This is a genomic window from Psychrobacter sp., from assembly GCF_049295055.1.
GTDB lineage: Bacteria > Pseudomonadota > Gammaproteobacteria > Pseudomonadales > Moraxellaceae > Psychrobacter.
Genome location: NZ_JBAQQF010000002.1, coordinates 57,672 through 104,432 on the forward strand (window position 1 = coordinate 57,672; position 46,761 = coordinate 104,432).

40 protein-coding genes and 2 tRNA genes (1 of these 42 cut by a window edge) are annotated in these 46,761 nt (G+C 41.1%); 27 read left to right on the forward strand and 15 right to left on the reverse strand.

The annotated features are described in order from the left end of the window. Both WAZ74_RS00305 and WAZ74_RS00310 read left to right on the forward strand, forming a co-directional pair. Positions 1–4 carry the end of a serine hydrolase gene (locus WAZ74_RS00305; RefSeq protein WP_422304558.1) on the forward strand. 1,103 nt of this gene lie to the left of the window's left edge, so 4 of the gene's 1,107 nt are visible here — the last part of the coding sequence; its start codon lies beyond the left edge, outside the window; the stop codon is at positions 2–4. A 152-nt stretch (positions 5–156) separates the two neighbouring features. Continuing rightward, positions 157–834, forward strand: a complete 678-nt coding sequence (locus tag WAZ74_RS00310) for a thiamine phosphate synthase (protein WP_422304560.1) — start codon at positions 157–159, stop codon at positions 832–834. Positions 835–945: 111 nt separating this feature from the next. On the opposite strand, the gene WAZ74_RS00315 is transcribed toward WAZ74_RS00310, so the two are convergent. After that, the gene (locus WAZ74_RS00315) at positions 946–1,275 is read right to left on the reverse strand and encodes a TraR/DksA C4-type zinc finger protein (protein WP_422304562.1); all 330 of its coding nucleotides are present in this window, start codon (positions 1,273–1,275) and stop codon (positions 946–948) included. Between the two features lie 359 nt (positions 1,276–1,634). On the opposite strand from WAZ74_RS00315, the gene WAZ74_RS00320 reads away from it, so the two are divergent. From WAZ74_RS00320 to ruvB, 5 genes are all read left to right on the forward strand, one after another. Next, entirely contained in the window at positions 1,635–2,849 is a 1,215-nt protein-coding gene (locus WAZ74_RS00320; protein ID WP_422304564.1) for a phosphoglycerate kinase, read from the forward strand. A 259-nt stretch (positions 2,850–3,108) separates the two neighbouring features. Next, positions 3,109–3,495 (forward strand): hypothetical protein, encoded by a 387-nt coding sequence (locus WAZ74_RS00325; protein ID WP_422304566.1) that lies wholly within the window; start codon positions 3,109–3,111, stop codon positions 3,493–3,495. Positions 3,496–3,967: 472 nt separating this feature from the next. Beyond that, entirely contained in the window at positions 3,968–5,005 is a 1,038-nt protein-coding gene (gene fba / locus WAZ74_RS00330; RefSeq protein WP_422304568.1) for a class II fructose-bisphosphate aldolase, read from the forward strand. Between the two features lie 85 nt (positions 5,006–5,090). Continuing rightward, a complete protein-coding gene (gene ruvA, locus WAZ74_RS00335; protein WP_422304570.1) occupies positions 5,091–5,714 on the forward strand; it encodes a Holliday junction branch migration protein RuvA in 624 nt (207 codons plus the stop codon). Between the two features lie 173 nt (positions 5,715–5,887). After that, positions 5,888–6,868: a Holliday junction branch migration DNA helicase RuvB gene (gene ruvB, locus WAZ74_RS00340; RefSeq protein WP_422304650.1), complete on the forward strand. Its 981-nt coding sequence runs from the start codon at positions 5,888–5,890 to the stop codon at positions 6,866–6,868. A 97-nt stretch (positions 6,869–6,965) separates the two neighbouring features. On the opposite strand, the gene WAZ74_RS00345 is transcribed toward ruvB, so the two are convergent. From WAZ74_RS00345 to WAZ74_RS00365, 5 genes are all read right to left on the reverse strand, one after another. After that, the gene (locus WAZ74_RS00345) at positions 6,966–8,384 is read right to left on the reverse strand and encodes an FAD-binding oxidoreductase (protein ID WP_422304572.1); all 1,419 of its coding nucleotides are present in this window, start codon (positions 8,382–8,384) and stop codon (positions 6,966–6,968) included. Between the two features lie 186 nt (positions 8,385–8,570). After that, on the reverse strand, positions 8,571–10,232 hold the full coding sequence (locus WAZ74_RS00350; protein ID WP_422304574.1) for an ABC1 kinase family protein: 1,662 nt from the start codon (positions 10,230–10,232) through the stop codon (positions 8,571–8,573). Between the two features lie 154 nt (positions 10,233–10,386). After that, the gene (locus tag WAZ74_RS00355; protein WP_422304576.1) at positions 10,387–11,082 is read right to left on the reverse strand and encodes a ubiquinone biosynthesis accessory factor UbiJ; all 696 of its coding nucleotides are present in this window, start codon (positions 11,080–11,082) and stop codon (positions 10,387–10,389) included. 203 nt (positions 11,083–11,285) lie between these two features. After that, the gene (gene ubiE, locus WAZ74_RS00360; protein ID WP_422304578.1) at positions 11,286–12,425 is read right to left on the reverse strand and encodes a bifunctional demethylmenaquinone methyltransferase/2-methoxy-6-polyprenyl-1,4-benzoquinol methylase UbiE; all 1,140 of its coding nucleotides are present in this window, start codon (positions 12,423–12,425) and stop codon (positions 11,286–11,288) included. A gap of 91 nt (positions 12,426–12,516) precedes the next feature. Beyond that, complete coding sequence (locus WAZ74_RS00365) at positions 12,517–13,227, reverse strand: FFLEELY motif protein (RefSeq protein WP_422304580.1); 711 nt, start codon at positions 13,225–13,227, stop codon at positions 12,517–12,519. A gap of 267 nt (positions 13,228–13,494) precedes the next feature. On the opposite strand from WAZ74_RS00365, the gene WAZ74_RS00370 reads away from it, so the two are divergent. Together WAZ74_RS00370 and WAZ74_RS00375 are read left to right on the forward strand one after the other, a co-directional pair. Further along, positions 13,495–15,216 (forward strand): ATPase, encoded by a 1,722-nt coding sequence (locus tag WAZ74_RS00370; protein WP_422304582.1) that lies wholly within the window; start codon positions 13,495–13,497, stop codon positions 15,214–15,216. Between the two features lie 670 nt (positions 15,217–15,886). Further along, complete coding sequence (locus WAZ74_RS00375) at positions 15,887–17,494, forward strand: inorganic phosphate transporter (protein WP_422304584.1); 1,608 nt, start codon at positions 15,887–15,889, stop codon at positions 17,492–17,494. 175 nt (positions 17,495–17,669) lie between these two features. Here the strand turns inward: WAZ74_RS00375 and WAZ74_RS00380 are convergent, their stop codons facing one another. After that, a complete protein-coding gene (locus WAZ74_RS00380) occupies positions 17,670–19,328 on the reverse strand; it encodes an aminotransferase class I/II-fold pyridoxal phosphate-dependent enzyme (RefSeq protein ID WP_422304586.1) in 1,659 nt (552 codons plus the stop codon). Positions 19,329–19,808: 480 nt separating this feature from the next. Between WAZ74_RS00380 and msrB the strand changes: the two genes are divergently transcribed. From msrB to WAZ74_RS00405, 5 genes are all read left to right on the forward strand, one after another. Continuing rightward, positions 19,809–20,234 (forward strand): peptide-methionine (R)-S-oxide reductase MsrB, encoded by a 426-nt coding sequence (gene msrB, locus WAZ74_RS00385; RefSeq protein ID WP_422304588.1) that lies wholly within the window; start codon positions 19,809–19,811, stop codon positions 20,232–20,234. A 190-nt stretch (positions 20,235–20,424) separates the two neighbouring features. Next, complete coding sequence (locus tag WAZ74_RS00390; RefSeq protein WP_422304591.1) at positions 20,425–20,916, forward strand: glutathione peroxidase; 492 nt, start codon at positions 20,425–20,427, stop codon at positions 20,914–20,916. A gap of 296 nt (positions 20,917–21,212) precedes the next feature. Further along, positions 21,213–21,288: transfer RNA gene (locus tag WAZ74_RS00395), tRNA-Val, on the forward strand. Positions 21,289–21,342: 54 nt separating this feature from the next. Continuing rightward, positions 21,343–21,419: transfer RNA gene (locus WAZ74_RS00400), tRNA-Asp, on the forward strand. A 667-nt stretch (positions 21,420–22,086) separates the two neighbouring features. After that, on the forward strand, positions 22,087–22,860 hold the full coding sequence (locus WAZ74_RS00405; RefSeq protein WP_422304593.1) for a DUF5020 family protein: 774 nt from the start codon (positions 22,087–22,089) through the stop codon (positions 22,858–22,860). A gap of 165 nt (positions 22,861–23,025) precedes the next feature. On the opposite strand, the gene modB is transcribed toward WAZ74_RS00405, so the two are convergent. From modB to WAZ74_RS00440, 7 genes are all read right to left on the reverse strand, one after another. After that, positions 23,026–23,727, reverse strand: a complete 702-nt coding sequence (gene modB / locus WAZ74_RS00410) for a molybdate ABC transporter permease subunit (protein ID WP_422304595.1) — start codon at positions 23,725–23,727, stop codon at positions 23,026–23,028. A 303-nt stretch (positions 23,728–24,030) separates the two neighbouring features. Further along, positions 24,031–24,720 carry a hypothetical protein gene (locus WAZ74_RS00415; protein WP_422304597.1) on the reverse strand — a complete coding sequence of 230 codons (690 nt, stop codon included), beginning with the start codon at positions 24,718–24,720 and terminating at the stop codon, positions 24,031–24,033. 143 nt (positions 24,721–24,863) lie between these two features. Continuing rightward, a complete protein-coding gene (locus tag WAZ74_RS00420) occupies positions 24,864–25,247 on the reverse strand; it encodes a hypothetical protein (protein ID WP_422304599.1) in 384 nt (127 codons plus the stop codon). 217 nt (positions 25,248–25,464) lie between these two features. Next, complete coding sequence (locus tag WAZ74_RS00425; protein ID WP_422304601.1) at positions 25,465–26,277, reverse strand: MipA/OmpV family protein; 813 nt, start codon at positions 26,275–26,277, stop codon at positions 25,465–25,467. A gap of 141 nt (positions 26,278–26,418) precedes the next feature. Further along, the gene (locus tag WAZ74_RS00430) at positions 26,419–27,504 is read right to left on the reverse strand and encodes a rhomboid family intramembrane serine protease (protein WP_422304603.1); all 1,086 of its coding nucleotides are present in this window, start codon (positions 27,502–27,504) and stop codon (positions 26,419–26,421) included. Positions 27,505–27,677: 173 nt separating this feature from the next. Beyond that, the gene (locus tag WAZ74_RS00435; RefSeq protein WP_422304605.1) at positions 27,678–28,853 is read right to left on the reverse strand and encodes an alpha-hydroxy acid oxidase; all 1,176 of its coding nucleotides are present in this window, start codon (positions 28,851–28,853) and stop codon (positions 27,678–27,680) included. Positions 28,854–28,922: 69 nt separating this feature from the next. After that, positions 28,923–29,237: a glutaredoxin family protein gene (locus WAZ74_RS00440; RefSeq protein WP_422304607.1), complete on the reverse strand. Its 315-nt coding sequence runs from the start codon at positions 29,235–29,237 to the stop codon at positions 28,923–28,925. Positions 29,238–29,558: 321 nt separating this feature from the next. Here WAZ74_RS00440 and mtgA point away from each other — a divergent pair, with 321 nt between their 5' ends. From mtgA to WAZ74_RS00470, 6 genes are all read left to right on the forward strand, one after another. Continuing rightward, positions 29,559–30,245 carry a monofunctional biosynthetic peptidoglycan transglycosylase gene (mtgA, locus tag WAZ74_RS00445; RefSeq protein ID WP_422304609.1) on the forward strand — a complete coding sequence of 229 codons (687 nt, stop codon included), beginning with the start codon at positions 29,559–29,561 and terminating at the stop codon, positions 30,243–30,245. A gap of 172 nt (positions 30,246–30,417) precedes the next feature. Then, positions 30,418–32,673, forward strand: coding sequence for a polyphosphate kinase 1 (gene ppk1, locus WAZ74_RS00450; protein ID WP_422304652.1), 2,256 nt, complete (start codon positions 30,418–30,420; stop codon positions 32,671–32,673). Between the two features lie 294 nt (positions 32,674–32,967). Then, positions 32,968–33,138, forward strand: a complete 171-nt coding sequence (locus WAZ74_RS00455) for a hypothetical protein (RefSeq protein WP_422304611.1) — start codon at positions 32,968–32,970, stop codon at positions 33,136–33,138. Positions 33,139–33,203: 65 nt separating this feature from the next. After that, a complete protein-coding gene (locus tag WAZ74_RS00460; protein WP_422304613.1) occupies positions 33,204–33,503 on the forward strand; it encodes a hypothetical protein in 300 nt (99 codons plus the stop codon). A 180-nt stretch (positions 33,504–33,683) separates the two neighbouring features. Next, complete coding sequence (locus WAZ74_RS00465; RefSeq protein ID WP_422304615.1) at positions 33,684–34,238, forward strand: hypothetical protein; 555 nt, start codon at positions 33,684–33,686, stop codon at positions 34,236–34,238. A gap of 93 nt (positions 34,239–34,331) precedes the next feature. Continuing rightward, the gene (locus tag WAZ74_RS00470; protein ID WP_422304617.1) at positions 34,332–34,538 is read left to right on the forward strand and encodes a hypothetical protein; all 207 of its coding nucleotides are present in this window, start codon (positions 34,332–34,334) and stop codon (positions 34,536–34,538) included. Positions 34,539–34,654: 116 nt separating this feature from the next. On the opposite strand, the gene WAZ74_RS00475 is transcribed toward WAZ74_RS00470, so the two are convergent. Then, positions 34,655–35,437 carry a tRNA-(ms[2]io[6]A)-hydroxylase gene (locus WAZ74_RS00475; RefSeq protein ID WP_422304619.1) on the reverse strand — a complete coding sequence of 261 codons (783 nt, stop codon included), beginning with the start codon at positions 35,435–35,437 and terminating at the stop codon, positions 34,655–34,657. Positions 35,438–36,078: 641 nt separating this feature from the next. On the opposite strand from WAZ74_RS00475, the gene WAZ74_RS00480 reads away from it, so the two are divergent. From WAZ74_RS00480 to WAZ74_RS00510, 7 genes are all read left to right on the forward strand, one after another. Beyond that, positions 36,079–38,283: a malate synthase G gene (locus tag WAZ74_RS00480; RefSeq protein ID WP_422304621.1), complete on the forward strand. Its 2,205-nt coding sequence runs from the start codon at positions 36,079–36,081 to the stop codon at positions 38,281–38,283. Positions 38,284–38,826: 543 nt separating this feature from the next. Then, positions 38,827–39,921, forward strand: a complete 1,095-nt coding sequence (locus WAZ74_RS00485) for a porin (RefSeq protein ID WP_422304623.1) — start codon at positions 38,827–38,829, stop codon at positions 39,919–39,921. 195 nt (positions 39,922–40,116) lie between these two features. Beyond that, on the forward strand, positions 40,117–41,751 hold the full coding sequence (locus WAZ74_RS00490; RefSeq protein WP_422304625.1) for a CTP synthase: 1,635 nt from the start codon (positions 40,117–40,119) through the stop codon (positions 41,749–41,751). A gap of 250 nt (positions 41,752–42,001) precedes the next feature. After that, complete coding sequence (gene kdsA / locus WAZ74_RS00495; protein ID WP_422304628.1) at positions 42,002–42,877, forward strand: 3-deoxy-8-phosphooctulonate synthase; 876 nt, start codon at positions 42,002–42,004, stop codon at positions 42,875–42,877. Positions 42,878–42,904: 27 nt separating this feature from the next. Continuing rightward, positions 42,905–43,159, forward strand: a complete 255-nt coding sequence (locus WAZ74_RS00500) for a cation transporter (RefSeq protein ID WP_422304630.1) — start codon at positions 42,905–42,907, stop codon at positions 43,157–43,159. 136 nt (positions 43,160–43,295) lie between these two features. Continuing rightward, on the forward strand, positions 43,296–43,520 hold the full coding sequence (locus WAZ74_RS00505) for a heavy-metal-associated domain-containing protein (RefSeq protein ID WP_422304632.1): 225 nt from the start codon (positions 43,296–43,298) through the stop codon (positions 43,518–43,520). Positions 43,521–43,955: 435 nt separating this feature from the next. Next, a complete protein-coding gene (locus WAZ74_RS00510; protein WP_422304634.1) occupies positions 43,956–46,328 on the forward strand; it encodes a heavy metal translocating P-type ATPase in 2,373 nt (790 codons plus the stop codon). Positions 46,329–46,761: the final 433 nt, after the last annotated feature.

The following is a 46,761-nucleotide window of genomic DNA, read 5'->3' on the forward strand; positions in this document are numbered from 1 at the left end:
ATAAGTTGGTTAAGCTAACATTGTTAAACAAGCATCGATAAACCAATATTATTAAACTGACATTGATGAATAAAAAGGCTGTTATGCGATATAACAGCCTTTTTATTGTTTAGTATTTCTTGTGTCAAAAACCGTATTGATAGTAAGGATCGTTAAATGACTCAGCCATCAGTTTCCACCGTTTCTCATGCCATACCTAAGTTATATCTGCTCACTAATGACGATGAGTTTCCGATTTTATACCGTAAGTTAGAAGCCGCATTAGCGACAGGATTAATAGCTCTATTGCAAATTCGACGCAAGCAGATACTGGCATTACCTGATGGTGAGTCGACTCTATACGAAGAAGCATTAAAGATAGTTGATTTGGCCAAAGTGTATAAGGTAGCGGTCGTTATTAATGACGATATCAGTTTGGCAGCAAAGCTTAGCGTCGGTGTGCATTTAGGGCAGCAAGATGGCGACATTAGTGATGCCAAACAGTATTTAGCACCGAATCAGATTATCGGTCGTACTTGTCATGGTGATATAGATCTGGTCAAAGAGGCGAAAAATGGTGGTGCAAGTTACGCCGCAATGGGCGCAGTCTTTGCCTCGAATACTAAACCAAATGCCAATGTTATCTCGCGTCAGCAGCTCATTGATGGCTGTCAGCAAGGAATCGGGATATGCGTGATAGGTGGTTTAACGGCAGAAAATATTACTGAGCTGGTAGGTTTGCCAATTACTTATGTGGCGGTGGTCGGTGATATTATGGACTTACCTGTGCATCAAATTGCTGCGCGTTGTCAGCAGTGGCAGCAGGCGCTTAGCAAGTGGCAGTTATCTATATAGTGCTAGTCTACTTATAAGCGAAGGAAAAAACGCTCATATTTAATGAGCGCTTGTAATAACAAACGATTGTATTAATTCGCTAAATTTATCGTATAGCTAATTACTAAAATGCTATTCGGCATGATCCATACATAGGGTTGCGTAAGGTATGGCTTCCAAACGTTGTTGTTGAATTTGTTCACCACACACTTCACATTCGCCGTAAGTGCCATTTTCGATATGGCTTAAGGCATTTTCGACGTGGACTAAACTTTGACGTGCTTCAACCATTAGATTTCTACGCATATCGTTTTGACGATAAGAGATGGCTTGGTCTTCCCAATGTTCATTGAGATCGTCTTGAGGGTTTTGGATATGGTCTTCGATTTTACTAATCCGAGTCTCATATTCTTCTTTTAGTTGTAATAAGCTTTCTTTGGCAGCTTTGAAGTCGATACTCATAGTATTCTCCTAATAGGTTATTTTTATTGTTGGACTGATTTATTATAAGTAGTTTTTCTAGCATAAACAGCCTCTCTATCATAAACGGCAGTATCCTTAAGTACCACCACGAAATGTTACTGCTCGCTTTATTGATTTTAAATACATTCATTTAGCGATGAGCAAAATTTATAGCAGGTTCTTTATAAGCGCGTGTTAGAAAACTGCTAGAATACACCGCCTTAAATTCTTGTTAGATCAGTTTTATAAAAATAACTAGTAAAATGAATCGATTAGATAAGTTTGATAAAAATTATTCAGTAACATTTAGCAAACAGCCACATTGTAGATTAACAATAGATGATGCATAGGAGCAGGTGATGAATTTTTTGCGTATGAGTGAGCTGGCTTTAACCGGTAAAGTAGTATTGATTCGTGAAGACCTAAACGTACCTATTAAAAATGGTAAAATCAATAGTGACACGCGCTTGCGAGCCAGTTTACCCACTATTAGAATGGCGTTGGATAAAGGAGCAGCAGTTATTATCTGTTCACATTTAGGCCGTCCGACTGAAGGTAATCCTGAAGCGCAGTATTCACTGTCTCCAGTTGCTAATTATTTAACCGAAAAGCTTGGCGAATCGTTGAAGCAGCCAGTGACCTTTAACCGCGACTATCTTACTCAAGGTTTATCCATCAAGGCGGGTGAAGTAGTACTACTAGAAAACGTGCGTTTTAATGAAGGTGAAAAGAAAAATGATGCGGCTTTAGCACAGAAATATGCAGATTTGTGCGATGTATTTGTGATGGACGCATTTGGTACTGCGCACCGTGCGCAAGCGTCAACGGAAGGCGTTACCCAAGCCATGCATCAAGCAGGCAAAGTAGCTTGCGCCGGACCTTTATTGGCAGCAGAGCTTGATGCATTAAGCTTGGCACTTGAAACGCACGCACAGCCGATGCTGGCTATCGTTGGCGGCTCCAAAGTATCGACTAAGCTTGAAGTGCTACATAGCTTGGCTGAAATATGCTCACAGATTATCGTTGGTGGTGGTATTGCCAATACCTTTTTGGCAGCGCAAGGTCATAGTGTTGGTGCCTCACTATATGAAGAAGATTTGCTAGATACAGCTTGTGAAATCATGAAAAAAACCGATATATTGCTACCTGACTATGTCGTCGTTGCCGATAAAAACGAAATCAACTTCGATGACTTTACCGGCTCATTACAACAAGCTACTGCGACAATAAAATCTGTCGATGCAATCGGTGACAATGATATGATATTAGACATTGCTCCAGAAAGCGCCAAACAATTAGCTAATGCTATTATTAACGCAAAAACCATCTTATGGAATGGTCCAGTAGGTGTTTTTGAGGTAGATGCTTTTGGTCATGGCACCAAAATAATGGCAGATGCTGTCAAAAAGAGCCAAGGTTTCTCGATTGCTGGTGGTGGCGATACTTTAGCCGCGATTGACAAATATCAGGTTGCTGACGGCGTTAGCTATATGTCAACCGGTGGTGGCGCATTCTTGGAATTTGTAGAAGGAAAAGTCCTACCTGCGGTTGCTGCATTACAAATTAACGAATAGGTCTTTAATGATACATCAGCAGTTTCGTAACATTAGGGGTACAACCCAAGGCGTATATCTAGGGTAGGCTGTAAAAATAATACGCTGACTGTCATTGTTATCTCATAGTTTAAGAGCTATAAGCGTGAATTGTTATGCATTATTGTTAAGTAGTAATTATTTGTTTCTATACTGAAAATTGTTATTGCATGTCTAATTTGCACTCTATAAAATAGCGCAAACCATGTATTTGACATGCTTTATTTATGAGAGGTTTATTATGTTAAAACGTCATTTATTACTTGCTAGCCTTCTTGCTGGTACTTTTGCAGTCACTGCATGTAGCCAAGAAACACAAGATAAAACGGCAGCTGCAGCTGACTCTGCTGGCGAAGATGCTGCTGCCAACACAGAAGAAGCTGCTGCTAAAACTGAAGCTGCTGCTGCTGAAGCCGAAGTAGCTGCTCAAGAAACAGGTGCTAAAGCTGCAGAAAATGCTGAAACAGCGGGTGCTGCTGCTACCGATGCGCTAGCAAATACTGGCGAAGCGATCACTGAAGGCACGAACAAAGCTGTTTCAGGTACTGCTAACGCTGTTGCTGATGGTGCTGAAGCTGTTGCTGATGGCGCAAATGATGTTGCTGTTGATGCAGAGCAACAATACTAAGAAAAATAAAGCTAAATCATTAGCTTATTAGTTGCTTTACAAGCCCTTAAAAGATGGAAAAGCCTTGGTGATTACCAAGGCTTTTTTGTATTCTCTAGAATAGCTTGAGCAGTGATAAATCAAAAAGTTTTCTATGAATTAAAACACTCTTTTACTCGATGCAGGAGTTTTTCTCAATTCGTTTTTTTATTACATCGCTCTTGCAAGCAATTTTATAAAATCAGTTATTATTTCTAATAAATTAGCGAGTCAAACAAATAGTCAGCTAAGCGCTACGAAGCAGCGGTAATTTTTGCTATAATCACGGCGTAATAATGACGAGCAAAAAATAGTCCTTTTTGCTAGATTTATAATGGAACATCCATTACAAATCCGGGTTGAAGGGCAAGGATAGCAGCGTCGTACTGTTAAAAATAATTTCTTAATATCATCTTCAAAATACTATTTTTAAAATTTAATCAGAGAGCGTCTTATGGCTTTAATATCGTTACGTCAACTTTTGGATCATGCTGCTGAACACAACTATGGTGTTCCTGCTTATAATGTCAATAATTTAGAGCAAATGCGTGCCATAATGATGGCGGCTGACGCCTGTGATTCTCCTGTCATTGTACAAGCCAGCGCCGGAGCACGTAGCTATGCAGGGTCGGCATTTTTACGCCACCTGATTACTGCTGCTATTGAAGAATGGCCACATATTCCAGTCGTTATGCATCAAGATCACGGTATGTCACCTGCGATTTGTCAGCGCTCAATCCAACTTGGCTTTTCATCAGTGATGATGGACGGCTCGCTTGGTGAAGATGGCAAAACGCCAATGGATTATGATTACAACGCCAGCGTCACGCGTGAAGTAGTCAAAATGGCTCACGCTTGCGGTGTTTCAGTAGAAGGCGAGATTGGTTGCTTGGGTAGTTTAGAGACTGGACTGGCTGGTGAAGAAGATGGTTCTGGCGCAGAAGGCGTATTGGATCATGAGCAACTATTAACCAGTGCTGACGAAGCCGAGCAATTTGTTAAAGATACTAACGTTGATGCGCTAGCCATCGCTATCGGTACCAGCCACGGTGCGTATAAATTTACCCGTCCACCGACAGGCGATATTTTATCGATTGAGCGCGTAAAAGAGATTCATGCACGCATTCCTAATACGCATCTGGTGATGCATGGTTCTTCATCAGTGCCGCAAGAATGGCTAAAAGTCATTAATGAAAATGGCGGTAACATCGGTGAGACTTATGGTGTGCCTGTTGAGCAAATCGTTGAAGCGATTAAGCATGGCGTCCGTAAAGTCAATATCGATACCGATTTACGGTTGGCATCAACAGGCGCTATCCGTAAATTCCTTGCAGAAAATCCTAGTGAGTTTGATCCACGTAAATATTTCAAAGCCTCTATGGTAGCGATGTCAGATATCTGTACCAATCGTTTTGAAGCTTTTGGCTCTGCTGGTCAAGCGCATAAGATTCGCCCTATTAGCCTCGAAGGTATGGTCGATTTTTATAAATAAGCTTGACTGATAAAACACAGCACTCAATAACGAGATGGCCGCTCATTTCATTTTTTATAATAGCGCTTATAAGAGGTAGTGGATTATGATTGGATTGATTACTGGACAGGTGCAGTACTTGATGGCACCAACGGCTTGTGTCATGACCACCTCTGGCGTCGGCTATGATATCGAGTTGCCACTGCCGTCATTTTGCCAGTTGCAACTGAATCAGCAAGCAAGTATCTGGACGCATTTTCATGTTCGTGAAGATGCGCAGCTATTGTTTGGTTTCATCGATCGTAAAGAGCGTGATGTCTTTCGTCAATTGATTAAAATCAACGGCGTTGGTGCAAAAATGGCGCTGGCGATGCTGTCTGCAATGTCAGCGGCTGAGCTAAAAATGCACGTTGAGCAAGATTCAGAAACAGCACTCATGCGTATTCCTGGTATTGGTAAAAAAACGGCTCAGCGTTTGTTAATTGAGTTAAAAGATAAGCTGAAAAATATCGAAGTCGATGACAGCAATCTAGAGTTTATCACTCAATCAGCGCCAATTTCTCACGAAGGCAGTATCATTGCTGAGGTGGAAGGCGCTTTAGTGAGCTTGGGCTATAAAGAAAAAGAAGCTCAGCAAGCGATTAAGGCGGCGAAGCGTAACGGCGAGACGTTTGCAGATACTCAAAGCTTATTAAAAGCTACCTTGCAGCAGTTTCAGAGTTTTAAATAGTCGTGCTGTATATGAATAATGATTATTAAAAACAAGCGACATTAGGTGTCGCTTGTTTTCGTTTTGGCGCCGCCTTTATGATGTTTTGCATGACTTATGCGTAGCGTTTGGTTATGCTATTTATTATCCAATCTTTTAAAAATAATCTTTTAAATATAATGATAAAATCTATGATGCAAGATCGTTTGATTAATCCACTCGAAGGAGCAGCTGATGCTCCTGATGCCAATATTCGACCAGCATTATTGGCTGAATATATCGGTCAGCCAGTGGTACGCGAGCAGATGGAAGTCTTTATTGCAGCGGCACGTGCGCGCGATGAAGCGCTAGATCATACGCTAATCTTTGGTCCGCCAGGCTTAGGTAAGACCACCCTTGCCAATATTATCGCTCGTGAAATGGGTGGAAACCTACGCTCAACTTCTGGACCTGTGCTAGAGCGTGCCGGTGACTTAGCGGCGATGCTGACCAATCTAGAAGCCGGTGACGTACTTTTTATTGATGAGATTCACCGTTTAAGCCCAGTCATTGAAGAAATTCTTTATCCAGCGATGGAGGATTTTCAGCTGGATCTTATGATTGGCGAAGGTCCAGCAGCACGCTCTATCAAGCTTGATTTACCACCTTTTACTTTGGTAGCAGCTACTACGCGAGCAGGATTATTAACGTCACCACTACGTGATCGCTTTGGTATCGTGCAGCGCCTTGAGTTTTATAATATTGCTGATTTGACCACGATTGTCAGTCGTGCCGCGCGTCTGATGCGAGTACCGATGACTGAAGATGGCGCAGTTGAGATTGCTCGCCGTGCTCGTGGTACGCCAAGGATTGCTAACCGTTTACTACGCCGTGTACGTGATTATGCGCAAGTTAGAGGCGATGGCAGTATCAATGGTGCGATTGCGGGTAGTGCACTCGATATGCTCGCAGTCGATAGACGCGGTCTCGATCATTTAGATAGGCGTTATATCGAGATACTGCACGAACGTTTTGACTGCGGTCCTGCTGGGGTTGAAGCAGTGGCAGCAGCGATGGCTGAGGATCGTGGTACGCTTGAGGATGTGATTGAGCCATATCTTATCCAGCAAGGCTATGTACTTCGTACCGCACGCGGGCGTGTATTAACACAGATGGCGATTGATCAAATGGTATAGGATTAAAATCACAAATATTAAACCCAAAAATGCGGCTATGTTTGATTAGAAAATAAAACGTAGCCGCATTTTTTTGCTTTGATTTTTTATAAACTTATTAAATAATAGGTAAAGACTCAGGCCATATCTTACCGGGGTTTAAAATGTTTTTAGGGTCAAGGGCTGATTTGATCGCTTGCATCAGCACTAAGGCATTACCGTGCTCTTGCTGCATATATTTTTGCTTACCTTGCCCAATTCCATGCTCACCAGTGCAGGTACCATCCATCTCAATAGCGCGCGTGGCTAGGCGGCTGATAATGCCATCAGCGGTGGCGACTTCTAGCGGATTTTCGGTATCAACTAATAATAAAACATGGAAATTACCGTCACCTACATGACCAACAATAGGGCCAATCATGCCTGATTCTTCGATATCCTTTGCCGTGGCGCTGACGCATTCAGCAAGACGTGAAATTGGCACGCAGGCATCAGTCGATAATGCACTGGCTTCTGGTCGTAGGGCGGAGCTGGCGTGATAGGCGTTATGCCGCGCTTGCCAAAGACGTTTACGCTCAGCTTCATTGGTATCCCAAGCAAAATCGGTACCGCCAAACTCTTCGATGATGTCGGTAAACATTTGTGCTTGCTCACGAACACCAGCTTCTGTGCCATGAAATTCTACAAATAATGTCGGTGTCTCTGTTAAATTAAGATTAGCGTATTGATTACAAGCTTTAATTTGCAAAGCGTCAAGTAGCTCAATGCGAGCAATTGGCAGACACATCTGAATAGTCAACATGACTGCCTGACAAGCATCCTCAATGGTTGGAAAATGACAAATGCCGCTGCCGATACACTCGCTAATACCAAATAATTTAAGGGTAATCTCAGTGACGATACCAAGCGTACCTTCCGAGCCTATCATTAGCCGCGTTAAATCATAACCAGCGGCAGACTTTTTGGCACGTGTGCCCGTTCGAACAATCTCTCCGCTGGCGGTGACTATTTCAAGTGCCAGTACCACATCTTTCATCGTACCATAGCGTACGGCATTAGTGCCTGAAGCGCGCGTGGCGACCATACCGCCGATACTGGCATTAGCACCAGGATCTATTGGAAAAAATAATCCTGTGTCGCGCAAGTAGTGATTCAATTGCTCACGTGTGACGCCAGGTTGTACGGTAACTGTTAGATCTTCGTTATGCACCTGTAATATCGCATCCATATCTATACACAATCCGCCATAAGGCGCATTTAATTGACCTTCTAAGGATGAGCCAATACCAAAGGCAATCGCTGGCATTTGATAGTGATTGCAAATCTCGACGGCTGCTGCTACGTCATGTTTATCATTTACGGTCAATACCGCATCCGGTGGCTGATTGGCAAGCCAAGTCATGGTGTGACCATGTTGCTCTCGTATCGTTTGGTTGACACTCAGTTGGTTACCAAAACGAGTTTGCAAGGCAGCAATAGCCTCACTGTGGTCTGGTTTTACCGTATTATCAAGGTAAGAAGCGGATAAAGATGACATGGATAATTCCTAGATATAGAGCATGTTTTTAACTAAATAACTGACATATAAAATAAGACGAAGCTAACCTCTAGGTCACTTTGAATTTCCTTTAAATAAAATATAAAGTGATTTAAAGATTCTTAAATAAATTGTGCTATTTATGGTCATTAACTGGTATTTATTATCATTAAAAGCATTATACATCTAGGCTAAGATGCGCCAAATCACAACCAAAATAGCAAATAGATAAAAGATAGGTGACAGCCAACCGATAACTTGTGTCGCAATCGCAATGAAAATAGCAAAGCCTGCCAGCGCTAACCAATCTCGGCGGCGGTCGTTGAGCATATCGGCACGAATCTGCTGTATTTCACGCAATTGACTGTCTTGGCGTGACCCTTGTGAGGCGAGACTTTGCAATCCTTGGTCTAGCAGTTTGGGAATATCGGTTGTCGATAGCAATATTTCAGGCAATTGCTGGCGTAGCTGCTGTAAATTACGCATCGGATCGAGCTGCTCTTTAATCCAGCTGCTTAAAATTGGCTTGGCAAGTGACCAAATATCAAGATCAGGATATAAATCGCGACCGAGCCCTTCGACATGCACCAAGGTTTTTAGCAGCAACATTAGTTGTGGTGGAATACTCATATGATGGCGGCGGGCAATGTCTAAGATTTGCATCAAGACGCCAGCAAAGTCGATATCGTTAATGGATTTTTGCAACATCGGCCCGACTGTACGTTTCATATCACGCATCAACGCATGCTTATCGGCACTTGGCGGTATCCAGCCAGCTCGGCTGACGATATCAACCATTGCAGTAAAGTTATTATTCATGACCGCCAATAGCATTCGCGCTACGATGAGCTGATCGTCCTTTGATAAGGTGCCCATGATGGCACAATCAAGACCGATATAGCGTGGCTCATGACCCAAGTCAATCGCAGCCATATTTGCATGAATGGTTTTAACGGGCGGTGTTTCTACAAATACATTGCCTGGATGCATATCGGCATGGAAGAAATTATCACGAAATACTTGGGTAAAAAATATCGTTAAGCCTTTTTCTGCCAGTGCGGCTCGGTCATAGCCCAGCTGATCAAATACCTCAACTTGGGAGATAGGCACACCTTGAATACGTTCCATCACCATGACATTCTTGGCAGCGTCATAGACTTCAGGCACGTACATTAATGCTGAACCTAAGAAGTTGTTGCGCATTTGGGTGGTATTGTCTGCCTCTAACGTCAAATCCAACTCGTTGAGCATGACTTGCCGATAGTCTTCGACAATATCGATAACATGCACGGCACGCGCCGCTTCAATACGAGCCGATGCCCAGCCAGCCAATTCACGTAGCAGCTCAAAGTCTGTAATGATGGTAGTGCGAATATCAGGACGAACGACTTTTACCACCACTTCACGGCCATCATGTAGGGCGGCGGTATGTACTTGAGCGATAGAAGCTGCTGCTAAAGGTTTTACATCAAAGCGTGCAAATAAAGTATCGATAGATTGACCAAGACCATTTTTAGGGTCTTGGATTTGAGCAATGGCGATATCAGAGTCAAAAGATTTAACTTTATCTTGCAGTTGAATCAATTGCTCGATAATCTCAGGCGGCACTAAGTCGCGACGCGTCGAGAGTAATTGCCCAAGCTTTAAAAAAAGCGTACCCATATCTTCAAGAGCGTATTTAATCGCATTGGGTTGATGCTTTTTACCCCAAGCTGCTGGATGCATGCGGATTAAACGCGCTAAAGGTTGTAGCTGCGGCACCTCTTCAACAGACAGATGCGTGTCAATACGATAGGTGGCGGCAATACGCCAAAGCTCAAGTAAACGGGCGCGATGAGATAATAGCATGAGGTATAAGTACTCTAGATAAAGTCGAAAATAGGGTAGGCGCTGTGATTATTTATGCGGCAAAAAATACTACAGCAGCACTGTCTTACTTTTAAAGTAAGTCGTTATAGATTAAGCCGCTATAGATAATGTCTGATTAATAAGACCTTTATCTTTATCTATGACCGGTTAAACGCGCTTGCTCTTCTTTAATCGCTGCCAGTCTGGCTTCTTCACGTTCGACATCTGCCCGCAACTTTAATAACTGCTGCTTAAGATCATTCACCTCTGCTGTCTGCATAGGGTCAGAGTCAACATTACCCGCTACATCATTAGCCCAGTCGCTGACATCGTTAAAGGCGCGTTTGGCATTATGACGCCAGCCACCTTTAAGTTGTGAGATAAGCAGATGCAATTGACTTGCCATTGGCTTACCAATGAAGGGTTCGAGCTGTCCGGCCACATCGGGATCAAATCCTGCTACCAGTTGTTTAAGCTGCATCAGCACTTTGTAATCACCAGCGATAGGCAAATTACCGTCAGTGCCGCGTATCAGGTTAAGCAGCTGGGCTGGATTATCAACGGTGATGATACAGTCTGGACGACTATACCCAATCCGCGATTTATCAAGGCTGGCTTTCTGGCGCTCATTCATACTGCCACTTGCTTCAAACACACTCTCACTCATGACCGGTTCAAAGCGCAAACGCTCATCGGTAAATAGCACGTCCAAACTCACATCAGGCGTACCCATGTTTAGTCGCAACACTTTACCAGCAAGCGGCGCTAGACCTGCTTTGGTAATCTCATCGCTAGCAATCGCAATATTAATCAACTTTTCGGCACCAGCCAAAAGTAAGACAGTCAGCATAAGGCTCTCACATATTTAGTTGAGCGCCTTAAAAAAGCGCTTCTTTTATTAGAATCAGTTGTTACGACTTATTAGTGTTAGCAGTTTTTATTTTCACGATTTTTATCATGAGCATTTTCATTGCTATACTTTTTCATTTCCATTTCTATAACTGCAACTGCAACTGCAACTGCAACTGCAACTGCAACTGCAACTGCTTATCGCTACGCTTTAAAACCGCGATGTACGGCGACGATACCAGCAGTCAGGTTATGATAATCACAATTTTCAAAGCCCGCTTGTTGCATCATCTGTTTTAGCGTTTGCTGATCAGGGTGCATACGAATCGATTCAGCCAAATACTTATAGCTCTCCGCATCATTGGCAATCAGCTTGCCCATAATCGGTAATGCAGTAAATGAATATAAGTCATAAGCTTTAGATAATGGCTCAAATACTGGTTTTGAGAACTCTAAAATTAATAGACGACCGCCCGGCTTAAGCACACGATACATGGCTTTTAAAGCAGCATCTTTATCCGTAACATTACGCAAACCAAAGCTAATGGTGACCAAATCAAAGCTTTCATCGTCAAAGGGCGCTAAGGTTTCAGCATTGGCCAATACGAAATCGACATTGTTACAACCAGCATTGATGAGGCGCTCACGACCGACTTCTAGCATCGCCGCATTGATGTCTGATAACACAACGTGACCATTTTTGCCCACTTCACGGCTAAAGACTTTGGCCAAATCACCCGTACCGCCAGCGATATCAAGCACATGCTGACCAGCACGAACGCCTGATAAGCTAATTGCGTAACGCTTCCATAAGCGATGGATACCAAATGACATTAAGTCATTCATGATGTCGTACTTTTTGGCGACTGAAGTGAAAACATCGGCCACACGTGCCTGCTTTTCTGCTTTATTGACGGTTTTATAACCAAAATGCGTTTCTTCATTACCGTCAGTATCAGCAGTATGTGGGTTATTAATATCATCACGCTGATTAAAGACCGTTTGTTTGGCGGTTTGTGCATTGGTTTTCGATGAGGTATTTGCTGAGGCGTTGGCAGCATTATTTAGATTGGCATTTGCTGTACTGGTATTTGGCATAGTCGTTTGTTGGCCTTGTGGCGTTCCTGTTGGTAAATCTTGAACTTGCGTGAAGTCATTATTATTAACACTGTCACTGCTGTTTTGCGCATTGGATTTTGGCAATAGATTTGTGCCAGTATTTTGACGTGCTTTTACTTGAGCGGTGATATCTTGATTATGAGCAATGCTATCACTGACCAATTTATCCTGTAAGTGACCGTTGGTAGTAGTATTGACATTGGCAGTAGGTTTTTGATCAGTCATTGCATGGTCCTATTATTGGTTTTTATGTTTGTTTTTTAGTCATGTTTATTTATATAAAGTGTGCCGTTAGCCACTTATACGATAAATTCTATCATACAGCAAACGTTGCTGGCTTACCGCCATTATCCGTGGCATGAACTTCATCGATAATTTCTAGCTCACGCTCACAAAACGGTTCGATAAAGCTGCTGACACTTTTTAAAGGTTTCATGGCTTTAAAGCCTGAATCGATAAAGTCATAAAGCGGTTGAAAGTTATAGCGATACGCGGTGCCTTTAGCCAGCGCAAACGCTTTTTTGAGCATAAATGAGTTCAGATCTTTATCGGTACGATAGCAGACCTCTTTTAGGTTATGAATCTGTACGCGGCGCTCATCAGCTTCATCGACAGCGCGGTATGCAGTTAGCATGTTTTCTTCATTGACTGGCAAGTCTTGAGCAATTAACCACTGGGCTAAATGTAAGTCGAGCTCAATGGCCAATATAGAGGCTTGGATGCCCATGCTTCCGGCTTCTAAAGCCGATTCTTTGGCAAGGCGTTCAAGTTTTTTGGCTTTAGGGAGAATACGACCTAATTGTTCGGCTAATATTTTGAACTCATCACCACCGTAGAGCTGCGTCAAAAAGTAATCTGCCATCGGTTTGTTTTTTGGCTGTTCAAATAACGCGCTATGCGTGCGCTTAATACGTGCTTGTTGCCATGATTGTACTTCTTCGAGCTTGGTGTTTAATACGGCGTCGCTATGATGTGGCAGCGCCCAAAAAAGGTTTAAGTGCTGTTGTAAATTAGCTAAAGCAGACATGGCAGGTAATCCTATAAAAGTAGAGATATTAATCAAATCGATAATAAATAAGTTAAGTAGTTTTGAGTTTTTATGTTTACGGGTAGCTATTAAAACATGCTCGCAGATTTTGTTCACCTTAAAAGAAAATAAAGCAGAATACAAATGCCAAACTGTTACTTTGCTCTGTTACACAGCCGCGTTATTTCCTGAGAGGACTCGGTGCTATGATTAAATCAATTCGTTATTTTAACCCCATTATCTAATAACGCTAGAGCGAGCACAGATATGAGCAAAAAAAATGATAAGACTGAAGTAGCCGCGCCACAAACAGTGAGCGCTCCATTTAGCAAGGAAGTCGTTGAGCAGCGCTTAACGCCCAATCCTTTAAGTCAGTTTTCTATGGACAAAGATGAGCTTCGACTGGCATTGGTCACTGCCCAGTTTGCCCTACGAGCAACGCGTCAACCTGCAGTGCCAAGCACTGATAAAGCAATTGGGCTATTGGTACTGGTCAACGGTATGGAGCAGGCTGGCAAGGGAACAGCCGTCACGCAGTTGCGGCAGTGGGTAGATCCGCGCCTACTCAAGGTTGAGGCGATTATTGGTGATTGCCCATTAGACCATCAGCCGATTTGGCAAGCACATACTAAAGCTATACCGCGCTACGGTGACGTGATGGTTTATTTTGGCAACTGGTATGCCGATTTACTCTATAACGTGATGCGTATGGCGCATGCAGATAGCGAAAGTAAGAAAAAACAGCCAAAAAATAAAAAATGCGCAGATACTGATATAAATACTGATATAAATACCAAAGCACTACCTATTGGTAAGTGGCAAGATTATTTGCAGCAACAGCTGATTGAACTACAAGCCTTTGAGCAAGACCTTGTAGCAAATCAAACTAAGCTATTGAAATGCTGGTTTCACGTAGATATCGAAACCTTGCAGGAAAGGCTATATGATGATGAGCCAGAGCCACGATTCTTATATCAGATTGATTGGAATAATGCAGCAGTAGTGGCACAGTTTAATGAGGTAGCAGCCAATTTATTACGACAGCAAGATGATTGGATTATTATTGATGGCGCTAATAAATCAAAAGCCGCCATGCATTTCTGTCATGAAGTCTTGCATGCGATGCAAATGGCATTGGCGAGCAGTGAGGTAGAAAGCAGCGCAGTAGAAAAGCGCAATGTGTTAGAAAATGCCGAAGACGTGAAAAAAAGTCATCATAATAAACCAGAGTTTGAACCTGTTAAGTTTGAGCCTGTAAAGATACCTAAATTATTAACGGATATTCCTGATTCAGATGTAGATAAATCAGAATACACTCAACAACTTGAAGCTAAGCAAGTAAAGCTCGCTAAGTTGCTACGCGCGCGTAAGGGTCTTCATGTGGTATTTGCTTTTGAAGGCATGGATGCCGCTGGTAAAGGCGGTGCTATTAAAAGGCTGGTAGCGCCACTCGATCCACGTGAATATCAAATTTATAATATTAGCGCGCCCATGTTGTATGAGCTGCAGCATCCTTATTTATGGCGTTTTTGGACCAAGCTTCCAAACGAGCAAACAGACCGTATCAGTCGTATCGCTATCTTTGATCGTACGTGGTATGGGCGTGTATTGGTTGAACGTATTGAGGGATTTGCTACTGACGAGGAGTGGCAGCGCGCTTATGACGAAATCAATCGCTTTGAGGCAGACTTAGCAGCGTCAGGTACCTTGGTGATTAAATACTGGCTGGCTATCGATAAACAGGAACAACTCAAGCGTTTCGAAGCACGTAAAGAAACAGCGCACAAACAGTTTAAATTAACAGACGATGATTGGCGCAATCGTGAGAAATGGTCAGATTACGTACAATCTGCTGCTGATATGCTGGCGCGTACCGATACAAAAAGTGCGCCTTGGTGTGTTATCGCGACTAACGAAAAGCGTCAAGCACGTTTGGACGTTTTAGACCATGCGATTGAACAGCTCTCAGCGGTACTTTCTGCTCGCTAAAGCTTTAGTAGTCACGGTGCTTGCTCAAGCTTATAGCAGTTATAGACTAGTTATTAACTGGTTTTAAATGAGTTATCGAGGCTGATTAGTGATTAAAACATAACACCCACCTTTTATTAAATGAGCAGTTTTTTCGAGTCATAGCTGTACAGTTACAAATCTTGCAATATCATCATGCATTATGCGTCTATATTTAATATAATAGGCGCGTATTGGGCTCTGCTATCTATTAAAGTAGCTTGCCCACCTGACTATTTATCTTTAAATATCAATTAATCTTTTAACATCAACATTGTTTTTATGACAACCAAATTCATCACGACAACATTATCACTATAAATACCTAAGCCGCAAGATGCTCTAACCGGACGATTTGGCAACATTCCTTGTGGCTTTATAGTATTTTGCGTGATGGGTTTTTATCTGGTTCAAACTGAAGCATGTTCCAACCGAAGCGCATTTTAAGCAATCTATAAAATCGTTAAGGTAATGTATTACTAACATATTTAGAAAATACGTTTAAAACCGTATATCAAAGAACAATATAGTAAAGAAACAGGTTGCGTGTACGCTATTATAATTTCGGTTGGTAAAAGCCATCCGATCAATAGCATCGCAATGTCATCAATCGCACATAATTTCAATCAGCTTACGCAGGACGTATCAACGTATGGGTATTAGCAGCAGCTCTACAGGATCAACTAAAGCAGTCGGTTCTATGAGAATCAATCTATTTTTTGGCATTTTACTGATTGCGATGACCGGCTACTTTTTGTGGTGGGGTCTAGATTACACCATGCATCAGCAGACGACGCTATTTATTGTAGCAACTGCTTTTGGTGTCTTTATGGCATTCAATATCGGTGGTAATGATGTCGCCAACTCCTTTGGCACCTCAGTGGGTGCAGGGACGTTAACGATTCCTCAAGCGTTGGGTATCGCGGCGATATTTGAAGTGTCGGGAGCCGTGCTGGCAGGCAGTGAAGTGACTGATACCATTCGCAGCGGCATTGTCGATTTAGATGGTCTATCGGTAACACCCAACCAGTTCATTTACGTCATGCTTTCAGCGCTCATTGCTGCTGCTTTTTGGCTGTTATTTGCCACCAAAAAAGGTCTGCCTGTATCGACTACTCACGCTATTATCGGCGGTGTAGTAGGTAGCTCTATCGTATTAGGTATCACCTTAGGTGGTACCGAAATGGCATTATCAACAGTGAATTGGGGCATGATTGGTACTATCGCTATCTCTTGGGTGATATCACCGCTACTAGGCGGCGTTTTTTCTTACCTGTTATATGGACAGATTAAGAAAAATATCATTGAGTATAATGATAAAACAGAGGCGCATATTGCGATTCTTAAAGACAATAAGAAAACCCTAAAACAAAGTCATAAAGAGTATTTGGACGGTCTGACAGAATCAGAACAACTGGCTTATACGTCAGCGATGTTACGTGATCAAGAAATCTATAAAGATGATGATTGCGTCGTTGAAGACTTAGAGACCGATTATTACAAAGAGCTTTATGAGATTGAGAACGAGCGCAGCAACCTTGATACCCTAAAAGCACTTAAGAAATGGGTGCCTATTATTGCGGCTGCAGGCGGTGCGGTCATGGCCTCTTTGGTTATCTTTAAAGGTCTAAAAAACGTCAATAACGGTATGACGACGTTGCAAGGCTTTTTAATCATGGGGATGATAGCGGCGCTAGTGTGGCTTGCGACCTTTGTTTATACCAAAAGTATCCGTGGCAAGCACAAAGAAGATTTGACCAAAGCGACGTTTATTATGTTTAGCTGGATGCAAGTCTTTACTGCCTCAGCGTTTGCCTTTAGTCATGGCTCAAACGATATTGCTAATGCGGTCGGTCCTTTTGCAGCGATTATGGATGTTATCCGTACCAATAGCATTGCCACAGAAGCTGCAGTACCTCCAGCAGTGATGCTGACCTTTGGTGTTGCACTGATTGTGGGTCTTTGGTTCATTGGTAAAGAAGTGATTCAGACGGTCGGCACCAATTTAGCAAAAATGCATCCTGCTTCTGGCTTCTCAGCTGAGTTGGCTGCTGCTGCTGTCGTTATGGGTGCATCGACAATGGGTCTACCCGTATCGAGTACGCATACGTTGGTTGGGGCAGTGCTTGGCATCGGTATCGTCAATAGAGATACCAACTGGGCGCTGATGAAGCCTATCGGTTTGGCATGGATTATTACTCTTCCTGCAGCCGCCGCGATGTCTGCAATCAGTTATGTTATATTGATAAATATCTTTTAAAACTGAAACCTATAGTGATTTAATTTTAAGTTATTCGTGTTTTAAGTTACTTATATTTTAAGTTATTTATGTTTTCAGTTACTTATAAAAACGTCATACAAAAAAAGCTTATCAGCATAATACTGATAAGCTTTTTTTTGTATATGAGCTTAGAGCTGTACATTAATTGGTATGATTAATTAGTACCAAATTGCTGGCGTTTCTTCGCAAAAAAGCGGTCTAAGCGATCCAAAGCGTCTTCTAAATCATGTAGATTCGGTAAGAACACCACACGGAAATGATCCGGCGCATCCCAGTTAAATCCTGTACCTTGTACCACTAAGACTTTTTCTTCGAGTAATAATTCCATCATAAACTGCATGTCATCTTTAATAGGATAAACGGCAGGATCCATCTTTGGGAAGCAATAAAAGGCACCTTGTGGCATGGTACAAGAAATACCTGGAATCGCATTCAGACGAGAGATGGCAAGTTCACGCTGCTTAAACAGACGACCTCTCTCTGAGGTCAGCTCTTTCATACTTTGATAGCCGCCCATTGCCGTCTGGATCGCATATTGGCCCGGTACGTTAGAACATAGACGCATAGAGGCCAGCATATCTAGGCCTTCAATAAAGTCCGTAGCATGTTGTTTTCTACCGGATACCATCATCCAACCAGCACGAAATCCAGCGATACGGTGCGACTTTGATAGACCATTATAAGACAGAATAAGTACATCATCACTCAAAGTGCTCATGGGCGTATGTTGCATATCGTCATACAGCACACGGTCATAAATCTCATCAGCCATAATGATTAAATCATGCTCGATAGCCACTTCGATGATTTGCTTGAGTAGATCATCTGAGTACAAGGCACCCGTCGGATTGTTAGGGTTAATAACCACAATGCCTTTAGTCTTGCTAGTAATTTTGGATTTGATATCTTCAATATCAGGATGCCAATTGTCGTCTTCATTACAACGATAATGTACGGCTGTGCCGCCAGCCAAATTAGCTGCTGCTGTCCATAGTGGATAATCTGGCATAGGAATCAACACTTCATCACCGTCATTCATCAGGGCTTGCATGGTCATCACAATCAGCTCAGAGACACCGTTACCTAAATATACGTCACGGACATCGACCGCTGATAGCAGTCCCTTTGATTGATAGTATTGCAAGACGGCTTTACGCGCTGAGAAAATCCCTTGTGAGTCTGAATAACCAGTCGCTGCCGGTAAATTCATCGCTACATCACGCAAGATTTCATGCGGTGCCTCAAAGCCAAACGGAGCAGGGTTGCCAATATTGAGCTTTATGATACGTTGACCTTCTGCTTCCATTTTATTAGCAGTTTTTAGTAGAGGACCACGAATGTCATAACAGACGTTTTGTAATTTATCAGATTTTTTTATGGTATTCATAGATTGACCACTCATAAGGTTGTTTTGTGTGTTTACGGGCGTAGTAAGATGTGTATCGATTTGAGATTGATGTGTGTGTAATTGAGTATCGTTGTGAGCTTGCGTACTTGGTGATGCAGCGTCTTCGCTATTTTTATTGTTAGACTGCATAAGATTGCTTAAATCTACATCGTTATTGATGTCACTTTGAAGATCACCACGTAATAGATAGCCTTCGCTGCAGCCTAAAATACGCGCTAGTGTTGGTAACTTCGATGACACAATGCCATTGGTTCCACGCTCCCAGTTAGAGATAGCGCCGCGACTGACCTTTTCGCCAGCTGCGGTCATCGCTTGTGCCAATTGCTCGGCAGTCATGCCTTTGTCACGGCGCAGCTGTACGAGTCGTTCAGCTTGTGTATCTTTGCTCTTATCATCAGCTATCATCGTGTAAGCCTTTTTTATGCCATGTTTTTTAATAAATAAAGTGTTAAAAATAAATGTATAGATTTTTAATCTTATCTCTAATGCAAGATATTATTGCATAACTAATGTTAATGCAAGTTTTTTTCTTAATGTGTAATATTATAAATGCAAGATAATCTTGCATTTATAATAGATTTTCTTAGTGCGTTAAGAGTCTTTTATGCTAAGTTTATCGTAGAACACTGATGTGAGAGTTTGGTTAAAGTTACATCTTTACTCATGGACGATCCGAAATAATTTGTTATATTTTATCTGTTTCTACCGTTTTGAACGTTTATGCTGTCACTTGGAATGGTTAGCATTCTTGTAATGAATGTCTTGAATAATAAGGCGCTAGCCAACAGATAAAGCCTATCGTTTTTATAAAAAAAAGACGATAAAGCATTGATAGCAAATGACTCATAGTAGATTAGAAAATAAATCATTCAATAAGGATAGGTTATGCAAGACAATCAACTGAGCAAAGAAGAAATCAGCCAATTGACAGAAGCTGATTGGAAAGAGCGCCTGAGCGCTGACGAGTATCATGTGATGCGCGAGAAGGGCACAGAGCGTCCACATACTGGTGTCTATAACGATACCAATGATGAAGGAACGTATAAATGTAAAGGTTGTGGCGCAAAATTATTCGATTCAAGCAGCAAGTTTGATGCTAGTTGCGGCTGGCCTAGTTTCGATCAAGGGATTGATAATAGCGCTATCGATGAACATGTCGATGATTCACTAGGTATGCGCCGTACAGAAGTCACTTGTAGCAACTGTGGTGCGCATTTGGGTCATGTCTTCCCTGATGGCCCACGTGAGACTACTGGTATGCGCTATTGCATCAATTCAGTGTCTATTGATTTAGATAAATCTGAGAAGTAGTCTTAAATGTCGTAAATATAGCAAGTCAGATGAGTTTAGAAGTATTATCACTTAGAAAAATTAGTATTTAGAATCATAGGAGGGAAGCGCATAGCGCTTCCTTCTCAACTATTAAGATTATCTATGTTGTTTAGAATATAAATAAGGCTAAACAAATAGAATAATAAATAAATTAATTTAAGGATAAATAATGAGTGCTATTTACGATTTTACCGCTGAGCACATGGACAGTACCTCGCAAGCTTTTTCTGATTGTGAAGGTAAGGTACTATTAATCGTCAATACCGCAAGCAAATGTGGCTTTACCCCACAATTCGAAGGTTTAGAGGCGCTATACCAACAATATAAAGAACAAGGCTTAGTCGTCATCGGCTTTCCTTGCAATCAGTTTGGCAGCCAAGATCCCGGTAGTAATGATGAGATTGGTGCGTTTTGTCAAAAGAACTATGGCGTTAGCTTTCCGATGATGGCAAAGGTTGATGTTAACGGTAAAGACGCTCATCCAATTTTTGAATGGTTAAAGAAGCAAAAGGGTGGGTTGCTCACAGATGGTATCAAATGGAATTTCACCAAGTTTTTAATCGATAGTAAAGGACAAGTAATTGATCGTTATGCACCAACAACCAAACCTGAGTCCATAAAAACGGATATTGAACAAGCCTTGTCAGCCGTTAGTCCATAAAGACTAAATATTTAGTATTGTTTGTAAAAATATAAAGCCAATTAAAACAACTGCTTGTCAGAATAACGAGTAATAATTTAAAAAATAGCCCATAAAAAGGCAAATACTATTTGACAGGCAGTGGTAAATCTATATAATACACACCCACAGCAAGTGGCTTTAAACAGTTCTTAGTTGTCGGAAGTTTTATGATTCTAGAGCGTGACACCTTTAGATAGTGATACTTTCAGAAAGTTCTCTTTAGGGAGTTTTCTTTTGCGAAGTTAAAAAAGCAGTGCTTTTTTATATGCTTCTTAGGGTGATTAGCTCAGTTGGTAGAGCGTCTGCCTTACACGCAGAATGTCGGCGGTTCGAATCCGTCATCACCCACCACTCTTTTAGCGAAGTGGGCCTCTTTAAAAAGGTGAAACGTTAAAAACGACCTAAGCAGCGGTAGTTCAGTTGGTTAGAATACCGGCCTGTCACGCCGGGGGTCGCGGGTTCGAGTCCCGTCCGCTGCGCCATATTTAAAACTTAGTTTTAAAACAAAAGTTTCAACCTCAAGTATTTGTTTACTTGAGGTTTTTTTGTGTCTATAGATTCTGTCATACCATCATTCGATGCCAAGCATCAAAATCATATTACTGTTAAGACGATTTCATGTATCCCTAATTCAAGCTTTCAGCACTATCACTATTTGCCTTTATCGTTATATTTTCTCTTACTTACTCTTTTCTAATTTTTTCTGAAATAATAATTTTCGCTAAATATAAAATACAGCAGTTAATGTGATATTTATTTTTATATTACAAAATTAATATTCCTGACCATTTGGTCAGTTACTTTAATGAAATCATAAACTTAGCTGATATCAATCACTTAGAGCGCATTTTATCCTGCTATTTAGCGTCAAATTGAAGTTGTCAGTACTCATAAAACATGCTTAACTGTTTCAATATGTTAATAATTGCTGCAGAAATAGTGATTTTTGAAAAAAATTGCCGAGAATATTTATGCAGCTTTATTAACATTAATGTTCGGATTTTTTCTAACGCTTTAATTTTACTAAAGGCAAATAGCCTTTTCTCTCTAGCAGTGCGGGTGCGTTTTAACAGGAAGTTAAACCCCGTTTATAGCACTTGATCATTAAGCCTGCTAGGCGCCAACGACTGTAAATAAAGGAATACTACTGTGCGTGATAATTTATCTTTAAAACTCCCCCTGATTACTAAGCCACTGACTTGTGCGCTCGTTGCTATTGCTGCCTTGGGTGCCATGAGCAGTAGTCAAGCAAAAATGCTATTTGGCGATACCAGTATCTCAGCCCTCTATGGTACCGACTATGAGCTAGTACCGGAAGAAACCTTGACTACTATGACTTTAGAGCATGCCTCTACCCATACTTGGGGTGGTGTGTTTTTCTTCGTTGATCGTCATCAAGGTAAAGAAAATGCCAGCGGTAAAGAGTTTAAAGAGACTTATGGCGAGCTTGCGCCTAAGCTGAAGCTTGCAACGTTTGATAACAGCTTTATCAAACAAGTTAACTTAGCCGGTCAGTATGAGTTTGGCTCAAATAGTAATGGTTTTAGCCAAGATAACTATCTTGTTGGTGTAGGCGTAGATATGAATGTGCCAATTCCAGGTATGAAATATGCGTCTGCATCGCTATATCATGCTTTTAACGATAAAGATAATGCTGATGATCAACAAATTACCGTCACCTATGGTTGGGAAAAGAATAACTTTGTCATTGATGGTTATATTGACTATGCATTTAATAGCGAAGATGATAATGTTAAAGACAATATCCATATCAATCCGCAACTTAAATATAATTTGCAAGAAGTACTAGGCATTGATAACCGCTTAGAAGTCGGTATGGAATATAGCTACTGGAAAAATAAATACGGTGTTGATGGTGTCGACCAAAACGCAGCGAGCGCTTTAGTTAAGTATCATTTCTAAAAAGCGATTGAGTCTAAAAATATCAATAAAAAAAGCCTCATTCAACTTTTAGTTGAGTGAGGCTTTTTTATAAAATGGATAAAATAGGGGAGATGGTCAGATCAAAATAAAAGAAATACATATTGTTAAAAAAATTGAATAAATACCAAAATCTATTTATGAGCTTTATGGACGCTGATTCAATCGGCTGACTCCAGCAATCAAAGCCACCATGACCATTCCCATGATAATGAGAACAGCAGACATCATATGCGCTGCTTCATAATTTAATGCTTCTACTTGCTCATAGATGGCAATGGAGACGACTTTAGTTTCACCAGAGATACTGCCACCTATCATTAATACCACACCAAACTCCCCAATGGTATGGGCAAAGCTGATGAGGCTACCAAGGATGATACCGATACGCGCTTGCGGTAATGCCACGCGTATAAATCGTCTGAACCGGCTGGGCTCCAGCAGATGAGCGACGTCCATCACACTGGCTGGAATGCGTAAGAATTGCGCGTAGACAGGCTGAACGTAAAAGGGGAGTGAGTAAATAATAGAGCCAATAACCAGTCCCTCAAAAGTAAAGGTGAAGGCACTAATATTATATTGAGCAAGCCACTTACCAATGCCAAAGTTTGGGCTTAACAGTAGTAATAAGTAAAAACCGATCACCGTTGGTGGCAAGACAAGAGGCATGGCGATAACCCCCATGAGCAGTATCTTTATGCGCCCAACGATATTGCCGCGACTGGGTTTGGCCAACCAATAAGCCACTGGGGTTGCAAACAATAACAAGCATAGGGTGGTAATACCGGCAAGCTTGACGCTTACCCATACGGGTAGCAGCATATCTGAGATAAGAGACTGAGACATCATAGCGTTATTGTTTATCTACCTTTTGCCCAATGCATTAATTATAGAACGCTACTTATAATGCCATGTCATTTATTATACTTATAGTCAGTGAAAAGTAATATCGATACATCACACACTGCTGATATCAATTTTCCTTGCTTGCTGTGCCTGCGCAGACAGAGGCGACAAAAAATTGATATCAGCAATACCGTAGCGATTTTAGGATATTTTGACTATAATCCTGCTTTCCGCTTTTATCTGTCTTGCCGCTGACTGCAAAAAGATAACTCTACAATTAGGGCTGAACAGCATTAGGATGTAATGCTAATTATTTTTTAGTTTTGAAATAGCTTCAACTATTTTCTCAAAATTTTCTATAGACAGTCCTTTAAGGTCTTTTACATCTGAATGTTCAAGATTGTTATGATTTCCAAAATACTTTTCCACAAGTTCCCCTTTAATCTTTTGCTTTGTCTCAAGCTCTAAGTCCTCAATAAATGGATTTATTGAAGCCAATTCTAACTCAGCATTTCGGTTTACTGTCTCTAGTTTTCGATGTTTAGATGATTCGCGAGCGGCATAAGTTGCTGGATACGATAGGGATATAGCAGCAATAACTCTCACTAGGGCTTGTTGCCAAGCTAAACCATCGACATTTAAATTCCATATGGTTATCAGTAAGATAATCGAAAATGCTCCCATAAATGCAACTGCCACCCAGCGCCATCGATTTGCATCCTTTTTATGGTCATTAGCTATATTTTGATAGTTACCTGTTATACCTACATTTGCTATTAAACCTACAAGTGTTCTTGCTTCATCATGTTTAGTTTCTAGGCTACTTACTAAATCCAATGATTCGTTATTTGTATTGTCTTTAAGTTCATCGAACTCTTTTCGAAACTGCTCTTTTGACTGTTCTATCTCAGCACTATAGCTTTTTAAAGCAGTGCTAAACTGTTGGTCATGCTGTGTTTTTATATCATCAAACTTCGATTGAAAACTGAAGCTCAAGTTTTCAATTTCTTCGCTTTTACCTTTAATATGTTCAATTAGCTCTTGAATACTATTTTGGTGGGCTGTTAAATCATTGCTTAGACTGTTAAATTTGTTCTCAAGTTCATTTTTTTCTTCTTTTAGATATTTATACTTATTTGCTACAATATTTTCAAAATCAACAATTTTTCCTGAAAAATCAAATCATTTTTAGAAATAGGTATTGGGAAAGTTCTGATTATATTGATAGCAGCACTAAAGTTATTTATGGCGTTATTTAGATGACCTTCGTTACTATTTCCAATAAAGCTATTTATTTGATTGACACCTTCATGAAGCTCGCTACTTAAGCTATTCACTTCTGACAATTGAACTAAATCAGATAATGTTAACTTTATTCGTTGATTTATAAAAGATGAAACTGTTTGAAAGTAGGAAAATTTTTCAATATCTATCTTTTTCTTAATATCTTCATCAGATAATATTTCTTTAAGTGAATTTAATCTGTCAAATATTACATGTTTTTTAAAGTTTTCAGGAGTCATTTAGTTAGCTCTATTTAGTTTTCAATATTATGAACGATATTGTCAACAAATGTAATAAAGTGTTTTATTAGATCTACCTTAAAATATACTCCATGCGATTGTTTAAAAATATTTATGATGTCCGTGTGTACGACCTAATCTACAACTATATCAAATCAGTCCCACAAAAAAGCCGAGCAAAATGCCCAGCTTTTTTCACATCATTCTTTCTTAAGTTCTAAAACTTATAAAGCAAACCAAGTGTCGTCGTCGACTCAGTACGCGAGTCAACCATCGGGCTATCGTACTGCTCATTTGGCAGATAGCTTAAGCTTTGATTGGCAAATCCTGCCCAGCGCTCATTGAAATCATAGTTGGCACTAATATTGATGTAGGGATTCAAGCTCGAATTAGAGGTGTAAGCTTCAACGCCCGTCTTTGCTGACTCTTTATCACTGACGCCATAATAGTATTCATTGTAGTCAGCATCATAAAACTCAAAGCCAACGCTTGGATAGACGGTTAGCTTGTTTTTGGTGATTTTGGCAAGGTAGCTTAACTTGGCAGTATTGCCACCACTACGATCTAAAATATCGGTCGCTATCTGTGCGCGAAAGCCACCGACAGGGGTGCGGCGCAGATAACTTAGACCGGCAGCTGCTGACGCTTTACGTTTATCCAAACCTGCCAAATTTCCACTCGCATCATCAGGGTCAAACTCGCTACCCTCGAGCTGAGCGTAAGCAGATATCTGATTGGTGCCATCGTTCAGCAGGTAGACACCCGCTTGGGCACCGCGTGCATACACTTTATTATTATCATAAAACACACCCGGTAATACCAGGAAATCAGTGCCATCTTCTAAATCATAAGCTGAATTTACCGCCATGACGTTGACACCAACGCTTAGCTCGGCATCAGGATCTTTCGGTAGGTTTTTATTAAATAGTGCGGCATTGGATAGGCTAGCGACACTAAATAATGCGGTAGCCGTTAGAGCGCTAAGCAAAGTGCGCATAGAGGGATTAGATAGCGCTGATGATTTCAACATGATTTGCTCTCATAAGTGAGTGGGATAAATAGGTAAAAATAGTGGATTAGTGAAAGCCAAAATTAATTTGCGTGAGTTATTAAACCGTTTAAAAATAATGAATAACCGTGAGGTTTTACTTAGCGGCTTTACTCAGCCATTTTACGCAATGGCACTTAGTACTTGTAATATTTGCTGATGAATATCTTGCCACCACCATATAAAACCAATACTAATAAGTAACATCACTAGCCACGGCAGGAGTTGCCAAATAAGTGTAGATTTAGGCGGTGTTTTTTCTTCGCTAACCATCGGATAATTAGGGATAACATTAAGGTTTGAGTTTACACCAATATTATTGTCAATATGACTCTCATTATACAAACTGGCATTATTTAAACGAGCATTATTTACGCTCGAATCGTTATTAAAGCCATTTTCGTTATCTAAACGATGATGGCTATTAGCAAAGTCAGTATCGCTACTTGCTGGAGAGTTGATATACGTGGTCTGGTAGTTGTCTTGCTGCTCGTTTTGCTGTTCATTTTTAAAGTCGCTTTGATATCCATGTTGATAGCTGCTTTGAAAAACAGGAATGCTAGGCATATTCTGTAGAGTAATAGCCATACGCTGACGGTAGGCGATCGCGAAAGCCAGCGCAATCATGAGTCCGGTAATCGCGCCACCAATATGACCCGCATTATCGATACCCGGTACGGCAAAACCATACACCAAGTTGATGCCCATAATAAATATCAGGCTTTTAATATTCAGCACCATGCCATTGACTGATATCTTAAACAGTGCGGCGATTAATAATGCAGCGCCAATACCCATGATGCCACCAGACGCACCAGCCGATATGCCGGGTTGTCCAGTACCATCCAAAATACCTTGCCACGTGACGTAGTTATTGAGTAGGCCACCACCGATAGCCGCCAGTAAAAACAACGCTAAAAACTTAGCTGAACCAAACATTGGCTCGGCGATTTGCCCAAAGAAATACATGGCAAAACCATTAAATAATAAATGCATCAAACCAATGTGCAAAAAGGCACTGCTGACCAATCGCCACGGCTCACTATCCATGGTAAAAGGTAAGGCATTAGCACCCCATTTCACCAGTTCTTCAGTTGAGGGATTATTGGCATCAACGCCAGTCAGCACTTGCATGATAAATAGTCCGATAAAGCTAACTAATAGCAGGGTGGTGACGGGTGCTGTCTTTAATAATTGTTGAATGGTCATAAAAGCAAACTATTAATGAAAGATTATAAGGAGAGTATAAAGGGTATGGTCAGGGCATGTCATCCACAACCATGCAGAACTATAGATAACGATGTTTTCATTATTAGATGTTGCCATTATTGATAGCTATGCAGATTATGGCTCTGTAGATTTAAGATTTTTAGTGAAACATTTTATTTAAGATTCTCATAAGTCCCTTTAACCAATATATTATCAGTGACTTGATTGATATCGGTATGACCACAAAATGCCATGCTGATATCGCACTCGTTATAAATCAGCTCTAGCGCGCGGCGGACACCATCTTCACCATAAGCACCGAGCCCATATAAAAATGCGCGCCCAATCATCGTGCCATTTGCTCCAAGCGCTAGCGCTTTAAGTACATCCTGACCGGAGCGAATACCACTATCCAGCCAAATTTCAATCTCGCTATTTTCCGCCCGTACCGCTTGTACGATATCGGCAAGAGCAGCAATAGAGGAGGGCGCACCATCAAGCTGACGCCCGCCATGATTTGAAACCACAAGCGCATCCGCACCACTACGAGCAGCCAATATGGCATCCTCAGGTTCCATAATCCCTTTGATAATTAGCTTGCCGCCCCACATATCTTTGATACGAGCAACATCATCCCAGCTCAGCGCAGGGTCGAATTGCTCAGCCGTCCATGCCGATAGCGATGAGATATCTTCGACGTTTTTGGCGTGACCGACGATATTACCAAAGGTACGGCGGCGGGTTTGGAGCATATTCATGCACCATTGCGGCTTAGTCATTAGATTTAAGATATTGGCAAGAGTCGGTTTTGGCGGCGCGGATAAACCGTTTTTGATGTCTTTGTGGCGTTGTCCGAGCACTTGCAAATCAGCAGTTAGGATTAAAGCTGAGCAATTGGCCGCTTTAGCGCGGCGAATAAGATTGGCCATAAATTCTTGATTACGCATGACATATAGCTGGAACCAAAAAGGTGCACTGGTGTTTTCTGCAATATCTTCAATCGAGCAGATACTCATGGTTGATAGTGAAAATGGCACGCCAAATTTTTCCGCTGCTCGCGCGGCATGGATTTCCCCATCTGCCCACATCATGCCAGTAAAGCCAGTAGGCGCGATAGCGACTGGCATTTTTACAGTCGACCCTATCATGTCGGTAGCAAGCGACCGTCCTTCCATATTGACCAATACTCGCTGGCGCAGTTTAATACGGTCAAAGTCGGTTTCATTACTGCGATAAGTGGTCTCAGTCCATGAGCCAGAATCGACATAATCATAAAACATACGTGGTACTTTACGCTCAGCGACACGGCGTAAATCTTCAATTTCAGTCACTTTTTTTAAATCTTTCATAAACTTCTCACTATTCACGTTTTATGATTTAGTTAATGCTATGAAATGGATACTAGCGATGTATTGTTGCTATGAATTCATTAAAAGTTGCTGCAAATCCATCACGGAAAATGGATAATTTAAGCGTTTGAATGGCGTCAGTATCACTGGGATACTAGTGGCAAATTTCATCATAAGTGCTTCATCAAAATCAGCGATGTCGACATGTTGATAAGTAATAGGCTGTACCGCTTTAAACTGTGTGATGATTTGCTCAGCGATGTCACATAAATGACAGCCAGAGGTACCAAGTAACCACCATTTATCAATATTTTCAATAGTACCGAGATGAGGCTGTGCTGCAATCATTTGTGCCCGTAATGCCGTTATATTATTATCATGCATATTAACTCTCTTATTTAATACTTGTTACAAAGTGCTATTTTCAAGCCTTAATTAAAATTTGATCAAAAACGTCAATATTGCTTAACCTTTATGACATGATAAATATGACATGATAAAGAAGTAGGGTAAATAATGACAGCGATTGTGAGATTAGGTAAGATAAGCTGCTATTTATCATTGCTGATTTATCATCCTTAGTTCAGAATCATTGATTCATAACTATTGGCTGATGGCTTTTTATTGCTAGATGCTTATTGCTAGATGCTTGTTAATAGCTTCTTACTTCATCTTATTATCTTTTCAATCACTTGGGTATCACGCATGACAGGTTTCGGTAAATTTATCAAACGACTGATTTTGGCATTCATAGTATTGGTCGTGGCTTTTCATGTGTTGGTGGCAGGATTGCTGGTTATTTGGAAAACGCAGCCGATTAATAACAGTATGTTTATGCTGACCCATCGTATTACGGGCGGTGATGTTAGCCAGACTTGGGTTGACTATGATGAGATTGCCAAATCTGCTAAGCAAGCGGCGATAGTCAGTGAGGATTCAACGTTTAACCAACATAGTGGCTTTGATATGAAAGGTATTAAAGCGGCACAGAAGAAGAACGAAGCGACTGGTAAAATGTCAGCAGGTGGCTCAACCATCACCCAACAATTGGCTAAAAACTTATTTTTAACCTCGCATCGCTCTTACACACGTAAAGCTGAAGAGGCTATTATCACAGTGATGATTGAAGCCTTATGGGACAAGCAGCGTATTTTGGTCGCTTATCTAAATGTGGCAGAGTTTGGTAATGGTGTTTATGGTGTCGAGGCGGCGTCTCAGTATTATTTTGATAAATCGGCTGCCAATCTGAACCGCGATCAATCAGCTTTACTAATTGCTATGCTGACCAATCCAAAATACTACGAAGGCCATCAAAGCGATAAACGCTTGCGTAATAAACAACGTATCATTAAAAAGCGCATGAAAAATGCGGTATTGCCACAATCTGCTTAAATTGCCGGATTATATTGCTCATTGAATCGGATGGCAGTAATTTTGAAACGTGTTAGTCAGTTTTATAAAAAATAATAATGATAAGATAGAAAAGACGTTTAGTATAAAAACAAGTATAAAAGATGATGGCATGTCGATAATGATAAGGATAAGGAGTAATAACGTGGCAGAAATGGATAATAAGCACAATACAAGTCATAACACTAATAACATTATTGAGACCAATCATGATATCAATGATATTGATACAGAGAGTAGCACCAACAGCGCTGTTAAAATAAATAATCTCATTATTGATAGTAGCTCTAACTTAACTGAGATTGAGTGGCAACGCTCGGAGGATGGTAGCTATTCACCTAGCAGTTATATCAATCGTGATTTGTCTTTATTACAGTTTCACCTGCGCGTTTTAGCGCAAGCAGCAAGTCCGCGCCATCCTTTACTTGAACGTCTATTCTTTTTGATGATTTTTTCATCGAATTTGGATGAGTTTTTTGAGATTCGCGTTGCCGGTATCATGCAAAAGCTAAACCTAGGTGACGTATCGACCAGTGTTCACGGTATGCGCCCAAGCGAAATCCTTAATGAAATATCAGCGGTGACTCATGATGCCATTGATGAGCAATACCGTATTTTAAATGAAGATATTCTGCCAGCATTGGCGCTTGAAGACATTCGCTATCTCAAACGTGATGAGCTTAATGCCGAGCAATCAGCATGGATGAAGCGTTATTTTATTGAGCAAGTATCGCCAGTACTGACGCCTATTAGCATCGATCCAGCGCATCCATTTCCGCGTCTGGTTAACAAGAGCCTCAACTTTATTGCCACTTTAGAAGGCAAAGATGCTTTTGGTCGCGATATTAATCTGGCTATCGTTCCAGCACCGCGCAGCCTGCCGCGAGTGATTCGCCTGCCTGATGAGCTGACTGGTGGCAAAGAGCATCATGTGATGCTATCAGCGATCATCCATGAGCACGTTGGTGAGCTGTTCCCCGGAGTCAATGTCACTGGTTGTCATCAATTTAGGCTCACACGTAATGCTGACTTAGACTTAGCAGATGATGTTGAGGATATCGCCAAGGCGCTGGAAGGCGAGCTTGAAAACCGCCGCTTTGGCGATAAGGTACGCCTTGAGGTCACTACCGACTGTCCGACGCCCATTAGCGATTATCTACTCAATGAATTTGATCTACATGATAACCAGCTTTACCGTGTTAATGGACCAGTGAACTTAACGCGACTGCTATTTGATTTCAATATTCCAGAGCTGCGCTATAAGCCCTTTACTCATATCGTTCCTAAACCCTTTCGCCGTGATTTTGATAAGCTTGATAAAACCACCAGTATGTTTGCCGCCATGCGTAAAGGCGATGTCTTAGTACATCATCCTTTCCATGCGTTTTCACCAATTGTCAATCTACTATGGCAGGCCGCCAACGATCCAAAAGTTTTGGCTATTAAGCAAACATTATATCGCTCAGGTACCAATTCAGAGATTGTTCAAGCTCTTGCTGCTGCCGCGCTTAATGGTAAAGAAGTTACTGCAGTCATCGAGTTACGTGCGCGCTTTGATGAGGCATCAAATATCGCAGTGGCTAATTATTTACAAGAAGCGGGTGCAGTGGTAGTTTACGGCATCGTTGGCTATAAGACCCACGCTAAACTGATGCTCATCGTTCGTCGTGAGGATGATAAAATCCGCCGTTACGTACACTTAGGTACTGGTAACTATCACGCAGCCAATGCCAAGGTTTATACGGATTACGGGCTATTCAGCGCTGACCCTGACATCTCTGAAGACGTTCATAAGATTTTTAATGAGCTTACAGGGATGGGTAAACCTGCTAACCTAAAAAAGCTCTTACACGCGCCTTTTACCTTGCATGATAAGCTGATGGGCTTTATTGATGATGAGATCGCTTACGCTAAAGCTGGCAAGAAAGCGCACATTATTATTAAAGTTAATGCGCTGACCGAACGTCGTTTGATTGATAAATTATATGACGCCTCACAAGCAGGCGTTAAGATTGAGCTGATTTTACGCTCTATGTGCTGTTTACGTCCGCAAGTAAAAGGTCTGTCTGAAAACATCACAGTGCGTTCTGTTATCGGTCGTTTTTTAGAGCACACACGCATTTACTATTTTCATAATGATGGTAATGAACGTTTGTATTGCGGCAGTGCCGACTGGATGGATCGTAACTTATTCCATCGCGTAGAGGTCGCGTTTCCGATTGAAGATAAGAAATTGTCTAAGCAGATTTATCAAGATGGCTTATTAAATTATCTCCAAGACAACATGCAAGCATGGACGCTCAATGGCGATGGTGTTTGGCAGCAGACTGAGCCAGCAGCAGGCGAGCTACCACATATTGCCCAAGATTATTTATTAAAGGTGATTAATGGCGTTGGCGATCCCGTCTAGCTGACTTGGTTAATACTCTCTCAAAGACCTATCAATCACATCAAAATTTCTTATCAAGATAAAAACCAAGCGCAGATATTATTCTACGCTTGGTTTTTTTGTTGCGGTAAACACAGAAATTAACTTACAAACAGTGTTGTAAGCTCACACTTATTCACACAATGATACGGCAGTACACTAGTGCAGTGGTTGATACCTTGCCTATAATTGATGTCTGTACTGTAAATATCTAATAAAGACGCTTTATATATAGATAAACCTAACTACATAACTATAAAAAATAGGAACTACATTATGAGTAATACTAATAACGATACCTCAGATATTAAGCAAGCTGCAGAACATGCTGATGGGAAACAAATTGAAAAAAACCTTCAAGATAGAAAAGAGGTTGATGTACCTGAAGCGTTAACCAAAGAAGAAGAAACGCCATTTATTGACGAAACATTGCGTACCGACAAGTAAGTGTCGATGTTTAAGCAGAGCAGTAACTGTTCAGCGTCTTATCCTAAATAAGCGAGGTATGCCAGATGACTATCCATGAAACTAATAATATCCATGAAGCTAATAATACAGTGCTAGACGAAAAAGGACCGAATAACGAAGAGCCCGTTCCTATTAGTGATCCAGCTGCATTAGAACCTGATAACACGAAAGACAGTTATGAGGGACGCAAACACGAGCCAGAAATTGATGGACCGCAGCAAAAATCTCAAGAAACTGATGAAATTTATTCTGACCCGCGTAAGGAAGAGAACTTACCAGATGGCGGCAAAAATGTCGCTGACCTGAATGCTTATGACCTAAGCCAAAAAGGTAATGAAATTTAAAACCTCTTGTTAAAGATATTCTATCAAAAAAGCTAATTTTAGTAGAAGGCAGTCTTTAAAACTGCTGTACAAAATAGATAAAAGTAAGAGCCCAGTCTTTAATAGTGATCGTTTTAAACTCTTAAAGACACTAATTTTAAGTACTCTTTATTAAAAAAAATAACTTTTAAGGACAATATAATGGAAACTAAAGATCCAGCATTAACTAAATCTCGTATTACTGATACCGATGCTACTGATATCAATCATAGTAGCCATGTAAATTCTAATCCCAACATTAAAAATAGTACCATGCATGACAACGATATCGCTGATCTAGCTGATCAAAAAGGTACCCAAACTTTGCAAGAAACAGTGATTGGTACAAGATACATTAGTGATGATGTAAATCACGGTAAACATATGCATGAAGATATTCACCATAATAATTATAACGTTATGTCTACCGATGATGGCATTGAAAACTATACTACTACCAATAAAGGCACCGAAACCTTTCAAGAAACGGTTATAGATAAAAAAAGTGTTATAGATTCAGAGCATGTCAATGATGGTGATAATGCAGCGCGTCAGCCAGATCGCCGTGACCAAGAAGGCAGTGCTTTTGATGAAGGCGTTAACGAACATAACGTTGGTAGTGAAGCGCCCAAGAGCCATGAGATTACTGATATGAACCGCTACGCCAATATCGATAATGCGCAAACTCGTATTTTAAACCCAGATGAAAAAGATTAATATTCTTCCAGTAGTCAGTTGATAAATATTATTTGTTAAACATCTAAGACGTTACAAGTATTGAATATTAGGTCTTGAGCATAAGGAAACGCTATGAATACGCCAGATGATGAAGCAGTAGACAACAAGACAAATTATAAACTGAAAGATGCAAATGATAATAATGGTATTGTTCCTGATGATGCGTTACAGAAAGTCAATCCAGCCGCTGCAGAAGAACTCACTCCTGACCATGACCCACATCATGTAGCAAAAGACCATAAGCAGTACGATAGTACATTAATGGTAGATGATAAATAATCACTGTTATAAACATGAAACTTGAATGATTAAGCTTTGACAAAAAAGGTGAGACAAACAACGTATTTAACGTAGTTTGCCTCACCTTTTTATTTTATGTAGAAAAATTTAATAAATTATAGTAAAGCAGGGTTGCCACTGTGAAAGCGTAATTCAGTATCTGAAGTCGATATTAATTCTGCTTCTACCTCTTTAAATAACGCCACACGCTCATCAATATTATCATCCGATAAAGACTGCGCAAGCGCTAGATAGTCTTCAAAGTGGCGACTTTCTGACTTCAATAAGTAGCGATAGTATTTCGCCAAACGCTCATCATCGATTACCTCAGCAAGTGCAGCAAAGCGTTCACAAGAGCGCGCCTCAATAAAAGCCCCTATTATCAATACATCTACCATTGCTGCTGGCTCGTAGGTGCGCTTATGTTTGAGCATACCTTTAGCATAGCGCCCCGCACTTAGGTATTGCCACTCTTGCCCGCGCTCATTCATAATGCCAAGCACTTGCTCATAGTGCAGCATCTCCTCACGTATCAATTGCGCCAATTTGCGCTGCAAATCATAGGAAAACTCATAGCGGAATATTAAGTTCATCGCTGTACCAGCCGCCTTTTTTTCGCAATTGGCATGATCTTGAATAATTAATGGCAAGTCATTAATGGCTGCATTTACCCAAGCTTGCGACGTTCGTGCACCCAAAAAATTATAAATAGCGGAGAGTTCTACCTTTAAAGGGGCTCGTAGTTGTCCGATATCGACACTGTCTTCTTTAGAATTGTCATTTTTGGCATCGTCTTTTTCGGCATTGTCTTCTTGCGTTTGATCTGCTTTAAATATGTCCTCTTTGATATTAGCTATTGGCGATTGCATTATTGAGGTATTTTGCGAATTTGTGGTCATAGTTTAATTAAGCTTTATTTTTAAGTGAAGGTTTAAAATAAGAGTAAAAGATATTGTATTTTTATGAGTGAAGTCTATTTAATTTTTTATAATATTTTCAAATGATAGATAACCGTTACGCATAAATTGAAAATGTAATGATTACTTACAGTTTATAATGACTTTTAAGTTAATGTGTTTAGACTTGGCAGCTATAGTCTCTAGCTCATATGGATTATAGGGTATCATTTATATACAGCCTAAGTATTTACTTACTGAATGAGGTTTTCTTGTTTATTTCATTATTTGATAGTAGGATGCTATTTTGCTTTTGGGGCATTTTGTCTTACTATTGATTTTCAGTTAATAGTGAGTCGCTAGCATTATATCAACTATCAGTGCCGTCTCAAAGTTTGAGGTTTATGTGTGGTGTTTGCTTAAAAATTCTCTAGATTATATCTGATAATAATGTGTTAAATAAGCGACTAATTATAGCTAAAGTAATGGTAGCCAATTTAATATATTAAGAGATTTGCTGGTCTTGTCACTTAAAGTCAACTGTTTAGTACTTTGCATAGATGCTTTATATACCCATTTACATCTCCATTGTTTTTTTATTAGTTCAACATTAACAAACCTCACCAATAGATAAGGATAACAATATGAGCCAGTCTTCTAACGTCAATCGTGTTCAGAAAGGCATTCTTGCTATCGATCAGCAGATGTTCGATTTTATTGAAAACGAAGTGCTGCCGAAAGTGGGTATTGATTCAGACAGTTATTGGTCAGGTTTTGAAAAGGTTGTCAAAGAATTTACGCCTCGTAATAAAGCACTGCTTGCTACCCGTGACAAGCTCCAAGCACAGATTGATCAGTGGCATTTAGACAATCCTGCTAAAAATGGTGATATTGATTACCCAGCTTATAAAGCATTTTTGCAAGAAATTGGCTATCTCTTGCCAGAAAGCGAAGACTTTAACGTTAGCACAGAAAATGTCGATGACGAGATTGCACATATTGCAGGACCGCAGTTAGTTGTACCTGTGCGTAACGCTCGCTATGCATTGAATGCGACCAACGCTCGTTGGGGCAGCTTGTATGATGCTCTATATGGCACAGACGTGATTAGTGATGAAAATGGTCAAGAAGCAAAAGGTGGCTATAATCCAACTCGCGGCGCAGCTGTCGTTGCTTATGCCAAAAAATTCTTAGATGAAAGCTTTGCACTAGCATCAGGCTCGTACAACGATGCGACGGGTTTTAAAGTGGTTAATGGTAAGCTTGAAGTTGCTCAAGGCGATAGTAGCACGCAACTAAAAGATTCTGCTCAATTTGCAGGTTTCGTCGGTGACGCACAAAGCCCAACGGGCATCTTATTAAAGAACAATAACTTGCATGCTGAGATTCAAATCGATGGCAATCATCCGGTTGGTAAAGATGACCTAGCAAATATTAAAGACGTGTTGTTAGAGTCAGCGATTACTGCTATTCAAGATTGTGAAGATTCAATCGCTGCGGTAGATGCTGAAGAAAAGGTCGAGGTTTATCGCAACTGGTTTGGCTTGATGAATGGCGATTTGCAAGAGACCTTTGAAAAAGGCGGCAAAACCCGTACTCGCAAACAAAACCCAGACCGTGAATATACTACCCCAGATGGCGGTACGCTTATCCTACCAGGTCGTTCGTTATTGTTGATTCGTAATGTTGGTCATTTGATGCAAAACCCTGCAATCTTAGTTGATTTGGGTAATGGTCAAGAAGAAATATTCGAAGGTTTGATGGATGGTTTGATTACACCATTATTGTCTTTGAATGATCTTAACGGTAAAACCAAGCTATCGAACTCACGTAAAGGCTCGATGTATATCGTTAAACCAAAAATGCATGGTCCTGAAGAAGTCAAAATGGCCAATGACTTGTTTAATGCCTCAGAAGATTTATTAGGCTTAGAGCGTAATACGCTAAAAATCGGTATTATGGACGAAGAACGTCGCATGACGGTCAATTTAAAAGAAGCTATCCGCCAAGCGAAAGAGCGCGTTATCTTTATCAATACCGGTTTCTTAGACCGTACTGGCGATGAGATGCATACCAGTATGAATGCCGGAGCATTTGTACCTAAAGGTGAGATGAAGGCTCAAGCGTGGCAGCCAGCCTATGAGCAATGGAACGTTGATATCGGTCTTGAGACCGGTCTACAAGGTCATGCTCAGATTGGTAAAGGCATGTGGGCGAAGCCTGATGAGATGAAAGAGATGATGGACACTAAAGCTGCCCATCCAGAAGCAGGTGCTAACACCGCATGGGTGCCGTCACCAACAGGGGCAACCTTGCACAGCATGCATTATCATCAAGTCAATGTCACTGAGGTTCAAGACAGCTTAAAATCACGTAAGCGCGCAAGCTTAGATGATATCTTGACCATTCCTTTGGCTAAAGATACCAATTGGACAGATGAAGAAAAGCAGCAAGAGCTTGATAATAATGCTCAGGGTATCTTAGGTTATGTCGTACGCTGGGTAAACCAAGGCGTTGGTTGTTCTAAAGTACCTGACATCAATGATGTTGGCCTCATGGAAGATCGTGCCACCTTGCGTATCTCTAGTCAACATATTGCCAACTGGTTGCATCATGATGTGGTCAGTAAGCAGCAAGTGATGGATACGATGAAACGTATGGCAAAAGTGGTCGATGAGCAAAATGCGGGTGATAGTAGCTATCAGCCTATGTCAAACGACCTTGATAACTCTTATGCCTTTAAGGCTGCGTGTGACTTAGTGTTTAAAGGTCGCGAGCAGCCAAGTGGTTATACTGAGCCATTACTGCATCAAGCACGTCTTGACCTAAAAGCCAGTACTGCTTGCTAAATAATGCTTATATTTGATAGTCATATAGCTTTAACGATGATCGGCATTGCTAACTGATTAGTCACGAGCCATCTATAGATTTAAGGCGTTTATGACGGAATATTTATAGTTTTATTGCTGTTATTTTTAAGCTCACCCTTATTTGCCTATCGCGAATAGGGGTGTTTTTTTATCTGTACTTAAAGATAGGTTAAATATCATATTAGCTACAGGTTCTAGTTATCTTTATTATTAAATCCTGAAAAATATGTTGCAAATTATGTCAAAGTTGTTATGCTTGTAGCTGAAGTATGAGTTTGGTAACGGATGTTACGCAGCAGAGCGATAAAGACCAAAGTTTACATAGCAGTTACGATATTAATCTTAGTTATGTAGCTCACGGTTTTTTTCATCTTACGGTAATAGAACTTCGCCACACTTGTTTCTGACTAATCTCGGTAGCCAGTTACACATTATATCTTTGAGGATTTGTGACGATACCATTATGGGCACCAGCTAATCTTAGCTAGCTCATTACTAAAATTGTAAAGTGGAGATATACCCATGAAAAAACTACTTTTAGCTACAGCAATCGCTGCTTTATCTGTATCTGCAGCCAACGCAGCTCCAACTATTTATGGTAAAGCTTTTGTAGCGGCTGACTATATCGATATTGATTTTGATGGTCGTGCTATTTCTGACAACACAAGTGTTAATTATGGTGAAGATCAAGTAGAGATTAATTCTCATGCTTCACGTTTAGGCTTTAAGGGCTCTGAAGCATTAAGCGCTAATACTGATGTTATCTATCAGTTAGAGTATGGTACAAGTATCTCTGGTGATAACGCTACTTTCACTAACCGTGATACATTCCTTGGTGTAAACAACAAGCAATTCGGTGAATTCCGTGCTGGTAAAAACCAATCAACGCTAGCTCGTATTGACAACGTTGTTGTGAACCAAGGTTACTGGGATAACCTAGGTCAAACTGAAAATGAAAGTGAAACAATTTCAGCGTTAAACATGGCAGATAGTAACCGTCTTGCAAGCTCAATCATTTGGACTGCACCCAAGTACAATGGTCTGCCATTACAATTGTCTGCAATGTACAGCTCTAATGATGTAGATGGTGATAACTCTGACGACGCAGGTTTCGGTGTTGCGATGATGTTTGATCAAGGTACTGGCTTTACCGCTGGTGTTGCATATGATAAAGATCAAAATATTAACGGTGATATCATTCGTGGTACTGCTACTGTAGATCTAGCCAAGTTTATGGCAGCTCCGGTAACATTAGGCGCGCTATATCAAGTAGCTGACTATAATGGTTCTTCTGATAAAGAGAAAGGTTTCGTTATTAGTGCAGCAATGGGTCTAACTAACTTTGCCCGTCCAGCTTCTATTTACGCACAGTACAACAACACTACTAACTTAAATGGTTTTGGTGATTCTGATTCAGATCAAATTGTTGTTGGTGGTAAATACTTCTATAAAGACAATATCATTGCTCATGCCTATGCAGGCTTAAATAAAGCTGATAATGTTAACTATAGATATAACACTAATATCAAAGACGTTTTTAACGATGATATCATGGCTGCCGCAAGAGGTGATGCTGAAGTATTAGTAATTGGTACTGGTCTAGAATACAAATTCTAATCTAACTATTAGAATCGTATTATAAAAAACTCATCCTTCGGGGTGAGTTTTTTTGTTATAACAATTTTTGATTTCTAAAAATTTGTTATGGAAAACGCTAAAAACTAAGAGTTTAAGCAAGTTTATGTTTTTACCCTATATTTTGTGGCGTATTTTTAGTAAAATCCTTCTTTACCAATTACCGAAAAGAGTACTATGACCAAGTTTATATTTGTGACCGGTGGGGTAGTGTCCTCACTAGGAAAAGGTATCACTGCTGCTTCTCTTGCTGCAGTCCTAGAAGCACGTGGCGTAAATGTGACGATGACCAAAATGGATCCGTATATCAACGTCGATCCAGGTACCATGAGCCCGTTCCAGCATGGTGAAGTGTTTGTGACCGAAGATGGCGCGGAGACGGATTTGGACTTGGGCTATTATGAACGTTTTTTACGTCATTCAAAAATGAGTAAAAGCAATAACTTCACCAGTGGTCGCATCTATCAAAACGTCTTGAATAAAGAGCGCCGTGGTGAGTATCTTGGTGGTACGGTACAAGTGATTCCGCATATCACTGATGAGATTAAGAGTAAAATCCTTGCCAGTGGCGAAGGCTACGATATCGCGATTATCGAGATTGGCGGTACTGTAGGTGACATCGAGTCACTACCATTTATGGAAGCGGTACGTCAGATGCAAGTGGAGCTAGGTCGTAATCGCGCCATGCTGATGCATCTAACACTAGTGCCTTATATCGCTAGTGCCGGTGAAACCAAAACTAAGCCGACGCAACACTCAGTCAAAGAGTTGCGTTCTATTGGTTTGCAGCCTGATATATTGATTTGCCGCTCTGACCATCATATCTCACAAGACAACCGCCGTAAGATTGCCTTATTTACCAACGTCGAAGAGCGTGCGGTCATTATGTGTGAAGATGCGCAAAGTATTTATCAGATACCACGTACCTTGCATGAGCAAGATCTTGATGACTTAATTTGCGAGCGTTTCGGTCTTGATTTGCCAGAAGCTGATTTGAGTGATTGGGATAAAGTCGTTGAAGCGCAGTTAAATCCTGAAGCGACCGTAACAGTAGCGATGGTTGGTAAATACGTCGAGCTGCCTGATGCGTATAAGTCTATCAATGAAGCGCTGCTACATGCTGGTATCACGCATAAAGCTGACGTTAAAATAGACTATATCGATGCTGAACTTCTAGAAACTGATGATGATTTATTTGCACGTCTTAACGATGCCGATGCTATTTTAGTACCCGGCGGTTTCGGTGAGCGCGGCACGATTGGCAAAATGAAAGCCATTACTTATGCGCGCGAAAACAAAGTGCCATATTTAGGTATTTGCCTTGGTATGCAGCTGGCAGTGATTGAATACGCCCGTAATGTGTTGCATATCGATGCCAACTCTTCTGAATTTCATCGCACAGCGGCTGAACCTATCATTGGCTTAATTACTGAATGGTTAGATGAGCGCGGCGAATTACAGATTCGTAGTGATGACTCAGATCTTGGCGGCACCATGCGTTTAGGTGCACAGAAAGCTGAGCTGGTCGCTGGTAGTAAACTTGCCCAAATCTATGGTGCAACCAATATCACTGAGCGTCATCGCCATCGTTATGAGATGAATAACCGCTATATCGAGCCATTAGAGCAAGCAGGTATGACGGTATCAGGTTATTCTGCTAAGCAGCATTTGGTTGAGTCGGTTGAGCTTGCTGACCATCCTTGGTTTATCGCGGTACAGTTCCATCCTGAATTTACTAGCTCACCGCGTGGTGGTCATCCATTGTTCAATAGCTTTGTAAAAGCAGCAAGAAATTATAGCGATAGTAAATAAGCTTTAATTCTTGCAGCTATTCTTACAACTATAAAACCACTTAAAAGACTGCTCTTCGGATCGGTCTTTTTTTGAGCCTGATTTTAACGATAGTGATTGTGATTGATGTTTCTAGCGATTTTATTGTTATTATGATTTCATGTCTTTGACGATATATGGCATGTAATTACGCTTGTCACCTTTTTTTAATTGGGCTATCGGTTACAATATATAATAGAATATTTATAAAAATAAAGAGGACAAGGATTTTATGAAAAATTTATTAACCGCTCAATCAAATATCCAGCTTCATACCCCTAATAATAACTGCATCACTATTGGTAACGATCAGCCGTTTGTCTTGTTTGGTGGTATGAATGTTCTAGAATCTAAAGAGTTAGCGTTTGAGATTGCTGAGCAATATATTGATATCTGCAAAAGGTTGGATATTGGTTATGTCTTTAAAGCCAGTTTTGATAAAGCCAATCGTTCAAGCTTGCATTCATATCGTGGTCCTGGACTAGAGAAGGGTATCGATTGGCTTGGGCAAATCAAAGAAAAATTCCAAGTACCTATTATTACGGATGTGCACGAGCCGTATCAAGCGGCACCGATCGCTGAGGTTGCTGATATTATTCAGCTTCCGGCGTTTTTGTCACGTCAAACGGATTTGGTCCACGCAATGGCAAAGACAGATGCGATTATCAATATTAAGAAGGCACAGTTTTTAGCGCCACATGAGATGCGTCATATCGTCAATAAATGTCTAGAGGGCGGTAACGATAAGCTTATCCTTTGTGAGCGTGGTAGCGCGTTTGGTTATAATAACCTTGTCGTTGATATGCTTGGTTTTGATACCATGAAGCAGACGAATATCCCTGTATTCTTTGATGTGACGCATAGCCTGCAGCAGCCGGGCGCGCGTAGTGACAGCGCTGGCGGACGCCGTGAGCAAATTACAACGCTTGCACGTGCAGGTATGGCAACAGGATTGGCAGGGCTGTTTTTAGAAGCGCATCCAAGTCCAGAAACCGCAAAGTGTGATGGTCCTTGTGCCTTAAGAATGAGCCAATTAGAGCCGTTTTTACGTCAGCTTAAACAGATTGATGATTTGGTAAAAGGCTTTGAGGTACTGGATACTCATTAAAAAAATAGATCATAAGAGGATAGAGTAATGGCGATTAAAGTTGCACAGGTAAGTATCGAAAATATCGATGACGCCGAAGGATTAGAGAGCGTGATGACAGCGTTAAAGAACATCACAGGCGTAACGGCGATTGAGCTGGATACGGATAACCATACTGCGTTTGTGCGTTATGATGATACAGAAACCAGTATCCATGCATTTACAGCGGCAATCAGCATGGTCGATTATGTTACCCAGCCATTTCCTATCGATGCCCCGCAAAATCCACGTTATCATGATTAGGCTTGGTTTATAAAAGGATAACCAAACTGACTTGTGGTCAACGCCAATACCTCTTATGCTGGTCTTGGGTATCTTGATAAAACCTTATACCATTAAAGTATAAAATTCATTCACAGATAAAAACAAGGAGCCTAACATGGCGAACCAAACACGTATTATTAAAATTGAGGGTATGACTTGCGGCGGCTGTGTTGCGAGTGTTCATAATGCTACTGCCGATATCGATGGTTTAGACAATATCAGTATCGAGCTTGCAGACAATCAAGCGACCGTTACCTTTGATGATACAAAAACTAGCGCTGAAAAAATTGCTGCTGCGATTGATGAAGCGGGCTTTGATGCGACAGTCGCTAACGCGTAAGTAAGTTGAGTAAATTGTAATGTATATCGGAATGAAAAAACCAGCTGTTATAGCTGGTTTTTTTAGTCGCTGAGCTGTAGTAATAATAGACTTAGACTTAGACTTAGACTTAGACTTAGACTTAGACTTTTGTCATAACTGTTATTGCTAATTGGTATATTCGAGTTAATATCAACTATAATCATTTAATATCTATTATCAATATGTTATTTAGTATAATAATATAAAAGCAAAGTATATTGACTTGAAAAGTTCATTGATAACCTAACTTCATTGTAAGTGATATCCTTTACTCAACGATACTTTGATAGCAACGCCCTGACACCCTTGTCTATTTTTACCGCTTCTCTTTATAACTGCTATTTACAGAATCTAAATGACAGCTTTTAAAAAATAGTGCTTAAAGCCTTATAAATGCCATAACGAGTTTTATTTATGAATGATTCTAGCCGTACCGATACCCTCAACTACAATCAAAAAGCCTACGAAGTTGAGACTGATATTCAGTCCGATACTCAGCTAGCTCCAAAGCGTGCGCACCTGCAACTGGCGATTGATGGAATGACGTGTCAAGCCTGTGCATCACGAATCGAAAAGGTGCTTAATAAAAAACCGTCTATTTATGAAGTTAATGTGAACTTTGCAGGCGAGACCGCAAATGTAGATTATGATCCGACACAGACGACGCCAGAACAGGTAACGGAATGGGTAAACAAAACTGGCTTTGTGGCTAATCTGCAGGCAGCCGATAGTTTGTTTTCACAGACTGATGAGGATAAAGCAACGCAGTATCCGTGGCGTTTGATAGGTTTATGGATTTGTTTGCTACCATTTTTAATCGGTATGGCAGGTATGGCGACGGGTTTTGGCATGGCATGGATGCCACCCGTTTGGATTCAGTTTATCCTAGCGACGATTGTACAATTTGGTTTTGCATTACCGTTTTACAAGAGTGCTTGGGCGTCCATCAAAGGTGGTCTTGCCAATATGGATGTGTTGGTCGTCATTGGTACGGTGACTATCTGGGCATATTCAACTTATTTGTGGCTGACGCATGGCGATGGAACTTTAAATAGTCTGTTGCAAAGTGGTCATGCTGGTGGTCACGGCGCTGGTAATAGCCCTGCAGTGTATTTTGAAGCAGGCGTGATGGTCATTGCTTTTGTGCGTACGGGTAAATATCTCGAAGAACGAACCAAAAAGCACAGTCTAAACAGTATCGATTTATTATTGTCATTAATGCCTGATGAAGTCGAGCAGCAGCAGCCAAATGGTGATTTCCATAATGTCGCCCTCAAAGAGGTGCAAGTGGATGATATTCTGCGTGCTAAACAAGGCAGCCGCGTTGCAACCGATGGTATCGTTGTAGATGGTGCTGGTTGGTGTGTGGAGAGTCATTTAACCGGTGAGTCGGTACCGCTCAAAAAAGAAGCAGGCGATGGGTTGTTAGCAGGTGCTTTGGTCGAAAATGGCAGCTTGTTATACCGTGTACGTGCCAAAGGCAGCGATACTAAGTTGGGCGATATGGTACAAGCGCTCAGCGATGCACAAGGCTCAAAAGCCAATCTGGCGCGTCTTGCCGATAGAGTAACGGCTATCTTTGTGCCAGTTGTGGTTACGATTGCCTTAGTTACCTTTGGGCTGACATGGTGGCTGACGGGTATGATTGATACCGCCTTAATGCATGCGGTATCAGTATTGGTCATTGCTTGTCCGTGTGCGCTTGGTTTGGCAACACCTGCTGCAATTATGGCGGGTATGGGTGTCGCGGCTCGGCATGGCGTTTGGTTTAAAGATGCTCAAAGTCTTGAGGCCGCAGGTAATATCGATACAGTTGTGCTTGATAAAACGGGCACATTGACCATTGGTAAACCGACCATCGTTGATGAAGTGATGGTTGATAAGTCACTTGCTGTCGATGATGTCTTGCAAATTGCAGCAAGCGTTGAAGCGCATGCCAGCCATCCACTCGCCACTGCGCTTATCAATGCAGCCGCAGAGCGTAACTTACCACTATTAACCGTCAATGATATTAGTGTCGTCAAAGGCGCTGGTATACAGGCAAATATCGAAGGGCTGGGGGTTATAAAGGTTGGTACTGCAGAATTTGCTAATCTAACTTTACCTAAGCTGATGCCAAAAGTATGGCAAATTGCCAGTACGGTTGCGGTTAGCATTAATGATGAACCGCTCGGTGCTTTTGCCTTAGCTGATGACTTAAAAGCGGATACGCCACGAGCAATTACGGCACTACAAGATGCTGGCATTAATGTGATTTTGATGAGCGGTGATAAACAGTCTGTCGTCGATCATGTCGCAGGACAGCTGGGTATTGAGCAAGCTTATGGCAAGATGAGCCCACGTGACAAAGCCAGTCAAATTGCTTTATTGCAAACAGCTGGCCATAGAGTTGCGATGGCAGGAGATGGCGTCAACGATGCGCCAGCGATGGCAACTGCTGATGCCAGCTTTGCGATGTTTGAAGGCACTGATGTCGCCCAACATAGCGCCTCTGCGCGCTTGATGGGTGAGTCGTTGATGCATATCGATGCGGCGCAAAAAATCGCTGATGCAACCGTGCGTAATATTAAGCAAAATCTATTCTTTGCCTTTATTTATAATTGCCTTGGTATTCCATTGGCAGCCTTTGGTTTTTTAAATCCTATGATTGCCGCTGCTGCTATGGCGCTTAGCTCCATTTCAGTATTGATGAATGCGCTACGTTTAACCCGATTTAAGACAGACGTTGAGCTGGATAATACGGTATCTAACTCTAATATCGATACAAAGCATCCAGTGAAAGTTTAGATATTTTTTTACAATGATGAAAGCCTAGTGTTTGCGATACTGTCCTGACTTGAGCAAATCGGAAATCACCAATATTGCTATTTATGTTTGATTTTATGAGCGCAAGTTGGTGTAAGATAAGGGCAGTTTGGCAAAATATATGCTATGATGCCAAGCACTATAGACCGCTGTTAAGGTGCTAAGTAAGCCCTTATTAATGCTCAGAATTGATCTGTCGTATAAATATACAAAGCTATTTTGGGCGCAGGTGCTATACGATATTTTGTTTTATCTTTTTTGTATTCTAGCTGCCGTTATTTACCCCCTAAACTTGGCATGACCAAAGGAATTAACAGACATTATGTACGCTGAAGAAACCACCAACGTCGCCGCAATTAAAGACATTCGCGCTCGTGAAATTTTAGACTCGCGCGGTAACCCAACGATTGAAGCT

Coding starts and splice junctions, on each gene's coding strand:
- WAZ74_RS00355 (WP_422304576.1), bottom strand. CDS start 11,082: ATGCTGACTGTCTTACTTTTGGCTGGTGCCGAAAAGTTGATTAATATT.
- ppk1 (WP_422304652.1), top strand. CDS start 30,418: ATGGATAATAAGCACAATACAAGTCATAACACTAATAACATTATTGAG.
- modB (WP_422304595.1), bottom strand. CDS start 23,727: ATGATGTCTCAGTCTCTTATCTCAGATATGCTGCTACCCGTATGGGTA.
- WAZ74_RS00390 (WP_422304591.1), top strand. CDS start 20,425: ATGAGTGCTATTTACGATTTTACCGCTGAGCACATGGACAGTACCTCG.
- kdsA (WP_422304628.1), top strand. CDS start 42,002: ATGAAAAATTTATTAACCGCTCAATCAAATATCCAGCTTCATACCCCT.
- ruvB (WP_422304650.1), top strand. CDS start 5,888: ATGCAAGATCGTTTGATTAATCCACTCGAAGGAGCAGCTGATGCTCCT.
- WAZ74_RS00350 (WP_422304574.1), bottom strand. CDS start 10,232: ATGCTATTATCTCATCGCGCCCGTTTACTTGAGCTTTGGCGTATTGCC.
- WAZ74_RS00490 (WP_422304625.1), top strand. CDS start 40,117: ATGACCAAGTTTATATTTGTGACCGGTGGGGTAGTGTCCTCACTAGGA.
- WAZ74_RS00320 (WP_422304564.1), top strand. CDS start 1,635: ATGAATTTTTTGCGTATGAGTGAGCTGGCTTTAACCGGTAAAGTAGTA.
- WAZ74_RS00325 (WP_422304566.1), top strand. CDS start 3,109: ATGTTAAAACGTCATTTATTACTTGCTAGCCTTCTTGCTGGTACTTTT.
- WAZ74_RS00485 (WP_422304623.1), top strand. CDS start 38,827: ATGAAAAAACTACTTTTAGCTACAGCAATCGCTGCTTTATCTGTATCT.
- ubiE (WP_422304578.1), bottom strand. CDS start 12,425: ATGACTGATCAAAAACCTACTGCCAATGTCAATACTACTACCAACGGT.
- WAZ74_RS00440 (WP_422304607.1), bottom strand. CDS start 29,237: ATGCATGATAATAATATAACGGCATTACGGGCACAAATGATTGCAGCA.
- WAZ74_RS00460 (WP_422304613.1), top strand. CDS start 33,204: ATGACTATCCATGAAACTAATAATATCCATGAAGCTAATAATACAGTG.
- WAZ74_RS00505 (WP_422304632.1), top strand. CDS start 43,296: ATGGCGAACCAAACACGTATTATTAAAATTGAGGGTATGACTTGCGGC.
- WAZ74_RS00370 (WP_422304582.1), top strand. CDS start 13,495: ATGAGCAAAAAAAATGATAAGACTGAAGTAGCCGCGCCACAAACAGTG.
- WAZ74_RS00420 (WP_422304599.1), bottom strand. CDS start 25,247: ATGACTCCTGAAAACTTTAAAAAACATGTAATATTTGACAGATTAAAT.
- WAZ74_RS00430 (WP_422304603.1), bottom strand. CDS start 27,504: ATGACCATTCAACAATTATTAAAGACAGCACCCGTCACCACCCTGCTA.
- WAZ74_RS00315 (WP_422304562.1), bottom strand. CDS start 1,275: ATGAGTATCGACTTCAAAGCTGCCAAAGAAAGCTTATTACAACTAAAA.
- ruvA (WP_422304570.1), top strand. CDS start 5,091: ATGATTGGATTGATTACTGGACAGGTGCAGTACTTGATGGCACCAACG.
- fba (WP_422304568.1), top strand. CDS start 3,968: ATGGCTTTAATATCGTTACGTCAACTTTTGGATCATGCTGCTGAACAC.
- msrB (WP_422304588.1), top strand. CDS start 19,809: ATGCAAGACAATCAACTGAGCAAAGAAGAAATCAGCCAATTGACAGAA.
- WAZ74_RS00470 (WP_422304617.1), top strand. CDS start 34,332: ATGAATACGCCAGATGATGAAGCAGTAGACAACAAGACAAATTATAAA.
- WAZ74_RS00375 (WP_422304584.1), top strand. CDS start 15,887: ATGGGTATTAGCAGCAGCTCTACAGGATCAACTAAAGCAGTCGGTTCT.
- WAZ74_RS00510 (WP_422304634.1), top strand. CDS start 43,956: ATGAATGATTCTAGCCGTACCGATACCCTCAACTACAATCAAAAAGCC.
- WAZ74_RS00435 (WP_422304605.1), bottom strand. CDS start 28,853: ATGAAAGATTTAAAAAAAGTGACTGAAATTGAAGATTTACGCCGTGTC.
- WAZ74_RS00465 (WP_422304615.1), top strand. CDS start 33,684: ATGGAAACTAAAGATCCAGCATTAACTAAATCTCGTATTACTGATACC.
- WAZ74_RS00500 (WP_422304630.1), top strand. CDS start 42,905: ATGGCGATTAAAGTTGCACAGGTAAGTATCGAAAATATCGATGACGCC.
- WAZ74_RS00425 (WP_422304601.1), bottom strand. CDS start 26,277: ATGTTGAAATCATCAGCGCTATCTAATCCCTCTATGCGCACTTTGCTT.
- WAZ74_RS00365 (WP_422304580.1), bottom strand. CDS start 13,227: ATGTCTGCTTTAGCTAATTTACAACAGCACTTAAACCTTTTTTGGGCG.
- WAZ74_RS00345 (WP_422304572.1), bottom strand. CDS start 8,384: ATGTCATCTTTATCCGCTTCTTACCTTGATAATACGGTAAAACCAGAC.
- WAZ74_RS00455 (WP_422304611.1), top strand. CDS start 32,968: ATGAGTAATACTAATAACGATACCTCAGATATTAAGCAAGCTGCAGAA.
- WAZ74_RS00310 (WP_422304560.1), top strand. CDS start 157: ATGACTCAGCCATCAGTTTCCACCGTTTCTCATGCCATACCTAAGTTA.
- WAZ74_RS00480 (WP_422304621.1), top strand. CDS start 36,079: ATGAGCCAGTCTTCTAACGTCAATCGTGTTCAGAAAGGCATTCTTGCT.
- WAZ74_RS00380 (WP_422304586.1), bottom strand. CDS start 19,328: ATGATAGCTGATGATAAGAGCAAAGATACACAAGCTGAACGACTCGTA.
- WAZ74_RS00475 (WP_422304619.1), bottom strand. CDS start 35,437: ATGACCACAAATTCGCAAAATACCTCAATAATGCAATCGCCAATAGCT.
- mtgA (WP_422304609.1), top strand. CDS start 29,559: ATGACAGGTTTCGGTAAATTTATCAAACGACTGATTTTGGCATTCATA.